The sequence below is a fragment of the Parahoeflea olei genome (genome assembly GCF_001703635.1).
Lineage (GTDB): Bacteria > Pseudomonadota > Alphaproteobacteria > Rhizobiales > Rhizobiaceae > Hoeflea > Hoeflea olei.
The window spans coordinates 1-56965 of the sequence record NZ_LQZT01000048.1; the positions used below are offsets into that span (position 1 = coordinate 1).

53 protein-coding genes (1 of these 53 cut by a window edge) are annotated in these 56965 nt (G+C 66.1%); 8 read left to right on the forward strand and 45 right to left on the reverse strand.

From position 1 onward, the window contains the following. Positions 1-204 (reverse strand): hypothetical protein (locus AWJ14_RS22585; RefSeq protein WP_210183567.1); only part of this gene is annotated, 204 nt, incomplete at its 3' end. 215 nt (positions 205-419) lie between these two features. On the opposite strand from AWJ14_RS22585, the gene AWJ14_RS18490 reads away from it, so the two are divergent. After that, the gene (locus AWJ14_RS18490) at positions 420-2909 is read left to right on the forward strand and encodes a methyl-accepting chemotaxis protein (protein WP_245304364.1); all 2490 of its coding nucleotides are present in this window, start codon (positions 420-422) and stop codon (positions 2907-2909) included. A gap of 431 nt (positions 2910-3340) precedes the next feature. Here the strand turns inward: AWJ14_RS18490 and AWJ14_RS18495 are convergent, their stop codons facing one another. Both AWJ14_RS18495 and AWJ14_RS18500 read right to left on the reverse strand, forming a co-directional pair. Beyond that, positions 3341-4006, reverse strand: coding sequence for a ferredoxin reductase domain-containing protein (locus AWJ14_RS18495; RefSeq protein ID WP_066182827.1), 666 nt, complete (start codon positions 4004-4006; stop codon positions 3341-3343). Between the two features lie 79 nt (positions 4007-4085). After that, positions 4086-7049 carry an autotransporter outer membrane beta-barrel domain-containing protein gene (locus AWJ14_RS18500; RefSeq protein ID WP_210183568.1) on the reverse strand — a complete coding sequence of 988 codons (2964 nt, stop codon included), beginning with the start codon at positions 7047-7049 and terminating at the stop codon, positions 4086-4088. On the opposite strand from AWJ14_RS18500, the gene AWJ14_RS22590 reads away from it, so the two are divergent. Beyond that, positions 7035-7574, forward strand: coding sequence for a hypothetical protein (locus AWJ14_RS22590; protein ID WP_210183569.1), 540 nt, complete (start codon positions 7035-7037; stop codon positions 7572-7574). The genes AWJ14_RS18500 and AWJ14_RS22590 overlap by 15 nt on opposite strands. A gap of 199 nt (positions 7575-7773) precedes the next feature. Here AWJ14_RS22590 and AWJ14_RS18510 read toward each other — a convergent pair whose 3' ends face one another. The 4 genes from AWJ14_RS18510 to AWJ14_RS18525 all read right to left on the reverse strand — a co-directional run bounded on the left by AWJ14_RS18510 (position 7774) and on the right by AWJ14_RS18525 (position 12071). Continuing rightward, positions 7774-8613, reverse strand: a complete 840-nt coding sequence (locus tag AWJ14_RS18510) for a helix-turn-helix transcriptional regulator (protein ID WP_245304366.1) — start codon at positions 8611-8613, stop codon at positions 7774-7776. A gap of 187 nt (positions 8614-8800) precedes the next feature. Beyond that, positions 8801-10918: a polyribonucleotide nucleotidyltransferase gene (gene pnp / locus AWJ14_RS18515; protein ID WP_066182836.1), complete on the reverse strand. Its 2118-nt coding sequence runs from the start codon at positions 10916-10918 to the stop codon at positions 8801-8803. 337 nt (positions 10919-11255) lie between these two features. After that, positions 11256-11525 (reverse strand): 30S ribosomal protein S15, encoded by a 270-nt coding sequence (rpsO, locus tag AWJ14_RS18520; RefSeq protein ID WP_066182838.1) that lies wholly within the window; start codon positions 11523-11525, stop codon positions 11256-11258. Positions 11526-11717: 192 nt separating this feature from the next. Next, entirely contained in the window at positions 11718-12071 is a 354-nt protein-coding gene (locus tag AWJ14_RS18525; RefSeq protein ID WP_066182840.1) for a hypothetical protein, read from the reverse strand. A 129-nt stretch (positions 12072-12200) separates the two neighbouring features. Here AWJ14_RS18525 and AWJ14_RS18530 point away from each other — a divergent pair, with 129 nt between their 5' ends. Next, the gene (locus AWJ14_RS18530; protein WP_066182845.1) at positions 12201-12932 is read left to right on the forward strand and encodes a gamma-glutamylcyclotransferase; all 732 of its coding nucleotides are present in this window, start codon (positions 12201-12203) and stop codon (positions 12930-12932) included. On the opposite strand, the gene truB is transcribed toward AWJ14_RS18530, so the two are convergent. The 27 genes from truB to AWJ14_RS18660 form a co-directional block, all read right to left on the reverse strand. Then, positions 12922-13857: a tRNA pseudouridine(55) synthase TruB gene (gene truB / locus AWJ14_RS18535; protein WP_066182848.1), complete on the reverse strand. Its 936-nt coding sequence runs from the start codon at positions 13855-13857 to the stop codon at positions 12922-12924. The two genes, AWJ14_RS18530 and truB, sit on opposite strands and share 11 nt — an antisense overlap. 1 nt (position 13858) lies before the next feature. Next, on the reverse strand, positions 13859-14302 hold the full coding sequence (gene rbfA, locus AWJ14_RS18540) for a 30S ribosome-binding factor RbfA (RefSeq protein ID WP_083220360.1): 444 nt from the start codon (positions 14300-14302) through the stop codon (positions 13859-13861). Positions 14303-14308: 6 nt separating this feature from the next. Continuing rightward, positions 14309-14626 (reverse strand): hypothetical protein, encoded by a 318-nt coding sequence (locus AWJ14_RS22295; protein ID WP_139112699.1) that lies wholly within the window; start codon positions 14624-14626, stop codon positions 14309-14311. Further along, positions 14619-14996: a hypothetical protein gene (locus AWJ14_RS18545; protein ID WP_139112700.1), complete on the reverse strand. Its 378-nt coding sequence runs from the start codon at positions 14994-14996 to the stop codon at positions 14619-14621. Before AWJ14_RS18545 ends, AWJ14_RS22295 begins: the two co-directional genes overlap by 8 nt. Positions 14997-15074: 78 nt before the next feature. Continuing rightward, positions 15075-17654, reverse strand: a complete 2580-nt coding sequence (gene infB, locus AWJ14_RS18550; protein WP_066182856.1) for a translation initiation factor IF-2 — start codon at positions 17652-17654, stop codon at positions 15075-15077. 92 nt (positions 17655-17746) lie between these two features. Beyond that, positions 17747-18361 carry an RNA-binding protein gene (locus AWJ14_RS18555; RefSeq protein WP_280949323.1) on the reverse strand — a complete coding sequence of 205 codons (615 nt, stop codon included), beginning with the start codon at positions 18359-18361 and terminating at the stop codon, positions 17747-17749. 38 nt (positions 18362-18399) lie between these two features. Beyond that, positions 18400-20019 (reverse strand): transcription termination factor NusA, encoded by a 1620-nt coding sequence (gene nusA, locus AWJ14_RS18560; protein WP_066182861.1) that lies wholly within the window; start codon positions 20017-20019, stop codon positions 18400-18402. Positions 20020-20152: 133 nt separating this feature from the next. Further along, complete coding sequence (gene rimP, locus AWJ14_RS18565; protein ID WP_066182866.1) at positions 20153-20764, reverse strand: ribosome maturation factor RimP; 612 nt, start codon at positions 20762-20764, stop codon at positions 20153-20155. Positions 20765-21044: 280 nt separating this feature from the next. After that, complete coding sequence (gene trmB, locus AWJ14_RS18570) at positions 21045-21746, reverse strand: tRNA (guanosine(46)-N7)-methyltransferase TrmB (RefSeq protein ID WP_066182869.1); 702 nt, start codon at positions 21744-21746, stop codon at positions 21045-21047. 66 nt (positions 21747-21812) lie between these two features. Further along, entirely contained in the window at positions 21813-23054 is a 1242-nt protein-coding gene (gene metK / locus AWJ14_RS18575; RefSeq protein ID WP_066182872.1) for a methionine adenosyltransferase, read from the reverse strand. A 279-nt stretch (positions 23055-23333) separates the two neighbouring features. Next, the gene (locus AWJ14_RS18580; RefSeq protein ID WP_066182876.1) at positions 23334-23753 is read right to left on the reverse strand and encodes a helix-turn-helix domain-containing protein; all 420 of its coding nucleotides are present in this window, start codon (positions 23751-23753) and stop codon (positions 23334-23336) included. Positions 23754-23906: 153 nt separating this feature from the next. Next, on the reverse strand, positions 23907-25502 hold the full coding sequence (gene lnt / locus AWJ14_RS18585) for an apolipoprotein N-acyltransferase (protein WP_066182879.1): 1596 nt from the start codon (positions 25500-25502) through the stop codon (positions 23907-23909). A 214-nt stretch (positions 25503-25716) separates the two neighbouring features. Then, a complete protein-coding gene (locus AWJ14_RS18590) occupies positions 25717-26859 on the reverse strand; it encodes a hemolysin family protein (protein ID WP_066182882.1) in 1143 nt (380 codons plus the stop codon). 13 nt (positions 26860-26872) lie between these two features. Beyond that, entirely contained in the window at positions 26873-27388 is a 516-nt protein-coding gene (gene ybeY, locus AWJ14_RS18595) for an rRNA maturation RNase YbeY (RefSeq protein WP_066182885.1), read from the reverse strand. Beyond that, positions 27385-28476, reverse strand: a complete 1092-nt coding sequence (locus tag AWJ14_RS18600) for a PhoH family protein (RefSeq protein ID WP_066182888.1) — start codon at positions 28474-28476, stop codon at positions 27385-27387. Before AWJ14_RS18600 ends, ybeY begins: the two co-directional genes overlap by 4 nt. 48 nt (positions 28477-28524) lie before the next feature. Then, positions 28525-29937 carry a tRNA (N6-isopentenyl adenosine(37)-C2)-methylthiotransferase MiaB gene (miaB, locus tag AWJ14_RS18605; RefSeq protein WP_083220361.1) on the reverse strand — a complete coding sequence of 471 codons (1413 nt, stop codon included), beginning with the start codon at positions 29935-29937 and terminating at the stop codon, positions 28525-28527. A gap of 39 nt (positions 29938-29976) precedes the next feature. Continuing rightward, on the reverse strand, positions 29977-30777 hold the full coding sequence (gene olsA / locus AWJ14_RS18610) for a lyso-ornithine lipid O-acyltransferase (RefSeq protein WP_066182889.1): 801 nt from the start codon (positions 30775-30777) through the stop codon (positions 29977-29979). 48 nt (positions 30778-30825) lie between these two features. Beyond that, positions 30826-31251, reverse strand: a complete 426-nt coding sequence (locus AWJ14_RS18615; RefSeq protein WP_066182895.1) for a Fur family transcriptional regulator — start codon at positions 31249-31251, stop codon at positions 30826-30828. A 65-nt stretch (positions 31252-31316) separates the two neighbouring features. After that, positions 31317-31808 (reverse strand): GNAT family N-acetyltransferase, encoded by a 492-nt coding sequence (locus AWJ14_RS18620; RefSeq protein WP_066182898.1) that lies wholly within the window; start codon positions 31806-31808, stop codon positions 31317-31319. Further along, on the reverse strand, positions 31799-32491 hold the full coding sequence (gene tsaB, locus AWJ14_RS18625) for a tRNA (adenosine(37)-N6)-threonylcarbamoyltransferase complex dimerization subunit type 1 TsaB (protein ID WP_066182901.1): 693 nt from the start codon (positions 32489-32491) through the stop codon (positions 31799-31801). Before tsaB ends, AWJ14_RS18620 begins: the two co-directional genes overlap by 10 nt. 129 nt (positions 32492-32620) lie before the next feature. After that, entirely contained in the window at positions 32621-33187 is a 567-nt protein-coding gene (locus tag AWJ14_RS18630) for a NifU family protein (RefSeq protein WP_066182905.1), read from the reverse strand. A gap of 115 nt (positions 33188-33302) precedes the next feature. Then, positions 33303-33794: a universal stress protein gene (locus AWJ14_RS18635; RefSeq protein WP_066182907.1), complete on the reverse strand. Its 492-nt coding sequence runs from the start codon at positions 33792-33794 to the stop codon at positions 33303-33305. Between the two features lie 86 nt (positions 33795-33880). Further along, positions 33881-34942, reverse strand: a complete 1062-nt coding sequence (gene trpS, locus AWJ14_RS18640; protein WP_066182910.1) for a tryptophan--tRNA ligase — start codon at positions 34940-34942, stop codon at positions 33881-33883. A gap of 89 nt (positions 34943-35031) precedes the next feature. Then, positions 35032-36633 carry a murein biosynthesis integral membrane protein MurJ gene (gene murJ / locus AWJ14_RS18645; RefSeq protein WP_066182912.1) on the reverse strand — a complete coding sequence of 534 codons (1602 nt, stop codon included), beginning with the start codon at positions 36631-36633 and terminating at the stop codon, positions 35032-35034. After that, complete coding sequence (locus AWJ14_RS18650) at positions 36630-39473, reverse strand: [protein-PII] uridylyltransferase (RefSeq protein WP_066182915.1); 2844 nt, start codon at positions 39471-39473, stop codon at positions 36630-36632. Before AWJ14_RS18650 ends, murJ begins: the two co-directional genes overlap by 4 nt. 110 nt (positions 39474-39583) lie before the next feature. Next, positions 39584-41041: a RimK family protein gene (locus AWJ14_RS18655; RefSeq protein ID WP_066182918.1), complete on the reverse strand. Its 1458-nt coding sequence runs from the start codon at positions 41039-41041 to the stop codon at positions 39584-39586. Continuing rightward, entirely contained in the window at positions 41034-42146 is a 1113-nt protein-coding gene (locus tag AWJ14_RS18660; RefSeq protein WP_066182923.1) for a GNAT family N-acetyltransferase/peptidase C39 family protein, read from the reverse strand. The genes AWJ14_RS18655 and AWJ14_RS18660 overlap by 8 nt, the downstream gene beginning before the upstream one ends. A 254-nt stretch (positions 42147-42400) precedes the next feature. Between AWJ14_RS18660 and AWJ14_RS18665 the strand changes: the two genes are divergently transcribed. After that, positions 42401-43144 carry a sulfate transporter family protein gene (locus AWJ14_RS18665; protein ID WP_066182925.1) on the forward strand — a complete coding sequence of 248 codons (744 nt, stop codon included), beginning with the start codon at positions 42401-42403 and terminating at the stop codon, positions 43142-43144. Between the two features lie 45 nt (positions 43145-43189). Here the strand turns inward: AWJ14_RS18665 and AWJ14_RS18670 are convergent, their stop codons facing one another. The 4 genes from AWJ14_RS18670 to nth all read right to left on the reverse strand — a co-directional run bounded on the left by AWJ14_RS18670 (position 43190) and on the right by nth (position 45994). Then, on the reverse strand, positions 43190-43651 hold the full coding sequence (locus AWJ14_RS18670; RefSeq protein ID WP_066182930.1) for a DUF411 domain-containing protein: 462 nt from the start codon (positions 43649-43651) through the stop codon (positions 43190-43192). A gap of 168 nt (positions 43652-43819) precedes the next feature. Continuing rightward, positions 43820-44191 carry a hypothetical protein gene (locus AWJ14_RS18675; protein ID WP_066182936.1) on the reverse strand — a complete coding sequence of 124 codons (372 nt, stop codon included), beginning with the start codon at positions 44189-44191 and terminating at the stop codon, positions 43820-43822. A gap of 149 nt (positions 44192-44340) precedes the next feature. Then, positions 44341-44799 carry a GyrI-like domain-containing protein gene (locus tag AWJ14_RS18680; protein ID WP_066183533.1) on the reverse strand — a complete coding sequence of 153 codons (459 nt, stop codon included), beginning with the start codon at positions 44797-44799 and terminating at the stop codon, positions 44341-44343. 409 nt (positions 44800-45208) lie between these two features. Continuing rightward, entirely contained in the window at positions 45209-45994 is a 786-nt protein-coding gene (nth, locus tag AWJ14_RS18685) for an endonuclease III (RefSeq protein ID WP_083220362.1), read from the reverse strand. A 62-nt stretch (positions 45995-46056) separates the two neighbouring features. Here nth and AWJ14_RS18690 point away from each other — a divergent pair, with 62 nt between their 5' ends. Further along, positions 46057-46527: a DUF2244 domain-containing protein gene (locus tag AWJ14_RS18690; protein WP_083220363.1), complete on the forward strand. Its 471-nt coding sequence runs from the start codon at positions 46057-46059 to the stop codon at positions 46525-46527. 78 nt (positions 46528-46605) lie between these two features. Then, on the forward strand, positions 46606-47484 hold the full coding sequence (locus AWJ14_RS18695; RefSeq protein WP_066182942.1) for a methylated-DNA--[protein]-cysteine S-methyltransferase: 879 nt from the start codon (positions 46606-46608) through the stop codon (positions 47482-47484). A gap of 51 nt (positions 47485-47535) precedes the next feature. Here the strand turns inward: AWJ14_RS18695 and AWJ14_RS18700 are convergent, their stop codons facing one another. The 7 genes from AWJ14_RS18700 to AWJ14_RS18730 all read right to left on the reverse strand — a co-directional run bounded on the left by AWJ14_RS18700 (position 47536) and on the right by AWJ14_RS18730 (position 55628). Then, positions 47536-48174 carry a 2,3-bisphosphoglycerate-dependent phosphoglycerate mutase gene (locus AWJ14_RS18700; protein ID WP_066182945.1) on the reverse strand — a complete coding sequence of 213 codons (639 nt, stop codon included), beginning with the start codon at positions 48172-48174 and terminating at the stop codon, positions 47536-47538. A 29-nt stretch (positions 48175-48203) separates the two neighbouring features. Next, positions 48204-49034: a 4-hydroxy-tetrahydrodipicolinate reductase gene (gene dapB / locus AWJ14_RS18705; RefSeq protein WP_139112701.1), complete on the reverse strand. Its 831-nt coding sequence runs from the start codon at positions 49032-49034 to the stop codon at positions 48204-48206. After that, a complete protein-coding gene (locus AWJ14_RS18710) occupies positions 49031-50812 on the reverse strand; it encodes an ABC transporter ATP-binding protein (protein WP_066183542.1) in 1782 nt (593 codons plus the stop codon). The genes dapB and AWJ14_RS18710 overlap by 4 nt, the downstream gene beginning before the upstream one ends. 152 nt (positions 50813-50964) lie before the next feature. After that, on the reverse strand, positions 50965-51990 hold the full coding sequence (locus AWJ14_RS18715; RefSeq protein WP_066182950.1) for a glucokinase: 1026 nt from the start codon (positions 51988-51990) through the stop codon (positions 50965-50967). 77 nt (positions 51991-52067) lie between these two features. Then, on the reverse strand, positions 52068-52445 hold the full coding sequence (locus tag AWJ14_RS18720; protein ID WP_066183544.1) for a methylglyoxal synthase: 378 nt from the start codon (positions 52443-52445) through the stop codon (positions 52068-52070). Positions 52446-52586: 141 nt separating this feature from the next. Then, complete coding sequence (gene mepA / locus AWJ14_RS18725; protein WP_066182955.1) at positions 52587-53612, reverse strand: penicillin-insensitive murein endopeptidase; 1026 nt, start codon at positions 53610-53612, stop codon at positions 52587-52589. A gap of 150 nt (positions 53613-53762) precedes the next feature. After that, positions 53763-55628 carry a hypothetical protein gene (locus AWJ14_RS18730; protein ID WP_066182956.1) on the reverse strand — a complete coding sequence of 622 codons (1866 nt, stop codon included), beginning with the start codon at positions 55626-55628 and terminating at the stop codon, positions 53763-53765. A gap of 93 nt (positions 55629-55721) precedes the next feature. Here AWJ14_RS18730 and AWJ14_RS18735 point away from each other — a divergent pair, with 93 nt between their 5' ends. Further along, on the forward strand, positions 55722-56753 hold the full coding sequence (locus AWJ14_RS18735) for a glycosyltransferase (RefSeq protein ID WP_066182958.1): 1032 nt from the start codon (positions 55722-55724) through the stop codon (positions 56751-56753). Next, positions 56750-56965, forward strand: the 5' portion of a protein-coding gene (locus AWJ14_RS18740; protein WP_066182962.1) for a GtrA family protein. 168 nt of this gene lie beyond the right edge of the window; only the first 216 of its 384 coding nucleotides appear in the window; its start codon is at positions 56750-56752; the stop codon falls past the right edge of the window. Before AWJ14_RS18735 ends, AWJ14_RS18740 begins: the two co-directional genes overlap by 4 nt.

Below are 56965 nucleotides of genomic sequence, written 5' to 3' on the forward strand. Positions count from 1 at the left end.
CGCATGACCAGCTTCATGGCCGCCCAATTTGCAGAACTTGACGCACACAATCGATCCTGCCCGCACGATCCGGCCCGATTCGCGCGCTGGATTGGAGCGCCGGCATGGCCCGAGGCTCCGGCCTGAAACCGGCCGGGAACGCATCGCGGCGAACAGAACCGGAAGCTTCCGCCGCCCGATCCAGTCGTCCGAAAACCGGTCCAAGCCTTGTGTCTTCAAACCAGGCAGCGGCCCTCGCGCACCAGGCCGGGCCGGGCCTCCCGGGCGGCCCGATTGCGGCGCACCCGGCTTGCTTAAAAAGCGAAATTTCCTTTTAAAAATAACTCCTTAACCATTCCTGAGATATTATCCTGGCTGTAAAAAATACCATCCCGAGTGGGCATTTCCCCTAATGGCAACAAGCAATTCCATACGTCGACTTGACCCAGCTCAAAGCATTCAGACGATGGAGACCCAGGACCATGACGACATCTATATTCAAACGTTTTGACAACATCCAATTCAAGGTGGTCGGTATAGCCGGCCTGAGCATTATTGGCGTGGTTGCCGCGCTCACCGGCAGTGCGATCTATTTTTCCAATAGCTCCAATGAATTCGCCGCGACGAAAATGGACGCCATCGCGCGCGAGCAGACAACCGAAATTCTGATCAACCGGGCAGCCGCCGAAGCGGGCGAGATCAAGTCCGAGCTGCGGGTCGCCATCGATGCCGCCCGCGAAATGGCGACCTCGTTCTCGGTGCTGGCCGGCAACAGGGCCGGTGCCACACCGCCGATGGCGCGACGCGAGCAGATGAACTCCGTGATGCAGCGGGTTCTCGAGCGCAATCCCACCATCAACGGCGCCTATTCAGCCTGGGAGCCCAATGCGGTCGATGGCAACGACGAGGCCTTCAGGAACCGCAACGACACCGGTGCCGACGCGACCGGCCGGTTTCTGCCGTACTGGACCAGAACAGCCAACGGGAAATACAAGGTCGAGCCGCTCTCCGGCCATGAAGACACGTCGATGGGGTCGAACGGGTTGCAGACGGGGGTCTGGTATCTCGACCCGCGGGCGACCGGAAAGGAACGCATAGTCGGTCCCCTGACCTATCCGGCGGAAGGCAAGGTCGAATCCCTCGCCACCTTCGCCATCCCGGTGATGATCGACGGCAAATTCCGCGGCATAACCGGAGCCAACTTCAATCTCGGCTTCATCCAGGAGCTGGCGACCACCGTCAACCAGTCGCTCTTCGAGGGCAAGGGCTCCGTGGTCATCATCAGCGACAATGGCTTGATCATCGCCAACAGCACCGATGCCAGCCTGATCGGGAAGGACGTGTCGCAAGCCGGCGCTGAGTGGGCCAAAAGCATGGAGGCGGTAACGGCCGCCAAGCCGCTCGCAATCGATGACCCTGCCCGGGACAACATCAACGTCTACTCGCCGATCGAACTGAGCGCCGATGGCGCGCCCTGGTCCTTCGCCATCTCCGTTCCGCGTGATGTCGCGCTGGCCCAGGTCACGGCCCTGACCGCCAATCTGTCGGAACAGGCCTCCTTTGCGACACTGGTTCAGGCCGGCATCGGCATCGCCATTGCGATTGTCGCTTGCCTTGTCATGGCCGTTGCCGCGCGCAACATCGCAAAGCCCATCGAGAAGATCACCGCGGCCATGAAGGACCTGGTCAATGGCGACACGCACGCTCCGATTCCCTTCCAGGACCGGGGTGACGAGGTCGGGCAGATCGCCAATGCCGTGTCGGTGTTCCGCGACAATGCCATCGAGCGCAAGCGCCTTGAACAGGAAGCCGAGGCCAATCGCAGCATGGGCGAGACGGAGCGCCTGGAGCGCGACGCGCAAAAGGCCAGGGAAGCCGCCGACGTGCAGTTTGCCGTCGACAATCTCGCTGCCGGCCTGACCAAGCTTTCCGATGGCGACGTGTCCTACCGCATCGACACGCCTTTCGTGGAAAGCCTCGATTCCGTTCGGCGGGACTTCAATCAATCCGCGGAGAAGCTGCAGATGGCGCTGCAGGTCGTGGCCCGGAATGCCGACGGCATCAATGCCGGCGCCAGGGAGATCAAGTCTTCCTCCGACGACCTCTCCCGGCGCACGGAACAACAGGCCGCCGCGCTGGAAGAAACCGCTGCCGCCCTGGAAGAGATCACCACGACGGTCCGGAACTCGAGCGATCGCGCCCAGGAGGCGGGACACCTTGTCGAACGCACCAAGACCGGGGCCGAGGAGTCGGGACAGGTGGTCAGCCGCGCGGTGGAAGCCATGCAGCGGATCGAGCACTCCTCCGGCGAAATCGCCAACATCATCTCGGTGATCGACGAAATCGCGTTCCAGACAAACCTTCTGGCACTGAATGCTGGGGTGGAAGCAGCCCGCGCCGGCGAGGCCGGCAGGGGGTTCGCGGTCGTCGCTCAGGAAGTTCGTGAACTGGCACAGCGTTCCGCCAAGGCCGCCAAGGAGATCAACACCCTGATCACCAATTCCAACGAGCAGGTGCGCGAAGGTGTCGAGCTCGTGGGCAACACCGGCTCCGCCCTGGAGAAGATCGCAGGCGAGGTGCAGGAGATCAACAAGCACGTGAAGGCGATCGTCGAATCCGCAGCGGAGCAATCCTCTGGCATTCAGCAGATCAACGCGGCCATCAACCAGATGGACCAGGACACGCAGAAGAATGCCGCGATGGTCGAACAGACCACCGCAGCCAGCCACGATCTGGCGAGCGAAGCGGCGTCGCTGAACGAGCTTCTGCGACAGTTCAAGCTGGGAACGGATGGGGAGGCTTCGCGCGCGGCGCCTGCCGCCGGAAGTGGTGACACCTCTCCTGTCAGGGCGATGGGTCGGAAGATTGCCGCAGCCTTCTCCGGCAACACGGCTCTCAAAGCCCAGAACGACGCCTGGGACGACTTCTAGGCCGCTCCCCGGTCCGAACCTGCCCGTCCCCCCGCAGCATGCCGGGGGGCGGGCAAAGGCAGGGCTGGCCGGTTGACCGAGACCGGTTTTCGACCCTTGCGCGACCCGAACCGGCTCTGCGCCTGGGCTCCGGGCCTTCGTCGCTCACATCAGTGCACCGGACTGATGTCTCCGCTCAGGCGGACCGCTCTTGGCCCTTCGATTTGGCTCCGGGCCTTCGTCGCTGAAATCAGTCCACCGGACTGATGTCTCCGCTCAGGCGGGCCGCTCTTGGCCCTTCGCTTTGGCTTCGGGCGTTCGTCGCTGAAATCAGTCCACCGGACTGATTTCTCCGCCCAGGCGGACCGCTCTTGGCCCTTCGCTTTGGCTTCGGGCGTTCGTCGCTGAAATCAGTCCACTGGACTGATTTCTCCGCCCAGGCGGACCGCTCCTCACTCCTCGAACACCAGGCCTTCGGGGTCGGCGCCCATGTCCTTGAGCGCATCGTTGATGCTTTCGACCATGCCGTCGGGACCGCAGACATAGAAATGCTGGTCGGTGCTGCCGATCAGGCGCTCGAGCATCGGCTTGTCGATGCGGCCGTGTTCGAAGCCGCCCTTGTTCTCGCCGGAGAGCACATAGACCACGTCGAGGCCCGGCATGGCGTCGAACTCGTCACGCAGGATGATGTCGGCCTCGCGCTTGTTGGCGAAGATCAGCCGGTGGCCGGACAATTCGCCGCGGTCGCGCAGCATCCGCAGGATGGCGATGAAAGGGGTGACGCCCGCGCCGCCGGCGATGAAGGTGCCCCTGCCCTTGTATTCGATCGTGCCCCAGGGATCGCCGACGATGAAACTGTCGCCCACCTTGAGCGTGCCGATCTGTTCGGTAAGCCCATTGTGCTCGGGGTAGATCTTGATGGTGAACTGCAGATCGTCCCAGTCGGGCAGCGCGGTGAAGGTGAAGGGGTGGCCCGCGTCGCGCCAGCCGTCGCGGTCGATCCCGACTTCCGCCGCCTGCCCGGGCGTGAATGCGAAACCTTCGGGTTTTTCGAAGGTGAACTGGCGGACATTGTGGGTGACGTCGAGGATTTTCGTGATGGCAAGCGTATGGGCCAAGGCATTGCTCCTTCTGTTCGTGGAAGGGCAATGCGCAAGGCAGGGAGATGGTTCCGGACGCGCGGTTGGCGGTGGCGGCTCAGAAGGATTTCGAGAACCTGGCTGCCACTCCATGGCTTTGCGTCCCGGCGCTCAGCTCGCCCTGGTAATCGAGGTTGACGATCGCGCCACCGGCAAAATCCAGCCTGAGCCCGGCCTCCATCTGCAGACTGTCGCGATCGAGCGGCACGCCAGAAATCGTGAAAGCGCTGCCGGACGCGAAGCGCATGGTCGCGGACGGCTCGGGATCGCCCACCAGGTGGGACCAGCCCAGCGAGCCGCGGAGCGAGGCGCTGTAGCTCTCGCCTGCGACCACCTGCCGCTCGGCGCGCAGGCCGAGGGTGGTGACGCCAAGGGTCTGGCTGGTGGAGGCGACGGAGAGCGCTGCGGCACCGCCGGTCTCGGTGAAGCCGCTGCTGCGCTGATGCACCAGGGCGAAGCCGGCGAAGGGCTCGAACCGGGCAAGCGGCGTGTCGAAGGAATAGCCAGCCTCGCCGAAGAGCTGCGTGGTGGAGGCGGTGTAGTCCGCGCTCAGAACGGTGCCGAGCGCGCCGACCGTGACAGTGCGGCTCATCGAGACATCGTGCAGCGCGTGGCTGGCGCCCAGCCGCAGGCCGACGGCGCCGAGTTGACCGCCGCCATAGACGCCGACCGTGTAGCTGTCGGCGTCGCCCGAGGACGAGCGGGACTCGACCGCGAAACTGGTGTTGCCGTAGCCTGCCATCAGCCCGCCGCGCCAGCCGGAGGCTATGTCGGTATCGGCACCGAAGAAGAAGCCGCCGGTGCTGTGGTCGAGGGCAGCGGCATTGCCGTTGCCGCGGATCTCGCTCCAGCCGCCATAGCCGTGGCCCCAGATGACGGCGCCGCCGTCATGTCGGGCATCTCCGTCTCCGATTACGGCCGGGGCCGGCCCATATGCGGAAGAGAGGCCTTCGAAGGCATCGCGAATGCGGTTGCTGGCGGCATTGCGGGCAAACCTGCCGGCCTGGATGAAGCTTGCCGTGACGGAGGCATGGATCTCTCCTGACAGGCTGTCGAAGGCCGTTCGCGCACCCTCGGCGCTGAGCCCGAGGACGGCGTCATAGACCGCGTTGCCGGCGCTGAGGCTGCTTAGCCCCCTGGCCACGGCATTCTGGTTTGCGGTCCTGCCGATGGTGTCGAAGGATGATGCATTGCGCGTCAGCGTCAGGGTCACGGCCTTGGGGCCATAGCCCACGGCCGCGTCGAGGAAGGCAAAGTTTTCGGTGACCGTGCCAAACTGGCCGGTCACAGCCGTGCCCGCCGTTATGATCGTGTAGGCCGTGGACGGGGCATAGCTGGAACCGTCGTCCGTGCCGTTCTCCGCCAGAATGGTGAGCGTGGCGCCATTGTCGATGGTCACGGTGCCGGTGGCGGCGAGCGTGTCGGAATTGCCCGCATTGTCGACCTCGACGGCATAGGTGGACCCGGCAGCGAAATCGGCATTGCCGGCGACAGTGAGCGTGCCGATGGAATTGCCCGGTGCGATCGTGCTGCCGGCACCGGCGGTGAAGCCGCCAATGGTGCCGGATCCGCCCAGGCTGCCGCCATTCAGGGTAACCGCACCGATGCTGCCGTTGACCACAAGCCAGCCGCCGGACACGGTCGTGCCGCCGGTATGGGTGTTGGTGCCGGTCAGCGTCAGCGTGCCGGTTCCGGATTTGGTGAGACTGCCGGTGCCGGAGATGACACCCTCATAGGTCAGGGCATCGGAACGGTTGAAGATCAGCGCCGAATTGTTGGTGATGTCGCCAGTGACGCTCCCCGATGTGCCGCCATTGCCGATCTGCAGCGTGCCAGCGGAAATCGTGGTGCCGCCGGTGTGGGTGCCCGCCCCGGTGAGCGTCAGCGTGCCCGCACCGGACTTGGTGAGCGATCCCGTGCCGGACATATTGCCGGCATAGGTCAGGGCATCGCTGCGGTTGAAGACCAGCGCGGCGTCGTTGACGATATCGCCGGCGAGACTGCCCGACGTGCCGCCGTCGCCGATCTCAAGCGTGCCAGCCAAGACCATTGTGCCGCCTGCATAGGTGTTCGCGCCCGTCAGCGTCAGCGTGCCGGCACCGGATTTGGTCAGCGAGCCCGTGCCGCTGATCAAGCCGGCATAGGTCAAGCCATCCGAGCGATCGAAGATCAGGGCGGAATTGTTGACGATATCGCCAACCAGACTGCCCGACATGCCGCCGTCGCCGATTCGAAGCGTGCCGCCGGAAATCGTGGTGCCGCCGGCATAGGTGTTCGCGCCCGTCAGCGTCAGCGTGCCGGCACCGGATTTGGTCAGTGAACCGGTCCCGCTGATTACACCGGCATAGCTGGTGGTGCCTGACTGGTTCACGGTGAGGCCGGCGTTGCCCAGCGCAACAGTTCCGCCCGAGCCGGAAAGCGACGACATCGTGAGATCGTGACCGTTGAGATCAAGTGTGCCGCCATTGACCGTGTAGGCCGTATTCGCGGCGAAGGCGCCCGCCGAGCCGGCCCGCAAGCTGCCGGCTTCGACCGTCGTGCCGCCGGTATGGGCGTTGGTGCCTGTCAGGGTCCAGGTGGAGGTACCCGTCTTCGATAGGCGTTCGAAGCCGGTGTATTTGGTGCCGATTTCACCGGCATCGAAGCTCGTGCCCGGGGTGGTGTCGCCGCCAAAGACAAGCGTGTCGCTGCTGCCACCCGCGACGACATTGCCGGTGATGGTCGATCCGTTTCCCAGTTCCAGCGTGTTGGTGCCGGAGGTGAATTCGATGGCATTGGCGCGGGTACTGCCGCTGCTGGAGAGCCCGCCGGAAATCGTGCCACTGTTGACGATGGTCAGGCCTGAGCCGGTGATGCCGGCGCCGCCTGCGGCATCCCCCCGGCCCGAGCCGCCGTCGCCGCCCGTAATACTATTGTTGTTGATCACCGTCACGCCGGACACGGATGTGGAGAGGCCTGCTCCGCCCGAGCCGCCATAGCCGAGGGAGCCGTCGGTACTATAGGCCCCATGGGCGCCGCCCAATCCACCCTGACCACCATCGCCACCCGTGACAACGGCATTATTGGTGATCTCGACGGCAGCATTCACGGCGACGCCATGCCCACCTTCGCCACCGCCACCACCACCACCGCCGCCGCCGAATGGCGCCGTGTCACCACCATTGGTCCCATTGCCACCGTCCTCCCCCGTCATCGCACCCAAGACCACTGCCGGGATAATGATTACCGTTCCGTGGTTTCCCCCCCTGCCGCCATCCCCGCCTGCGCTGCCAGAGCCTGTCGTGGCACCGGTTCCGCCTGCAAAGCCGCCGGCAGCGCCCCCACCGCCACCGCCATTGCCTGCCCCCTCTTTGCCGGCGGTCCCATCGCTTCCGCCGCTTCCCGCTGTACCGCCAGCACCGCCGCGCCCTGGGGTGGAAAAACCGCCGGCTGGGCCTTGTCCACCATCGCCACCCCGGCCACCACCGGCCTGAGCGGCTCCGGCCCCCAGGGAGGCCGAAATGGCAAGCGCGGTGCTGAGCAGAAGAGCGGTCCTGAAACTGCGTGATGTGCCCGGTCGCGCCCGGCCCGCCGTTATGCAAGCCCTGCCAGTCGTTGCGTTTCGTGTGACCATGGTTTCCCCTCCGCGTGGCACCACGCTGTCAGGCGCCGGCATCCCGCCAGAAAGGCAGGACGCGGCAGCCGCGGCGCAAATTGATCCATTGGCCGTCTTTTGGCGCGGGAGAGCCGGAGGAGCTATCCCCTGTTTAGGGGTTATTGTTTGTTTTCAATTCCTTGCCGAGCCACAAGGCCATCAGGCTAGAGCGGCTGGAGACCCCGTATTTGCGGAAGATCCGCTTGACATGGTCGTGGGTGGTGTGCGGGCTCTGGTTGTTCTGCGCGGCAATCTGCTTCTCGGTCAGGCCAAGCAGGAGGCCCTGAAGAACCGCCTGCTCGGTTGCCGTCAGCGGGGAAGAGGCCACGCCTGCGCCTTCTCCAAGCATCTGATGCTTGTAGAACCAGCGGATCCCCCGCAGGGCATGCGAGACAAAAATCTGTTCCTGCTGGGAGAAGTCCGGCTTGGCGAAGCTGCGGTGAAAGCCGATCTGGATTTCCGCGTCCTGATTGATCGGAATGCCGGCCCAGATGGAATCCTTGCGGTCGAGCGCCCGGTAGAAGCGCTGGTAGGACGGGCCTTCGAACCATTCGGGCGTCGCAAGCTCGTTCAACAGCATGACCCGGAAGCTGCCCGCGAGCTCCACATTGCGGATCGTGGTGATATCGGGCTCTCCCTTCTCCATTTCCGCGAAGGCCTCGTCGATCGCCGGGCCGGTGTTCACACAGGGCACCAGGGTGAAGCGCGTGCGCGGACGCCAGCCTTTCATCGGGTCGCGGGTTTGGCCCGATCCGAGCCGGACACACGCGATCCAGTCCGCATTCTGGGCGTCGATCAAGGTGCAGAGCGTCTTGAGCAGGAACGAGCGGGACGCCCATATGTCCCCGGCGTCAAAATCCGCGAGGTCATCCCAGAGAGTGTAGATTTCGTCCGCATTGGGCAGGTCGGCAAGCATGCCGGCAAGGTAGTGCAACGACAGCCGGCAGGACAATCCCGATCCTGGCTCACGCAGGCAAATGCCGGCATTTTGCACGGCTCATGTTGCGTACGCTCAACTGCGCCCCGATTGACGGCATCAGGCCAGCCATCAAGCAAAAAGCCCCCGGACCAGCGCGATCCGGGGGCTTTTCCATGTCTTTCGTCCGGAGCGGGTGTCCGCCCCGGCGCAATGCCGGCGCTTACTCGCCGGAGATTTCCTGGCCGGTTTCCTGGTCGACGACCTTCATCGACAGGCGCACCTTGCCGCGTTCGTCGAAGCCCAGCAGCTTGACCCAGACCTTCTGGCCTTCCTTGACCACGTCGGAGGTCTTGGCCACGCGCTCGGAGGCGAGCTGCGAGATGTGGACCAGGCCGTCCTTGGGACCGAAGAAGTTCACGAAGGCGCCGAAATCGGCGACCTTGACCACGGTGCCCTCATAGATCACGCCGACTTCGGGTTCGGCGACGATCGAGTGGATCCACTTCTTGGCGGCCTCGATCTCCTTGCCCGAGGACGAGGCGATCTTGATGGTGCCGTCGTCGTCGATGTTGATCTTGGCGCCGGTCTTCTCGACGATCTCGCGGATGATCTTGCCGCCGGTGCCGATCACGTCGCGGATCTTGTCGACCGGAATGGTCATGACTTCGATGCGCGGGGCGAATTCGCCGAGCTGGCCACGGCTTTCGGAGAGCGCGTTGCCCATTTCGCCGAGGATGTGCAGGCGGCCACCCTTGGCCTGGCCAAGCGCGATCTGCATGATTTCCTCGGTGATGCCGTCGATCTTGATGTCCATCTGCAGCGCGGTGATGCCGTCGGCGGTGCCGGCAACCTTGAAGTCCATGTCGCCCAAGTGGTCTTCGTCACCCAGGATGTCGGACAGGACGGCGAACTGGTCGCCTTCCTTGATCAGGCCCATGGCGATGCCGGCGACCGGCTTTGCGAGCGGCACGCCGGCATCCATCAGCGCGAGCGAGGTGCCGCAGACGGTGGCCATCGATGAGGAGCCGTTCGATTCGGTGATTTCGGAGACCACGCGCACGGTGTAGGGGAACTGCTCGGCGGCGGGCATCATCGGGTGGATGGCGCGCCAGGCGAGCTTGCCATGGCCGATTTCGCGGCGGCCGGGCGAGCCGGTGCGGCCGGTTTCACCGACCGAATAGGGCGGGAAGTTGTAGTGCAGCATGAAGGTGGCCTTGTAGGTCCCCGTCAGGCTGTCGACATACTGCTCGTCCTCGCCGGTGCCGAGCGTGGCAACCACGATGGCCTGGGTCTCGCCGCGGGTGAACAGCGCCGAGCCGTGGGTGCGCGGCAGCAGGCCCACTTCCGAGACGATCGGGCGCACGGTCTCGAGATCGCGGCCGTCGATGCGGCTCTTGGTCTCAAGGATCGCGCCACGGACGACCTTGGCCTGCAGCGACTTGAACACCGCGCCGATGACTTCCGACGCATAGCGGGGCTCTTCGCCCTCGGCCGGTGCGAAATGGGCCTTGACCTTGTCCTTGACGGCATCGATCGCGGCGTAGCGGGCGGCCTTGTCGGTGTTGGTGTAGGCGGCGCGCAGGTCGGCTTCGCACATCGCGAGCATTTCGGCTTCGAGCTCGGAGTGATCCGGAGCGGTGAAGTCGCGCGGCTCCTTGGCGGCAGCTTCGGCGAGCTGGATGATCGCGTCGATCACCGGCTGGAAGCTCTTGTGGCCGAACATGACGGCGCCGAGCATGACGTCTTCGGCCAGTTCCTTGGCTTCCGATTCCACCATCAGCACGGCATCCGAGGTGCCGGCGACGACGAGATCGAGATCCGATTCCGGCATTTCATCGACATGCGGGTTGAGCACGTACTGGCCGTTGATGTAGCCGACGCGGGCACCGGCGATCGGACCCATGAAGGGGATGCCGGAGAGCGTCAGGGCAGCGGAAGCTGCGACCATGGCGAGCACGTCGGGATTGTTCTCGAGATCGTGCTGCAGAACGGTGATGATGATCTGCGTGTCGTTCTTGTAGCCCTCGGGGAACAGCGGGCGCAGCGGGCGGTCGATCAGGCGCGAGACCAGCGTTTCGTTCTCGCTCGGACGGCCTTCACGCTTGAAATAGCCGCCGGGGATCTTGCCGGCCGCGTAGGTCTTTTCCTGGTAGTTGACGGTCAGCGGAAAGAAATCCTGGCCGGGCTTGGGCGACTTGGCGGAAACGACGGTGGCGAGCACCACGGTTTCACCATAGGTGGCGATCACGGCGCCATCGGCCTGACGGGCAACCTTGCCGGTTTCCAGGATGAGCGGACGGCCGCCCCATTCAATCTCGACCTTGTGGGTATCGAACATGTCTTGTCCTTCATATGCGGACATCTGGCCCGACCGGTGCGGCCGCGCGGCGGATGTCCTTCGTGGTTTCTGAGCCATCATGGGCAAGACAGCGGGAGGCTTTGCGAGGAGCCGCCCGGAAAAGGCGGCAAAAGCATCCGGCAATCCTGCCCCATGACGGGCCATTTCAGTGTCCCGAGCCGGCTTTTCGGCCCTCCGGACGGTTCTGGCGCGACAATCAGGCTATTTTCAGGGCCTGGCGGCGTCACGCCTCGAAATTGCGGCCCCGGGACGATGCACGGGACCCCTTAAGGAATGCGGCGGGCGGGGCCTGGGCCCGACCCGCCGACACAGTGCCTTAGCGGCGGATGCCCAGACGGGCGATCAGCGCAGCGTAGCGCGCTTCGTCCTTGCGCTTGACATAGTCAAGCAGCGAACGGCGCGTGGAAACCATGGTCAACAGCCCGCGCCGTGAATGGTTGTCCTTCTTGTTGGACTTGAAGTGCTCGGTCAGGTTGTTGATCCGCTCGGTGAGGATGGCAACCTGGACTTCGGGGGACCCGGTGTCGCCGGGCTTCGTGGCATATTCCTGGATCAGCGCAGCCTTGCGCTCAGCAGTGATCGACATCGTCAAATCCTTTCGGTCTGGGATGGATATGGCGCCCGCTGCCGGGATGTCGTCCAGCAGGGGCCTCGAAGTGCAAGGCCGCCGAAGCGAGCTTGACGGCTGGCCTATAGGGCAATTCCGGCCGAAATGGAAGGGATTTCTAAAAAGCGGGCCCCGGCGCAGCCGCGAAGCCGGGCGTGGCAAACCCGGACGTCAGCAGCCGCGCTTGAGATAGGCGTCCGGCACAGCCTCTATCCAGGCAACCGATCCGGCATCGTCCGCGGAGACGTAGGGGCCGTCGGCGACACAGTAGAAGCCGTCGCGCATGCCGTCGAGATCGGAGGTGTTGACGACCCGCGACCCGGCACCGCCGCCGACCTGCGGTCCGCCGAGTTCGATCAGGTTGCGCCGGGCCTCGAGCCGGCTCGAAGAGCAGCCGAGGATGATGTACCAGCCGCATCCCTCGGCATCGAAGCCGGGCGCCTGCGCAGCGGCGGGTGTGGACAGCCCCGGCCCGGCCGCGGCCAGGACCAGAGAAACGGCCATTGCGAAATGTGTGGCTTTCATGGTCTTTTCCCCCTTGCCCAAGTTTGCCCGAGCCGAAGGAGACGGGCAAGCGGGCTTCGCCTGGGCGCCATCCAAGCGGACGGCGCCGAAACGAGGCAGCGGGAAAAGGCAGAAGGACCGTTTTGGCAGATGAGCAAGACCAGACAGATGCGGCTCACGCAGCGCCATGTCGACCGTGTCCAGCGCGCCGTGGCCGATCCCGGGCCGAAGCTGCTGCCGGGATTCCGGACGGCCACGGACGCCGATTATGCCGAGGCGGTCGCGGGAATGCTGGCGACGCGCCCCGAAGGCGGCTTCTGGCTGTTCGGCTACGGATCGCTGATCTGGCGGCCGGAAACGGCGCATGAGGAGAAGCGGATGGCGCGCGCCATCGGCTGGCACCGGCGTTTCTGCCTCGGGCCCGACTACCGCTATCGCGGCAGCCACGATCACCCCGGGCTGATGATGGCGCTCGACCGCGGAGGCAGTTGCACCGGCATGGCCTACCGCCTGCCGGAAGCGGGGCTGGAACAGGAGCTGCACCGGCTGATCCGGCGGGAGCTGAGCCAGTTGCCGTCGGCGTTTCCCTGGCGCTGGATCCGGATCAGGACCGAGGAAGGGCCGCTCACCGCACTGACCTTCGCCATGGACCGCAACAGCCCGCGCTATGTCGCGGGGCTGCCGGACGAGGAGGTGGCGGCGGTGCTCGCCACCGCCTGCGGCTATCTCGGTTCGATGGCCGAATATCTCTTTTCGACGGTCAGCATGCTCGAAAGCCTCGGCATCCATGACCGCAGCCTGTGGCGACTGCAGGCGCTGGTGGCCGCGCACATCGAAAAGCTCGAACAGCGAGGTTGTGACGCGCCGGCCGTCAGGCCTTGAACACCCGACGGGGACGGAATTCGCCGCCGGCGACCTCGCCGATCGACAGCAGCGCGCCGCGCACATAGGCGCAGGCGTCGTCGGTGGCGACCGGGGCGTCGCGGCCCCTCAGGATCACCGGATTGCCCATGCGGATGCGGTGGGCCTGGTCCTCGCTCAGGTCGATGCGCGGCAGCATCGACAGTGCCTCGCCGGCAGGCACCAGATAGGCGTCGAGCCGGGCCAGCCGTTCGGCCTCGTCCTCGATCTCCTCGAGCGCGACCAGATCGGCGAGCGGCACCATGTCCTCTTCCGAGAACGGGGCGACCATGGTGCGGCGCAGACCGGAGACATGGCCGTAGCAGCCGAGCTCGCGGCCGAAATCGCGTGCCAGCGCGCGGACATAGGTGCCCTTGCCGCACTCGACCTCGAACACGGCGTGATCGGCATCGGGGCAGCCCACAAGCGTGATGCGATGGATTTCGACCTCGCGCGCCGGGATTTCCACGGTCTCCCCGTCGCGGGCCATGTCGTAGGCGCGCTCCCCGGCGATCTTGACTGCCGAAAAGGCCGGCGGCACCTGTTCGATCACGCCGGTATAGGACGGCAGGATCGCCTCGATCGCGGCGCGGTCGGGACGGATGTCCGACTGCGCGGTCACGGTGCCTTCGAGATCGTCGGTGGTGCGTTCCTCGCCCCAGGCGACGGTGAATTCATAGATCTTCCGGCCGTCCATCACATAGGGGACGGTCTTGGTGGCGTCGCCGAGCGCGATCGGCAGCATGCCCGAGGCCAGCGGATCGAGCGTGCCGGCATGGCCCGCCTTGTCGGCCTTGAACAGCCACTTGATCTTGGAGACAGCCTCGGTGGAGCCGAAATCCCAGGGCTTGTCCAGCACCAGCCAGCCGGTGACGGGCCGGCCCTTCTTCTTGCCGCGACGCGCCATCTCAGTTGTTCCCTTCGTCCGCGGAACCGCTGCCGTCTCCGGCGGCGTCCTCATCGCCATGATCGAGATCGCGGGCGACCTCGGGGGATTTGAGCAGGTTGTCGATGCGCTGGTAATTGGCGAAGCTGGTGTCGTCGCGGAACCTGAGTTCGGGAATCGTGCGCATCTGCCGCAGATCCGGCGACACCCGGCCGCGGATGAAGCGGGCATTGCGGTTGAGCGCGGCGATGGTCTCGGTGTGGTCCTCGACGCCGAGCGGCGTGACATAGGCGGTGGCCACCGACAGGTCCGGCGACATCCGCACCTCGGTCACGGAGACCAGCGTGTTGGACAGCACCGGATCGCGGATTTCACCGCGCTGGAGCACCTGGGTGATGGCGGCACGGACCTGTTCGCCGACACGCAGCATGCGCTGGGAAGGAGCGGAGGAGGAGGATTTGCTCATGGATTCTTATTTCTTTGTTTCGAGGAAACGCAAAACCGTCTCGATCGCTATTCGCTCAGCGGAAGTTTCCACGGAATTCCTGATAGTTGTGTTCATTGAGGCCAGAAGGGCTTTCAATTGCCCATTGTGGTCGTCGACTGATCTTTGAAGCTCCTCGACGCGTTTGCGGAGTTCACGGTTCTCTTCTTCAAGGCGGGATACCGAACGCTCCAGGCGAAGTATATTCTTCACCAATTCAGCAGCGCGGCGCCATCCAAACGCACTATCCTTCTCAGGCACATCGCCAGAAGGACCGCTTGGTGGGCTACTTGGCGTTTCAGGCACTTTGGTCGATCCAGCCGAGTTTCTTAAGCTCCATCCAATTCCGCTCGATATCGCGGCTTATGACTTCGTTCTTTCCGGCTGCACGAATGTTCCAGAGCGCGAGGTCCTGGATATGGGCATCCAAGGAATCGCCAAGTGCAGCGAGCACCGGCGATGCGTTCTCCAGGGCAGCTGCCATCACTGCCGTCTTTGGCGCATCGCTGCCGGCGATCCCGGCAAATGCCGGATGTGTTTTCGCCAACTCGAAGCAGGCCGATATAAAATCCATCCGGTCCGCATAGTCCTGATCCCGCGCCACTTCCGAGAACCTGCCCGCGGCATCGGACGCAGCCCAATCCTTGGTCATCCGATCATGCAACGCATTTGCCATCCGTCAGCTCCCATGAAAAATACTCACGGCCACGGCGCCATTATAGCGCTGTGACCGTGAATCATCAAACAACTGACCTTAAAGCGTGCGCGTGACGTGTTCGACGCGGAAGCATTCGATGACGTCGCCGGCGCGGATGTCTTCGTAGTTCTCGAAGGCCATGCCGCATTCCTGGCCGCCATTGACCTCGGCGACTTCGTCCTTGAAGCGCTTGAGCGTCTTGAGCTTGCCTTCGTGAATGACGACGTTGTCGCGGATCAGGCGCACGCCCGCGCCGCGCTCGACCTTGCCTTCGGTGACGCGGCAGCCTGCGACCTTGCCGACCTTGGTGATGTTGAACACCTCCAGGATCTCGGCATTGCCGAGGAAGGTTTCGCGCCGCTCCGGCGAGAGCATGCCCGACATCGCCGCCTTCACGTCATCCACCAGGTCGTAGATGATGTTGTAGTAGCGGATTTCGACGCCGTCGCGTTCGGCCGCGTCGCGCGCCTGCTTGTTGGCACGCACGTTGAAGCCGATGATGGCGGCACCCGAGGCTTCCGCGAGGCTGATGTCGGATTCGGTGATCGCACCGGCGCCCGAATGGATGATGCGCGCACGCACCTCGTCGGTCGACAGCTTGTCGATCGCGCCGGCGATGGCCTCGATCGAGCCCTGCACGTCGCCCTTGACCAGCAGCGGGAATTCCTTGGTGCCGGTATCCTGCAGCTGGGTCATCATCTGCTCGAGAGAACCGCGGGTTCCGCTCTGGCGCGCCGCCGCCTTGTCGCGGGCAAGCCGCTGGCGGTATTCGGCGATTTCGCGGGCGCGGGCCTCGTTCTCGACGACGGCGAAACGGTCGCCGGCCTGCGGGGTGCCCTGAAGGCCGAGGATCTCGACCGGGAAGGCCGGTCCCGCTTCCTTGACATGCTCGCCGCGATCGTTGACCAGCGCGCGCACGCGGCCCCACTGGTCGCCGGCCACCAGGATCTCGCCCGGCTTGAGCGTGCCGGTCTGCACCAGCACGGTGGCGACCGAGCCGCGGCCACGGTCGAGCTTGGCCTCGATCACCACGCCTTCGGCGGTGCGGTCGCGATTGGCCTTGAGGTCGAGCAATTCGGCCTGCAGCAGGATGGCGTCGAGCAGCTTGTCGAGGTTCAAATGCTTGGTCGCCGAGACCTCGACGTCAAGCACCTCACCGCCCATGCTTTCGACGAACACCTCGTGCTGAAGCAGGTCGGTGCGGACCTTCTGCGGATTGGCCGTGGGCTTGTCGATCTTGTTGATCGCCACGATGATCGGCACGCCGGCCGCCTTGGCGTGATTGATCGATTCAATGGTCTGCGGCATCACGGCGTCGTCCGCCGCCACCACCAGGATGGCGATGTCGGTGGCCTGGGCGCCGCGGGCGCGCATGGCGGTGAAGGCGGCGTGGCCGGGCGTGTCGATGAAGGTGATCATCTGACCGTTCTTCTCGACCTGGTAGGCGCCGATATGCTGGGTGATGCCGCCGGCCTCGCCGGAGACGACATTGGCGTCGCGGATGGCATCGAGCAGCGAGGTCTTGCCGTGGTCGACATGGCCCATGATGGTCACGACCGGCGGCCGCGGCACCATTTCGCCCTCGTCATCCTCGACATTGAAGATGCCGAGTTCGACGTCGGATTCGGACACGCGGCGGACCGTATGGCCGAATTCACCGGCGATCAGTTCGGCCAGGTCGGCGTCGATGACGTCGCCGGGCTTCATCATCTGGCCTTCCTTCATCAGGTACTTGATCACATCGACGGACCGTTCGGCCATGCGCTGCGAGAGTTCCTGAATGGTGATGGTTTCCGGCAGGGTGACCTCGCGGGCAATCTTCTCGCGCGGCTCCTGCGCCATTGAGCGGCGCATCTTTTCCTGGCGGCGACGCATGGCCGAGAGCGAACGGCCACGGGAATTGCCGTCGTCGCTGAGTGCGGCGTTGAGCGTCAGCTTGCCGCGACGGCGATCTTCCTCGGCCTTCGGACGAGCAGGCTTCGGCGTCTCGGGACGCACCACCTTGGCACCCGGACGGGCTGCGGCGCCGGGGCGCGCAGGGGCTTCGTCCTCGGTCTCGCGGCGGCGTCCGCGCGGGGCTTCCTCGACGGCCGGGGCCTCGGCTGCCGCCGGAGCTTCCTCCGGCGCCTCCTCGACGGCCGGCGCTGCTGCGGCGGCTTCCGCGGCGCGCGCCTCTTCCTCGGCCTTCAGACGGGCAGCCTCGGCCTCTTCCTTGGCGCGGCGGGCGTCTTCCTCGGCCTTGCGGGCGGCTTCTTCCTCGGCGCGCTTGCGCTCCTCGATGTCGCGGATGCGGCTGTCCTCGAGCGCACGGCGGCGGGCCTCGACCTCGCTGGCCGACAGGCGGTTGAGCACCTGTCCGCGCGGCGGTGCGGCGGGCGCGGGTGCCGGCGGCGGCGCCACGGGCTCGGCCGGCTTTTCGGCGGCGGGCGCGGGGCGCGGCTTGAGGGTCACCGGCGGCGTCTGGTTTTCGTCCTCGGGACGGGTGATGCGGCGTTTGCGCGTCTCCACCACCACGGCCTTGGTCCGGCCACGTCCCATCTCCTGGCGCACCATCCCCTGTTCCACAGAGGGGCGCTTCAGCGAGAAGGTCTTCTTGCCGGTAACACTGATCGTCTTGTCGTCGTTGCTGTCGCTCATTCCGTATCCGTTTCCGCGGGAAGCCGCATCGCGCCCGTGCGCGCCGGCTTCTTGATCGTTTGCACCCGGACCAATTGCCCGGAAGCCCGTCTTCAGTCCGGCTCCGCCTCGGAGCCGTTCCTGTAGCGCGCAAGCATCTTTGCGCGCTTCACTACACCCTCACCGGCCTGCCCTGCAAGCGCGGCGGCATGGATAAAAGCGCCTTCGCCCATGGCGAGCGCCAATTCATCGGCCGAAAACAGCCGAAAGACGGGTATCTCGGCTTCCGCGACACCCATCGCCCTGGCCGTGTTGGCCTGCCTCAGCTTGCGCACCCCGTCTTCGGCGGCGTCGCTTGCATGCATCAGCGCCACTGCGGCGCCCGACCTCACGGCATCCTCCACCTTGCCCGAACCGGTGACGAACTGGCCCGACTTGCGCGCCAGGTTCATCATCCCGAACAGGCTCTCGCAGAGCAGCCTGTCAACCGTTGCGCCCAGATCCGGCGCGGCGGCGGCCTCCGCTTTCAGCGCCCGGCCGTAGAGCTTGCGCCGGACCGCCAGTTCCACCACCGAGCGCTCCGCCGTAACCCAGCAGCCACGCCCCGGAAGGACGTGGCGCAGGTCGGGAACGACGGTGCCGTCCGGCCCCGCAACGAAGCGGATCAGGCCGTCGGGCTGTCCCCGTTCCCGGGTCACGATGCACATCCGGTCGTTCACGGGCTCGATCCTGACCTTCACCGCGAAGCCTCCGGCGCCGTCAGCCCTCAGGCCTGCTCGCCGTCCGCCTCAACCTCTGCCTCGGCCTCGGCGCCGTCTTCCTCTTCGACCAGAAGCTCGTCCTCGGTGATCCAGCCCACGGCCAGGCGTGCCGACAGGATCATCGATTCGGCTTCGGTGCGGCTGATGTCGAAGCCGCTGAACAGGCCGTCGAACCGCTTGGTCTCGCCGTTCTTGCGCTCAGACCAGCCGGTCAGGTCATCGACGGCGCAGCCGGCGAAGTCCTCGACCGTCTTGATGCCGTCGGTGCCGAGCGCGACCATCATCTGCGTGGTCATGCCCGGAATCGAGCGCAGTTCGTCCTCGACCCCGAGTTCCTTGCGCTTGGCGTCGAGTTCGGCCTCGAGCTTGTCGAGATATTCGCGCGCCCGGGTCTGCAGCTCGGTCGCGGTTTCCTCGTCGAAGCCCTCGATGGCGGTGATTTCACCGATCTCGACATAGGCCACTTCCTCGACCTGGCTGAAGCCTTCGGAGGCGAGCACCTGGCCGACCATCTCGTCGACGTCGAGCGCTTCCATGAACAGCGCGGTGCGCTCGTTGAATTCCTTCTGGCGGCGCTGGCTTTCCTCTTCCTCGGTGAGGATGTCGATGTCCCAGCCCGTCAGCTGCGAGGCAAGGCGCACGTTCTGGCCGCGGCGGCCGATGGCGAGCGAGAGCTGCTCGTCGGGCACCACCACCTCGATGCGCTCGGCATCCTCGTCGAGCACCACCTTGGTGACTTCGGCCGGCTGCAGCGCGTTGACGATGAAGCTTGCCGGCGACGGCGACCAGGGAATGATGTCGATCTTTTCGCCCTGCAACTCGCCGACCACCGCCTGGACGCGGCTGCCGCGCATGCCGACGCAGGCGCCGACCGGGTCGATCGAGGAATCGTTGGAGATCACGGCGATCTTGGCGCGGCTGCCCGGATCGCGGGCGACCGAGCGGATCTCGATGATGCCGTCGTAGATTTCCGGCACTTCCATAGTGAACAGCTTGACCATGAACTGCGGATGGGTGCGCGACAGGAAGATCTGCGGGCCGCGCTGCTCGCGGCGGACGTCGTAGACATAGGCGCGGACGCGGTCACCGTAGCGGAAGGCTTCGCGCGGGATGGTCTCGTCGCGGCGGATGATGCCCTCGCCACGGCCGAGATCGACGATCACGTTGCCGTATTCGACGCGCTTGACGGTGCCGTTGACGATCTCGCCGATGCGGTCCTTGAATTCGTCATACTGGCGGTCGCGCTCGGCCTCGCGCACCTTCTGCACGATCACCTGCTTGGCCGACTGGGCGGCGATGCGGCCGAAATCCATCGGCGGCAGCGGGTCGGCGATGAAGTCGCCGAGCTGGGCGTCGGGATTGCGGTCGCGCGCCAGCATCAGCGGGATCTGGGTCGAGTAGTCCTCGGCATGATCGACGACCTCGAGCAGGCGCTGCAGGCGGATCTCGCCGGTCTTGGCATTGATGTCAGCGCGGATGTTGGATTCCGATCCGTAGCGCGAGCGCGCAGCCTTCTGGATCGCATCCGCCATGGCGGCGATGACGATCTCGCGGTCAATGGACTTCTCGCGCGCGACTGCGTCGGCGATCTGAAGAAGCTCAAGCCTGTTTGCACTGACTGCCATGTCTGTCTCCATGTGTCGGCCCGCGTGCCTGCGGGTCCGTCGAGTTTGGGCCCGTAGGTCGGGCCGGTCTGGTCTGGGCCCTGTCGCGGGCCGGATCGCTGCCCCGTGCGGGGCTCAAAGGTCCTGATGCCCCTCAGGCGTCGTCGCCCGTCTCGTCCTGGTCGTCGACCGCTTCACCGCGCGCGGCCTTGGCGGCCTTGTCGGCCCGCAGCGCTTCGCGGATCAGCTCGTCCGTCAGCACCAGCTTGGCCTCGGCCAGCGCCGCAAACGGAATTTCGGCGACATTCTCTTCGCCGTATACGGGCTGGTCCCGCTCCACGGAAAAGCCGGTCTCCGTGACATTGCGAATGTAACCGCGGAAGCGCTTGCGCCCGTTGATCAGCACCGAGGCGTCGCAGCGGGCGAGATGCCCCTCCCAGCGCACGAAATCGGACTTGCGCACCAGGGGCCGGTCGATGCCCGGCGAGGATATTTCCAGATGATACGCCTTTTCGACCGGATCTTCCACATCCAGCACCGGAGAAAGCGCGCGGGAGAGCGTTTCGCAATCCTCGACGCTCATGGTGCCGTCGGTGCGCTCGGCCATGATCTGTAGCGTAAGCCCGTTCTGGCCCGAAAGGCGGACGCGCACGAGGCGCATGTCGAGCGAGACGATCACCGGCTCGACGATTTCGGCAATGCGCGCGTCGATGCCAGTCTCGGTGACCAGTCTCTGATCGTCTTGCATCGCGCTTGCGTCCGTCATCGGCAGGGGTCCTCGCTCCAATCGCTCCGATCGCCTGCCGCGGCCTGCGCGGGCAACAAAAAAGAGCGGGTCCTCGCGGGCCCACTCTTGTTCATGACGATCAAGAATTTGGATACCTTATAGTCCGGTGCGCCCGGATATGCAAGCCATGGGGGAAAATCGGCTCGCGCGGCCTTTGCCCGCCGCAGTTTTCCGGTCGCGTGGGCGCGCCGGTTCGGCCGCGATCGCGCCCCGGACGGCAACCGGACCAAGTCCGGCCGGTCTCCGGTCCGGCAGCGCCTCAGGTCCGCACGAATTCGAGATAGCAGGGGGTGCGGCCCTCGCGGATCGCCTTGGCCTCGTAGCGGGTGCCGGGCCAGCCGGCCCAGGGCTCGCGCCAGTCGCGGGCCGTGCGCGCGGTCCATTCGAAATCCGGATGGGCGGCGATGTGCTGCAGCGTCCAGTTGACATAGGTATCGATGTCGGAGGCGAAGCCGAAGCCGCCGCCGGGCTTCAAGACCCGCGCGAAACGGTCGAGATTGACGCGCGAGACAAAGCGCCGCTTCCAGTGCCGCTTCTTGGGCCAGGGATCGGGATAGAGCAGGTCGATGCGGTCGAGACAGGCGGATGGCAGCCAGTCGAGCACCTGGGTGGCGTCGTCGTCGTGGACGCGGATGTTCTGCAGGCCCTGCTGCTCGAGAACGCCCATCATCTTGGCCATGGAATTGACGAAGGGCTCGACACCGATGAAGCCGGTGCCGGGTGCGGCCCCCGCCCGGTGCAACAGGTGCTCGCCGCCGCCGAAGCCGATCTCAAGGTGAATCCGGTCGACCGGGACCGGCCACAGCGCGGCAAGCGGCGTGGGCGCGGGTTGGCTGAGGTCGAGCTTGAGGCCTGGCAGCAGCGCGGAAAGAGCCGCGGCCTGCGGCGGCTTGAGGCTCTTGCCCCGGCGCCGGCCATAGAAGGCCTCGGTCGCGCGCGAACGCCTCTGGGGAGTGGTCATCGTTCTCTCCGCACGGGTATCGGGCCCGCGCCTTGCCAGAGGCACGGGCGCAACCGACATTCGACCTCAGCCCTTGACGGCTTCCTTGAGCGGCTTGACCAGGTCGAGCTTTTCCCACGAGAACGAGCCGTCGCGGCCGGCCTTGCGGCCGAAATGGCCGTAAGCGGCGGTGCGGGCATAGATCGGCTTGTTCAGGTCGAGATGCTTGCGGATGCCGCGCGGGGTCAGGTCCATCACCTTGGGCAGGACCGCCTCGAGCGTGGCTTCCGGGATCTTTCCGGTGTCATGGAAATTGACGTTGATCGACAGCGGCTGCGCCACGCCGATGGCATAGGAGAGCTGGATGGTGCAGCGGTCGGCGAAGCCGGCGGCAATCGCGTTCTTGGCGAGATAGCGCGCGGCGTAAGCCGCCGACCGGTCGACCTTGGTGGTGTCCTTGCCCGAAAATGCGCCGCCGCCATGGGGGGCCGCGCCGCCATAGGTGTCGACGATGATCTTGCGGCCGGTCAGGCCGGCGTCGCCGTCGGGGCCGCCGATCTCGAACTTGCCGGTGGGGTTGATGTACCACTTGCAGTCGTCGGCGATCTCCAGGCCTGCGAGGGCCTCGCGGATATAGGGTTCGACGACGGAGCGCACCTTGGCCGAATCCCAGCTGCCGTCGAGGTGCTGGGTCGACAGCACGATCGAGGCGACATTGGCCGGCTTGCCATCGACATAGCGCACCGTGATCTGGCTCTTGGCGTCGGGGCCGAGCTTGCCGACCTCGCCTTCGCCCTTGTGGCGGGCGGCGGCAAGCAGTTCGAGGATCTTGTGGCTGTAATAGATCGGGGCCGGCATCAGCTCCGGGGTCTCGTTGCAGGCATAGCCGAACATGATGCCCTGGTCGCCCGCGCCTTCCGAGCCCTGCTGGTCGGACGCGTTGTCGACGCCCTGGGCGATGTGAGCGGACTGGAAATGCAGCAGCACGTCGATCTTGGCGGTCTTCCAGTGGAAGCCGTCCTGTTCGTAGCCGATCGCCTTGATCGCCTTGCGCGCGGCCGACTTGAACTTCGCGGGATTGATGACTTCCTTGCCGCTCTTGTCGGTCTTGACCAGCGACGGAGGCACCCGGACCTCGCCGGCGATGATGACCCGGTTGGTGGTGGCAAGCGTTTCGCAGGCCACCCGCACGCTCCACGGGTCGATGCCGGTCTTCTTGGCTTCTCTGTACACCAGATCCACGATCTCGTCCGAAATGCGGTCGCATACCTTGTCGGGATGGCCTTCGGAGACGGATTCACTGGTAAAAAGGAAGGACGAGCGCTCCATTTTGGGCTCCATGATGGGTCAGGTTGCTGTTTGTTTAGTTGGAACACAGCAACCTGACAAGGTCAGAATGACATAAATATATCTTGATATGATCGATTTGGCGCGTGCAAAATTGTCGCGTGAGGCCGGGCGGGACAAGTCCCACACGGCCTCACGCCAATCGGGTTTGCACGACGAAGCGCCGGTCCGGGCGGGTCTGCCCGAAAGGGTCTGCGCGCGAGCGATCCGGGGCGGCGCCGGGCATCAAGGACACCGGACCGGGAGAGCCGGGCCTGCGCGTCAGTTGACGTCGGGCTCGGATGCCAGCGATTTGACGAGATCGACCAGCTTGCGCCGGACCTTGGGATCGGGGATCTTGATGAAGGCGCGATTGAGCTGCAGCCCTTCCGAGGACGACAGGAAGTCGACCACGTAGTTGGAGCTGTTGGCTTCGGCCATTCCGGGCTGGTTGCCGGAAGGATCGCCTGGCGCATCTTCGAAAAAGAAGCTGACCGGCACGTTCAAGATGGTGGAGATATTCTGCAGACGGCTGGCGCCGACGCGGTTGGTGCCTTTTTCGTATTTCTGGATCTGCTGAAACGTGATGCCTAACGCTTCTCCAAGCTTCTCCTGACTCATGCCCAGCATCGTGCGCCGCAAGCGCACACGACTACCGACATGGATGTCTATCGGATTCGGCTTCTTTTTGTTTTCGATCATATTATCGTCCTGACAAGAGCCTGTAACTCTCTGGTTAATTCATCCCGCTTTGATTGTAGCGATCAAACACGGCAAGCTGGGGCTTGGCTTGGATGGATCGCAACGCGGGAACTGGGTTGACGCCGGTGACTATGCTATTTTAGGGGTTTTCCGTCAATCTAGGCCTTGCCGTTTACTTCTGCGCGCAAAAAGCGCTGTCAATGCCATTATGGCGATAATCAATCCAAAGTTAAGTCCGCGATTTTGGGTGCTCCAGGATTCTTGCCCCGCGGCCGGCAGATCGACGTCGAAGACGCCCGCCTCCCCCAGCGGCAGACTGGCCAGGATGCGGCCGCCGGAATCGGTCACCGCGGAGATGCCGCTGTTGGCCGCGCGCACCAGCGGCAGGCGAGCCTCGACGGACCGCACCTGGGCCTGGCGCAGGTGCTGGTACGGCCCCGGCGTCATGCCGAACCAGGCATCATTGGTGACGTTGAGAAGCAGTGCGCCGCGGCCGCCGTCGACGGCGGCGAGTTCGGGAAAGATCGCCTCGTAGCAGATCAGCGGCACCGCGCCCAAGCCGCCCGGCAGCTTGAGAAGATTGCGCCGGTCGCCGGCGGAAAATCCGCCGAGGGTCTCGGCAATTGTGGTAAGCCCGAGCTTACGCAACCAGGTTTCGAAGGGCAGGTATTCGCCGAAAGGCACCAGGTGGGCCTTGTCGGCCGAACCGATGATCTGTCCTTCGTCGTCAATGACATAGATGGTGTTGTAGTAGCGCTGCGGCGCGCCCCCCGAGCCCTCCTCGGCGCGCACCGCGCCGGTGACCAGGGTCTGGCCCACCTGCAGCATGTCGGCGATGCGCGAGAGCGCGCCGGGATTGTCGGTGAACAGAAACGGCACCGCCGTCTCCGGCCAGACGATGTGGCTCGGACGTGGCTGCCCCTCGGCCGGCGGCAGCGCGCTCAGCGACAGCATTCTCGAAAAGATCCGCTCGCGCTCGGCCGCATCCCACTTCTCCGACAGCCCGATCGCCGGCTGCACGATGCGGACCACCGCCTCCGGTGCGCGCGCGGGAAGCCGGTCGAGCCGCCACAGCGCAGCCCAGCCATAGCCGGCATGCGCGGCCAGAAGCAGCAGCGCCAGGCTCATGCCGGCGACCGCGCCGCGCCGGGTGCCCACCAGCGCCGGCGCCGAAAACACGAACACGGTCAGCGCCGAAAGGCCGTAGAGGCCCACGATTTCGACCGACTGCATCAGCAGCGGCACCGGCATGGCGGCGTAGCCGACGGCATTCCAGGGAAAGCCGGTGAGCGCGAAGCTGCGCACCCATTCGAGCAGCCCGAAGGCGGCCGCCAGCGCCGCGATCCGCCCCAGGCCGTCGGACCAGACGAGCCGCGCCAGCGCCGCCGCCGCCCCGTAAAACAGCGCAAGCACCGCCGGCAGGCCGACGATGGCGAGCGGCAAGGCCCATTCGAAGCCTTCGGCCCCGCTCAGCAGGGCATTGCCAAGCCACCAAAGCCCGGCCACGAAATAGCCGAGCCCGAACCACCAACCGGTGACGAAGGCAGGCCGCAGGCGGCCGATCGCGCCGGCATCGGCCGGGCCACTGGCGCCGTCGAGCAGCCACACCAGAACCGGAAAGGAGACGAACAGCACGGCGAAGAAATTGAACGGCGGCAGCGCCAGAACGGCAAGCGCGCCCGCGGCAAACGCGATCAGGACGCGCTTGGCGCCCCAGCTCAGCATGATGGATTCAGCAATCCGTTCCAAATCCCACCGGCTCCCCGCGCGCCCCTCCAGCCCCTCGCGCCGTCCCGGGACAGCGCGGGGCTGGACCTTGTCTCACCCGGCCCGCAAGCCCGCCGTTTCCGGAACGGGCCCGCGAATCATCGGCTGCATCTTTTCAAAAAACGCGGGCCATGTCCGGTGCGTCCGGGGACTTTTTTTTGCCAGAATCCCCGCTCGCCGCGACGCGGTGCCCGGTTCAGGCGGCGCTGGCGTCGCCGGGGTCGGACTGCTTCATCGCCGCGCTTTCGCCGCGCACCGGGCGCCGCCGCGAGGGCAGGCGCTTGCGCACGATGCGCACCCGCTTGACGCGGCGCGGATCGGCGTCGGTGACATGGAATTCGAAGCCCGGCAGCGCCTGCACCACTTCGCCGCGCGCGGGCACGCGCCCGATCTCGGAAAAGATCAGCCCGCCGATGGTGTCGACTTCCTCGCTCTGCTCGCGCACGTCGAAATCGGCGCCGATCTCCTCGGCGAGATCCTCGAGCTCGGCCTTGGCATCGACGATCCAGACATCCTCGCCGGTGCGCCGGATCAGGGTTTCCTCTTCGTCGTCGTGCTCGTCGGCAATGTCGCCGACCACCATCTCGACGATGTCCTCGAGCGAGACCAGGCCGTCGGTGCCGCCATATTCATCGATGACGAGCGCCATCTGGATGCGGTTGGCCTGCATGCGCTGCATAAGGTCGGAGGCCAGCATCGAGGCGGGCACGAACAGCACCTTGCGGGTGATGCCCGATTCCTGCAGCGTCTTGGTGAGGTCGACCCGCGACAGGTCGAGCGTGGTGGGCGCGTTGCGCGCCTGGATCGCGGCCGCGCTCTTGGCGCTGGACCTGCGCTTGGCGCGCGACTGCTTGGTGATCCAGGCCAGAAGGTCGCGGATATGCACCATGCCGCGCGGATCGTCGAGATTTTCCGCATAGACGGGCATGCGCGAATGCCCCGATTCCTCGAAGATTTCGAGCAATCGGCCCAGCGTGGTGGCCTGGTCGACCGCCTCCACGTCGGCGCGCGGCACCATCACGTCCTCGACCCGGACTTCGCGCAGCCTCAAGATGTTGTGCAGCATGGCGCGTTCGTCGGCCGAAAACGCCTCGTGCAATTCACCGCCCGACTGCAGCGCGTCGTTCAGGTCCTCGCGGATGGTCTCGCGGTCGGATGGGGGAAAGATCGCCCTGAGCAGGCGTTGCCAGAGGCCCGTGCCGTTGCGCTCGTCGGAAACCGCGGTGGTCTCCTTCTCGCGCAGCGGCACGGGCAAGTAACTCGGGGCTTCGTCGCTGGACGGGGCGCTCGAGGCGCCTGGGGCATCTCCGGACACTGCCGGGGCGTTGCTGTCGGTCATCTTCTCTTCGGTATCAAACCGGCTCTGTTTCGCCGTAGGGGTCAGATAGGTCAAGCGAGGCCAAAATGCGAGTCTCAATCGCTTCCATTCTTTCGGCGTCACTGTTTTCGATGTGATCATACCCGAAAAGATGGAGAAAACCATGCACCAGCAGATGGGTGATGTGCTCGTCGGCAGGCTTGCCGAGATCGTCCGCCTCGCGCTCGATGGTTTCGCGCGCCAGGATGATGTCGCCCAGCATCGGCCCCGGCATCCCGCCCGGGTCCAGCGGGAAGGCGGGGAAGGAGAGCACATTGGTGGGCTTGGGCTGGCCGCGCCACTGGCCGTTGAGCCCGGCCATCATCGCATCATCGACCAGCACCAGCGAGACTTCCGGCGGGTCTTCGGGAAAGGGCTGCCCCTCGTTCGCGGACAGATCCCGGGCGGCTGCCGCTAGGGCGGCCTGCGCCAGCGACTCGACCGCCGCAAGGTCGTCCCAGGAGCCGGCCTCGTGCGCGATTTCCAGGCTGATCTCGGCGGTACCGCTCATGCACTGCCGGACGGGGTGGGCGCAGGCGTGCCCGGGGCAGCCGTGGCGGGCGCAGCCGGAGCGGGGGTTGCGCGCTTGTCATAGGCCTCGACGATGCGCTGCACCAGCGGATGGCGCACCACGTCGGCGCCGCGAAAGCGGCAGGTGACCACGCCCTCGACGCCGTCCACCACCGACAGCGCCTCGACCAGGCCGGAGGTCACGCCGCGCGGAAGATCGATCTGGCTCGGATCGCCGGTGATGATCATGCGCGAGTTCTCGCCCAGGCGGGTCAGGAACATCTTCATCTGCATCTGCGTGGTGTTCTGCGCTTCGTCCAGGATCACCGCGGCATTGGCGAGCGTGCGCCCGCGCATGAAGGCCAGCGGCGCGATCTCGATGACGCCGGCGGTGATGGCGCGTTCGACCTTGTCGCCCGGCATCATGTCGTAGAGCGCGTCATAGAGCGGCCTGAGATAGGGATCGACCTTTTCCTTCATGTCGCCGGGCAGGAAGCCCAGGCGCTCGCCGGCTTCCACCGCCGGGCGCGACAGGATGATGCGCTCGACCGAGCCGCGCTCGAGCAATTGCGCGGCGTGGGCGACGGCGAGATAGGTCTTGCCGGTGCCGGCGGGGCCGACGCCGAAGACGAGTTCGGAGCGTTCCAGCGCGCGGATATAAGCGTCCTGCGTGGGCGTGCGGGCGATCACGGTCTTCTTGCGCGTCGAAATCTGCGCGAGCGTCATCTTGCCCTTGCGCTCGAGCGTGGGCAGCACCAGCTGGTCGTCGGCGGCGAGCGCCATGCGGATCGCGCCCTCGACATCGGAGCTTTCCACGCTCGCGCCCTTGAGCAGCCGGTCATAGAGGAAATCCAGCGCCCGGCGCGCCTGGTTGGTGGCGATTTCCTCGCCCCTGAGCGTCACCGTGTTGCCGCGGGCGCGCGCATCGATGTTCAGCTTCTTTTCGAGAAGCGCCAGGTTCTGGTCGAACTGACCGAAAAGTTCGCTGGCGAGGCGGTTGTTTTCAAAGGTGAGCGCGAGGTGGGTCGCGTCCGACGCGCCTGAGGCGGGCGTCGCAGCTTCTGTCCGGGACAGGTGCTCAACTGTCAAACGATCTTGCTCCAAGCTTGCACGTCGCCATGCCTTTCCGCTCTGCCCTCACGCCACCGGTTCCGCGAAAAGGCCGCTGGTCCCGGGTTGCGTGATTCGTACCCTGACAATGTCACCGATTTCACCGAGCTTTGCATCAACTATTACGGGCTGCAGCCAGGGAGAGCGGCCGATCAGCTGGCCACTGTTGCGTCCGGGCTTCTCCAGAAGCAGGTCCACCACCTTGCCGACACAGTCGCTGCCGAATGCGCGGGTCTGCCGGGCGATCAGGTCCTGAAGCCGCGCCAGCCGCTCGGTCTTGGCCGCCTCGTCGACCTGGTCCTCCATCTCGGCGCCGGGCGTGCCCGGGCGGATCGAGTATTTGAAGGTGAAGGCGGCCGCGTAACGGACCTGCTCGACGAGCCGCATCGTGTCCTCGAAATCCTGGTCCGTCTCGCCGGGGAAACCGACGATGAAATCGCCCGAAAGCGCGATGTCGGGACGCGCGGCGCGGATCTTCTCGACCAGACGGACATACTCGGCGGCGGTGTGGCGGCGGTTCATGGCCTTGAGGATACGGTCCGAGCCCGACTGCACCGGCAGATGCAGATAGGGCATCAGCTGAGGCAGGTCGCGATGCGCCTCGATCAGCGCGTCGTCCATGTCGCGCGGATGGCTGGTGGTGTAGCGGATGCGGTCGATGCCGTCGATCCGTGCCAGCCGGCGCACGAGTTCGCCCAGGCCCCATTCGCGGCCGTCCTGGCCGAGCCCGTGCCAGGCATTGACGTTCTGGCCCAGAAGCGTGATTTCGCGCACCCCGGCAGAGGCGAGCCGTTCGGCCTCGCCGAGAATCCGGTCGACCGGGCGCGAGACTTCGGCGCCGCGGGTATAGGGCACCACGCAGAAGGTGCAGAACTTGTCGCAACCTTCCTGCACGGTCAGAAACGCCGCCACGCCGCGCGCGCGGATCGCGGTCTCGGGGGCTGCCGGCAGGCCGTCGAACTTGTCCTCGGTCGGAAACTCGGTTTCGACCACATGGGCGCCGCCGCGGGCACGCGCCAGCGCCTCGGGCAGGCGGTGATAGGTCTGCGGCCCGATCACGACATCGACCACCGGCGCGCGGCGGATGATCTCCTGGCCTTCCGCCTGGGCGACACAGCCGGCCACGGCGACCATCAGGTCCGAGCCCTCGGCCTGGCGCTGGCGCTTGAGCTTGGCCAGCCGCCCCAGTTGCGAATAGACCTTTTCGGCGGCCTTCTCGCGGATATGGCAGGTGTTGATCAGCACCAGGTCGGCCGCTTCCACCGAATCGACCGGCTGGTAGCCGTCACGCGTGAGCGCGTCGCCCATACGCTCGCTGTCATAGACATTCATCTGGCAGCCATAGGTCTTGACGAAGACCTTCTTCGACGGCGCAGCCGCCAGGCCGGTGGGGCTGGCGGTTTCGGAACCGGCTTCGGGGGTGAGGATCGCGTGTGTCATCGGGGGCTTTTAGCGGGTAAATGAGGGCTTGAAAATGGCCTAACCGGCATCGAGCCTACCGCCGAGCGCGCGGATCAGACCATCGCGCACCCGCGCCTCGACCAGGCGGGCGGTTTTCTTGCGGTCGGTGCCGGCGTCGAACGCCACCGGCTCGGCGAAGATCACGTCGACATCGAGCGCGCCGTGGCGCAGCACCTTGAGCAGGTGCGGCCCGAGCGCCACATCGCCTGGCCAGCCCGCGACCGGCCGGTGATAGCGCCCCATCGGCATGCCGTGCAGCCCGACATAGGCGATCGAGACCGGCTGGATATGCACCCGCCCCTCGGGCGCCACCGCCACCGCCGCGCTCGCCGCGCCAAACAGCGAGGCATTGAACGGCATCACCCGGTTGCCGTCCGACGTGGTGCCTTCGGCAAACAGCACCACCACCTCGCCCGCGATCAGCCGCTGCGAGACTTCGCTCACCTGCGCGCCGGTCTTGCGCCGCTGCTGCCGCTCCACGAAGACCGAACGCTGCAGCCGCGCCAGCCAGCCGAGCAGCGGCCAGGTCCGGACTTCAGACTTGGCGATGAAGACCACGTCGGCGACCGAGCCCAGCACCAGGATGTCCTTCCAGGACACGTGATTGGAGACCAGAAGCAGCGGCCGCGCCGTCGACAGGCGCCCATGGCTGCGCACCCTGAGACCGATCGCGCGGCACATCAGGCTGTGCCACCAGCGCGGCAACCGCCGCATCAGCGGATGGCCGAGCCCGAGCGCGGCGAGCTGGACAGGCAGCAGCGCCAGCGTCAGCAGCGCGAAGACCAGCCCCACCAGCGCGATGCGCAGGCCCGCGATCATCGACCGGCCTGCCAGACGGAAGGGCGCGCGCCAGCCATCGTCCCGCGCCTATTTCTTCTCGGGCTTGAGGGGAATTCCGTAGAGTTCGAGCCGGTGATCGACCAGCCGGTAGCCGAGCTCGCGGGCGATGCGCTCCTGCAGTGCCTCGATTTCGGGCGAATGGAACTCGATCACCTGCCCGCTCCTGAGGTCGATCAGGTGGTCGTGGTGTTCCTCCGGCACCGTCTCGTAGCGCGAGCGGCCATCGCGGAAATCGTGCTTCTCGATGATGCCGATGTCCTCGAGCAGCTTGACGGTGCGGTAGACGGTGGAAATCGAGATGCGCGGGTCGACGGCCGCCGACCGGCGGTAGAGCTCCTCGACATCGGGATGATCATGCGCGCCGTCCAGTACGCGGGCGATGATACGCCGCTGCTCGGTCATGCGCATGCCGCGCTCGGCGCATCTGTCTTCGAGGGACCGTTGTTCTTCCATCGCCTGCCCAGCCGGTTACATGGAAAGGATGAGCCGGCAATTTCCGCGCCGGCGACCGCCCGGGACTAACGAAGATCGCGGCGCATGACAAGCGCCGTCGTGGCCGGTGCGTCCGGCCGGGCATAATAGGCGCGGCGCTCGCCGACCTGAACGAAGCCGAGCTTGCGGTACATCGCGACCGCGGCGAGGTTGGTCTCGTCGACCTCGAGAAACATCTCTTCCGCGTCGCGGCGCCGGGCTTCCTGGATGGCGCTGCGCATCAGCCGCCAGCCAAGCCCCGCGCGACGGTGCCGCGGCGAGATGCCGATCGACAGGATCTCGGCCTCGCCGGCGGCCTCGCGGCACAGCACGAAGCCCGCGGCCTGGTCGCGAGCACGGCCTTCCGGACAGGCGATGAAGCCGAACACCGAGGCCTGGCTGATCAGGCTTTCGAACTCGCCCTCGCCCCAGGCCCGCGAGAAGGCCTCGCCATGCAGGCGCGAGGCGGTGTGCGCGTCCTTGGTCTCGATGTCGAGGATGAGGCACTCGGGCGGACGCCCGAACAGGCTCATGACCATTGGCCTGCACTTTCGTGCGGCAGCGCAAATCCGGTCTGCGGCTTGGCGTCGGCCTCGCGCAGATAACGCGGTTCGGGGGGATTGGCGGAAGGATCGAGCCGGGCCGCGAGCCGGGCGACATCGCCGATCGCGGGGGCTGCGGGGTCGCCGAGAACCCGTTCGCCAAGCGCGGGATCGATCTCCGCGAGAAGGGCTGCGCCGGAGCCCAGAAGATCCGCGCCGCAGGACTGCGCGTGCCGCGCCGCCTCCGCGGGGCTCAGCTCCGCTCCCGGAAAGGCGACCGCGCCGCCAGCCTCGGCGACGAGCGCCCAGACCTTGCCGCGCCGGGCATCGAGCACGGCCATGACCGGCGTGGCGCGCGCCTCGGCCGCGGGAGCCGCCATGGCGTCGAGCGCGCCGACGCCGACACAGGGCACGCCAAGCGCCAGCGATAGCCCGCGCGCGAAGGACACGCCGACTCGGATGCCCGCGAACGAGCCCGGGCCGATGGTCACGGCGATGCGGTTAAGATCGGACATCGTGCGGCCCGCCTGGGCCAGCACCGAGGTGGCGATCCCCGGCAACTGCTCGGCATGGCCGCGGCCGATGTCGGGGCTGGCCGAGGCCAGGATGCGGTCGCCCGCATCCTCGTGGAGGGCCACGGCGCAATACCGGGCGGAGCAGTCAATGGCGAGCGTCAACACCGGTCAAACCCAATACGAAGACCCAGAACAAGGAGGGGGCGCAAACCTCTCGGCCTGCCGCACAGAGGCGCAAGCATAGCCTGTCCGCGCGGGCAAGGACAATGCCCCGCCCGCCTCAACCGGATCGGGTCAGACGACGGCCTCGACTTCGCGGACTTCCGGCACGAAATGCCTGAGCAGGTTCTGGATGCCGTGCTTGAGCGTGGCGGTCGACGACGGGCAGCCGGCGCAGGCGCCCTTCATGTGCAGGAACACCGTGCCGTCGCGGAATCCGCGGAAGGTGATGTCGCCGCCGTCCTGGGCGACGGCCGGGCGCACCCGGCTTTCGAGCAGTTCCTTGATGGTGGCGACGACGGTCTCGTCGCCCTTTTCGAAGAACTCCTCGTCCGACAGCGGCTCGCCGTCATTGGCGCTCGACATGATCGGCGCGCCGGACATGAAATGCTCCATGATGGTGCCGAGCACGGCCGGCTTCAAATGCTGCCAGTCGGGGCCGTCCTTGGAGATGGTGATGAAATCGTAGCCGTAGAACACGCCGGTGACGCCGGGAATGCCAAACAGCTTGGCGGCGAGCGGGGACGCCGTGGCGGCTTCCTCGGCGCTGCGGTAATCGGCGGTGCCGCGCTCCAGAACGACCTTGCCCGGAAGAAATTTCAGGGTCGCGGGGTTCGGGGTGGATTCGGTCTGGATGAACATGATCTATCTCCCTGCCTGGCCGGGGGCGGGCCAGTTTAGAATTCTTCAAAACAAGATAGGCTTCCCCGCGTCCGCAATCAAGGGCCGTTGGCACCGGAAGCCGGATCGTCCTTCGCTAACTCAAGGCGTCGATTTCGTCGTCGGTGAGCGCGTCGGGGATCACCGTGACCGGAATCGGGAAGGCCGCGCCGCGTCCGGCGATGGAGGCGACCAGCGGGCCGGGGCCGTCCTTGGCGGAGCCCGCGGCCAGCACCAGGATGGCGATGTCCTGGTCTTCCTCGATGACGGCGTGGATCTCTTCGGTGGTCTTGCCCTCGCGGATCACCACTTCGGGATCGATGCCGATGATCTGGCGCATCTTCTCGCTGGCCTTGGCGAGCGTGGCTTCGGCCTCTTCCCGGGCCTCGGCGCGCATGATTTCCTCGACGCCCAGCCAGTGCTGGAAATCGCCCGGCTCGATCACATAGACGAGAACCAGACCGCCGCCCGAATTGTAGGCACGCATGCCCGCATAGCGCATGGCGCGCTCGCATTCCGGCGTGTCGTCGATGACCGCGAGGAACTTGCGCCGGTGGCCGGCTTCGCGTGAGCGTCTTCTTGATACCATGCGCGGGACAATGCCATCAGTTCGGGTTTGCCCGCAAGGCCGTTTTTGCGGCGGCCCGCGGGCCGCCGCCTGGCCCGGGCCGGCTCCTAGAGGAAGCCGATGATCTCGCGGACGTCCGCCATGGTCTTTTCGGCAATCGCGTTGGCGCGGCCGCTGCCCTCGCGCAGGATCGCGTCGATATGGCTCGGATCGGCCATCAGCCGCTGCATCTCGGCCGTGATCGGCTCGAGCACCTGCACGGCCAGATCGGCGTGCGCCGGCTTGAACACCGAGAACTGCTGCCCGCCATATTCATCGAGCACCTGCTGGCGGGTCTTGTCGCTGAGCGCGGCATAGATGCCGACCAGGTTCTGCGCCTCGGGCCGGCCTTCGAGTTCGTCCAGGGATTCGGGCAGCGGCGCGGGGTCGGTCTTGGCCTTGCGGATCTTGCGGCCGATGGTTTCGGCATCGTCGGTCATGTTGATGCGCGACAGGTCGGACGGGTCCGACTTCGACATCTTCTTGGTGCCGTCGCGCAGGCTCATCACCCGCGGGGCCGGGCCCTCGATCAGCGGCTCGGTCATGGGGAAATAGCCGGACACCTTTTCCTCGCCGACCATCATGTCGACACCGAGCCCAGAGGCCTTGATGCGCGCGGAGAAGTCGATGTTGAACTTCTGGGCGATGTCGCGGGTCAGTTCGAGATGCTGCTTCTGGTCGTCGCCGACCGGCACATGGGTGGCGCGGTAGAGCAGGATGTCGGCGGCCATCAGGCTCGGATAGGCGAGCAGGCCGAGCGAGGCGTTCTCGCGGTCCTTGCCGGCCTTGTCCTTGAACTGGGTCATCCGGTTCATCCAGCCGATGCGGGCGACGCAGTTGAAGATCCAGGCCAGTTCGGCATGGGCGGGAACCGCGGACTGGTTGAAGACGATGTGCTTGACCGGGTCGATGCCCGCGGCAATGAACGCGGCGGCGATCGAGCGGGTCTGGGCCTTGAGGTCCTCATGGACAAGCTGGGCGGTGATCGAGTGCATGTCGACCACGCAGAAGATGCACTCGTGCTTTTCCTGAAGCGCCACGAATTTGCGGATGGCGCCGAGATAATTGCCCAGATGCAGATTGCCTGTCGGCTGGACACCGGAGAAGACGAGAGGTTTGAAAGTGCTCATGAGTTCGGATCCGGGGGCTGGTGGAGGGCCTTGTTTTCGCGCCGAGGCTGGGAACGCTGGGGGGCTGATAGCGCGCCGGTGACGCCGCATCAAGCGGCATTTTCGTCGCCGGGCGGTGGCGACGGCTGTTTCGGCCTGCGCTTCAGGCTGCGCGTGACCTGGCGGAAATCGGCGGCCCCGGTGCCGAAGGCGAGCAGGAAATAGACCGCCGCGCCGGCGCCGGTGAGCACCGCCAGCGCCAGGATCCGCTCGATCAGCGATCCGCCGCGACCGAGCCACGGGGCGAGCCAGGTCGCACCGTAGTAAAGGGCAAGCCCCATCAGCCCGGCCGAGAGCACCAGAAGCGGAATGCGCTTCAGGAGCGCGCTGTCGCGGCCCCAGTGGCCGCGCCTGACGAGCACCGAAAACAGGAGAGCGGCGTTGATCCAGCCTGCGGTCGCCGAGGCGATGGCGATGCCGGGTGCGCCCATCGACGGAAACAGGAGGAGTGCCGTGGAAATGTTCACCGCCACGGAGATCGCGGCGAAGATCATCGGCGTGCGCGTGTCCTCGCGGGCGAAATAGCCCGGCGTGAAAGCCTTGATCAGCACGAAGGCGGGCAGGCCGAGCGCGAAGATCGACAGGATGGTGGAGACCAGGTGCGTGTCGGTGGCAGTGAAGGCGCCGCGCTCGTAGAGCACCCGCACGATCGGCTCGGAAATGACGATCAGCGCGGCGGCGGCCGGCAGCGTGAGAAACAGGGTGAACTCGACCGACCGGTTCTGCAGATGCGCGGCCTCGGTCTCGTTGCCGCCCTTGAGCGCGCGCGACAGTTCCGGCAGCAGCACGATCGCCACCGCGATGCCGACCACGCCGAGCGGCAACTGGTAAAAGCGGTCGGCCTGGGCCAGCGCCGGCACCGCCCGGTCCTGCCCCGAGGCGATCGCCGTGCCGATCAGCGTGTTGATCTGGGTGATGCCGCCGGTGATGGCGGCGGGCGCGGCAAGCCAGAGCAGCCGCTTGACATTGGCGGTCAGCCGCGGCCGGCGGAAGCGCACGCGGATGCCGGCACGGCGGGCGGCAAACCAGACGATGCCGAGCTGCACCAGACCCGCCGCCAGCACGCCCCAGGCGAGATCGTAGCCGATGGCGAGTTCGTCGCGGCCCTCATGCCAGGCCCAGGCCAGCACCCCGATCAGGATGATGTTGAGGAACACCGGGGCGATCGCCGCGGCAAAATAGCGCCTGAGCGAATTGAGCATGCCGGCCATCATGGCGCCGAGCGACATGCACATGAGATAGGGGAACATGATCAGCGCCAGATTGACCGTCAGGTCGAACTTGACGGGATCGTCGCGATAGCCCGGCGCGATGATGGTGGCGACGAGAACCGGCATCGCCAGCTGCATGGCGATGGTGATCACGATCAGCACCGTGAACAGGAAGCCGAACACCTCTTCGGAAAACCGCCGCGCGCCATCCAGCCCGCCTGCCTCGATCTCCTTGGCGAACAGCGGGATGAAGGCGGAATTGAACGCGCCTTCGGCGAACAGGCGACGGAAGGTGTTGGGAAACTGGAAGGCGGCGTAGAAGGCGCCGGCGACCGGCCCGGTGCCAAGCGCCGCGGCCATCAGCATTTCCCGCCCGAAGCCGAAGATGCGGCTTGCGAGCGTGGCAGCACCCACGCCCATGAACTTGGAAACCAGGCTCATGCAGAGGCCTTCCGCTCGCGCCGCGCCGACCCGTGCGGGGCGATCATGCCGGGGGGCATGTTGTCACGCAGCTCATCCGCCTCCTTGCCGAGCACCGCCTTCAGGCGGGCGACGATGTTGAGCTTGCGGTTGTCGTTGGTGATCTTCTGGCCCACCAGATCGCGCACATAGAAAGTGTCGACCACCTTTTCGCCGAAGGTGGTGATGTGCGCGGAGGCGATGTCGAGCGACAGGTCCGAGAGCACCGAGGCCACCTCGGAGAGAAGGCCGGGGCGGTCGAGGCATTCGATCTCGATCAGGGTGAACTTGTTCGACAGCGTGTTGGAGATCGTCACCTGCGGCTTGACGATGAACGGACGCTGCTTGCGCTTGCCGCGGGTCTTGCGGGCGATCACCTCGGGAATATGCGCGCGGCCGGCCAGCACGTCCTCGATCATGCGGCCGATCGAGGCGCCGCGCCTCAGCTCGTCCTCGTCGTCGGGCAGTTCGCGGTTGATGAGGATGGTGTCGAGCGCGCGGCCATCGGAGGTGGTGAACACCTGCGCATCGGCGATGTTGGCGCCGGCGGCGGCGCAGGCGCCGGTGACGATCGACAGCAGCCGCGGGTGGTCGGGCGACAGCAGCGTGATTTCGGTGATGGCATGGAAGGCGTTGGTGCGCACCATGGTGGCGAGCTGCTTCTTCGCGCGATCGGCCTCGCGGATGAATTCGGCGTGGCGCACCTGTTCCTCGAGCGCCACGGCGAGCAGATAAGGCTCGTAATGCAGCTTCACATAGGCCTTGCGTTCCTTTTCCGTCCAGTCCGCCAGCGCCTCCGACAGCGCCGCGCGGGCGTGCTCCGTGCGCTGCTTGCGCGAGACTTCGGAGAAGCCGCCCGACAGCATCAGTTCGGTCTCGTAGTAGAGCGTGCGCAGAAGCTGGCCCTTCCAGCCGTTCCACACGCCCGGGCCCACGGCGCGGATGTCGCTGACCGAGAGCACCAGCAGCATCTTCAGGCGCTCAAGCGTGCGCACCTTCTCGGCGAAATCGGTAATCGTCTTGCGGTCGTTGAGATCGCGCGTCTGCGAGACCATCGACATGGTCAGGTGGTCCTCGATCAGCCAGGCCACGAGTTCGGTCTGCTTGGGCGAGAGCCCGAGCCGCGGGCAGAGCTTGCGCGCGACGCGCGCGCCGGCGATGGAATGATCCTCCGGCCGCCCCTTGGCGATGTCGTGCAGGAAGACGGCGACATAGAGCGCCTCGCGCTCCTCGATGCCGGGCATGATCTTGGAGGCAAGCGGATGTTCGCGCGTCTCCTCGCCCTTGTCGATGCCCGACAGCACCGAGACGGTGCGGATCAGGTGCTCGTCGACGGTGTAGTGATGATACATGTTGAACTGCATCATCGAGACGATCTTGCCGAATTCGGGAATGAAGCGGCCGAGCAGGCCTGCCTCGTTCATGCGCCTCAAGATGATCGCGGGCTGGCGCTTGGAGGTCAGGATCGACAGGAACAGCCGGTTGGCTTCCTCGTTCTCGCGCACCTCGGCATTGATCATCTTCAGCGAACGGGTCACGCGCTTGAGCGCATCGGGATGGAATTCCAGCTCGCGAATGTCGGCCAGATGAAACAGGCGGATGATGTTGACCGGATCGCGCTTGAAGACATCGGCGTCGGCGAGCGTGATGCGCCCCTTGTCCTCGAGGAAGTCGAGCGTGCCGGGGATCTTGCGCGGGCGGTTGGCGAAGCGGCTGATGACGCCGGTCAGGCCCGGCGCCTGCTTGGCCTGCTGGTCCTCGAGCCCGGCGCAGAAGATGCGGGTGAGATCGCCCACGTCCTTGGCGACGAGGAAGTAGTGCTTCATGAAGCGCTCGACCGCCGACAGGCCGGGATGGTCCTGATAGCCGAGACCCGAGGCGATGTCGCGCTGGATGTCGAACGACAGCCGCTCCTCCGCCTTGCCGGTCAGGAAATGCATGTGGCAGCGCACCGCCCAGAGGAAATCCTCGGCCTTGAGGAACAGGTTGAACTCGCGGCGCGAAAGCACGCCCAGGCCCACCAGCTCCTCGGTGTTGCGGATGTGGTAGAAATATTTGGCGATCCAGAACAGCGTGTTGAGATCGCGCAACCCGCCCTTGCCTTCCTTGACATTGGGCTCGACCAGATAACGCGTGTCGCCGGCCTTGCGGTGGCGCTCGTCGCGCTCGGCGAGCTTTGCCGCGATGAATTCGGGGCCGCTGCCCTCCACCACCTCGGTGTCGAAGCGCGTGCCGAGTTCGGCAAACAGCGTGCGCTCGCCGCAGATGAAGCGGGCCTCGAGAATTGCGGTGCGGATGGTCATGTCGGAGCGCGACAGCCGGATGCATTCGTCGATGTTGCGGGTGGCGTGGCCGACTTTCAGGCCCATGTCCCACAGGATGTAGAGGATCCACTCGACGATCTGCTCGGTCCAGGGGGTGTTCTTGTAGGGCAGCACGAACAACAGGTCGATGTCGGACCCCGGCGCCAGCGTGCCGCGCCCGTAGCCGCCGACGGCGGTCACGGTCAGGTGCTCGGATTTGGACGGCCTGTCGACCCGGTAGACATGGGTCGAGGCATAATCATAGAGCGCCGTCGTGATCATGTCCTGCAGATGCGAGATCCGCGTGGCGCAGGCGGTGCCGCCGCCATCGTCGAACAGCATGGTGCGGGCGGTCTCGCGGCCTGCCGCATTGACCCGCTTGACCTCGGCCAGGACCTCCTGGCGCGCCTTGGTGCTGGCGCCCCCGTGCTTGGCGGCAATGGCGTCGAGCGATGCGCGCAGTTGCGCCGGATCGACAATCCGGCTGAGATCGAGGCGGTCTTCGGCGACATTGAGCATCAGTTCGGGTCCCGGTCACGGTCGGTCGTCAGGCGCCGGGCGCCTGGCCGCGGGTGCTATAACCTGTTTCGCGGCGAAACGACAGCCTCGGCCCGACGCCACTCCCCCGCTCAACTGTCGATCCGCTCGATGAACCAGTTGGTAAGCCGGGTCCAGACCTCGTCCTTTTCGGCGGCGTCCTCCACCCCGTGCTCGAGATTGGGGTTGTCGTTGACCTCGATGACGAACACGCCCTCGTCGGTTTCCTTGAGGTCGACGCCATAGAGCCCGTCGCCCACCGAACAGGCGGCGCGCAGGCCGGTGTCGAGCACCAGCGGCGGCACCTGGGCGAGCGAGAACGACTTGAAGCCGCCCTCGAGCGGCTTGCCGCCGGTGTCGTGCTTGACGATCTGCCAGTGCTTCTTGGCCATCAGGTACTGCACCGCGAACAGCGGCTTGCCGCCGAGCACGCCGATCCGCCAGTCGAATTTGGTGGGCATGAATTTCTGCGCGATCAGCACCTCGGAATCATGCAGCCAGGCGCCGGCCAGCTCCTTCAGCTCCTCCATGGTGGCGACCTTGGCGACGCCGCGGGAGAACGAGGAATCGGGCACCTTGAGCACCATCGGGAACCCCAGCAGATCCGCCGCGCGCTGGAAATCCTCAGGTCCGATCAGCATCACCGTTTCGGGCACCTTGATGCCGTTCGACGACATCAGTTCGTCGAGATAGACCTTGTTGGTGCAGCGGATCATCGACACCGGATCGTCGATCACCGGCATGCCTTCCTGCTGGGCGCGGCGGGCGAAGCGGTAGGTGTGGTTGGAGATCGAGGTGGTCTCGCGGATGAACAGCGCATCGAAATTGGCGAGCCGCGGCAGGTCCTTGCGGTTGATCGGCTCGACCGAGACGCCCATCCGCGCGGCGACCCGCGCCCAGTGCTTGAGGCTGTCGATCGACGAGGGCGGCAGCGCCTCGTTGGGGTCGACCAGGGTGGCGAAGGAATAGCGCGCCGGCGCGCGCGACTTGGCGTCCTTCCACTGCCGCCCGGTATAGCGCGCCATCGCCTGAAAGAAGATGTCGCGGTCGGCCTCGTCGAGCTTGCCGAGCGGCAACAGCCCGATCTTGGCGATCGAGACCCAGTCGCCGGGCTTCAGCGTGAGTTCGAGGATCGGCGCGCGGAACCAGTCGAACAAAAGCCGGCAGAAACGCTCGAGCCGCGCGTCGGTGCTGGTGCCGAAGAACACCCGGAGCCGCGCCGGCAGCGGCGGCTCGGCATGGGCGCGGACCGACTTGTTGAGTGCATCCTCGAGCTCGGGAATGGCGTTCTCGTAAAGCTTGCGCGCCGACAGGTCGATCAGCGTCTCGACCGAGGGAATCACCCGCTGGCCGCGCGCGGCGGCGAGCAGCGAGGCATAATAGCCGCGGCTCTGATAGGCGTAGGAACGCGACAGGTTGATGATGTTGGGCCGCGCGCCGCGGAACATCTCCGGCCGGGCGAGATAGTCGCGGGTGGCGAGCACCTTGTGCTTGGTGGCGGCGTGATCGAACCGCGACAGCGCGGTCGAGAGAATGATCCAGTCAGACATGGGGCGTCTTTCCCTTGATGAGCACGGCCGCGCGCAGGCCGGACCGGCCGAAGCGGGCAATGCGGTCGAATACCGCGTAGGGCACGGGGATATCTGCGGCATCGGCGGCGGTCTCGTCGACCTCGTCCTCGACCCAGGGGTCGTGGACGAAGATGTGACGGCCGTCATCGCCGTGGGCCAGCACCCAGTGGGGCACTTTCTTGCCCATCATCAGATAGCCGCTGACCAGCACGATGGCGACATGGCCCTCGGCGAGGCGCGCGCGCAGCCAGTCGAGCGTGAAGGCCTCGATGTGAACCGGGGTGGCGGCGGCGCGGACGCGACCCCGGAAATCCCTCTGCGCGAGCTCCATCACCCGGTGCTTTTCGGGATCGCGCACGGTTTCGAGAAACAGGAGGTCCTCGGTCGAGCACCAGACCTCGGGATCGAGCCCGTGGTCGCGCGCGACCATGGCGAGGCCGAAGGGTTCGCAGCCGCCCGGGCCCGAGAGCATGAACACCGTGGTGGCCTCGCGCCACAGCCGGATCTCCCACACGGGATCGAGGAAATCGGGGGAGCGGAACCGGGCCAGCGCCATCAGCAGGCAGGCCGCGCCGCAGGTGAAGTCGGTCGACTGCTCGTAGAAGGGAATCCGGAGCGCGGGCGTGTCGGAGCCGCGCAGCAGCTTTTCGAACCGCAGCGCCGCCATGCCGTCGGCATAATACTCGTCCACACGGCCGATCTTGCGGTAGCCCGCGCTGCGGTAGAGCGCGATCGCGGAGAGATTGTCCTCGCGCACCTCGAGCCGCAGGATGATCCGGTCGTGATCCATCGCCGCCTTCTCGGCGGCAGCCAGCAGCGCCCGGCCCAGTCCCCGGCCCGCATGGTCCGGCGCAACCGCCAGCGAATAGAGCCGCGCCAGCGCCGCGCCGGCCCGAAACAGGATCATGGCATATCCTGATATGCCTGTTTCCGATTCGGCGACCAGGGTTTCGGCGGTCGGGCGGTCGATCAGGGTTCGGAACGACCGCCGCGAGATGCGGTCGGAGGCAAACACCGCTTTCTCGATCGCGTCGAGAGCGTCGATGTCGGAGATGGTGGCTGGGCGAATCCGCGGTGCGGACATGAAAAATCCTGTGGGATCAGGTGACCAGGGCCGTTGCCGGCCTGCCTTTCAGGCGCGCAAATCATGTCTGATTTGTGTCATCCTGTCACCGGCAGACACGCGATTTCGCAAAGCCCCGCAAGCGCGGTGGACGTTGACGGGCCGGGATGCGATACCCACATGCATCGGGGCCGCAGGTCCCGGGCGCAGGACCGATCCGGGCCGCGGCACGCCCGCGCCACCCACCGCGCCGGACAGACGAAGGAACGCCATCCATGATCATCGAAGCCGCCCGGCGGGGCGGGTCCAACCTGTTCTCGGCCGCCTCGCGGTCGGTGCTGTTCAAGTCGCTGGGGCTGACGATCCTGCTGCTCGCGGGCCTGTGGTTCGGGCTTGGCGAGCTGTTCTCGGCGGTCGCCATGCCCTGGCTCGACAATCTCGTGCCGGGACTGCCGGACTGGGCCGGCTGGGCCGGCACGGTGGCGGCGATCGTCGCCGGCGTGGGGCTGGCACTGGTGCTGGCGCTGTTCGTGGCGCCGGTAACGGCGGCGATGGCGGGCCTGTTCCTCGACGACATCGCCGAGGTGATCGAGGCGCGGGACTATCCCTTGGACCCACCGGGCACCGCAATGCCGCTCGGACAATCGATCCGGCAATCGCTCGGCTTCCTGATGGTGGTGGCGCTCGGCAACCTGCTCGCGCTCGTGCTGCTGCTGGTCCCGGGCATCAACCTCGCGGCCTTCTTCCTGGTCAACGGCTATCTGCTGGGCCGGGAATATTTCGAGTTCGCCGCCATGCGCTTCATGAGCCCGGCGGAGGCCAAGCGGCTCAGATCCCGCAACTCGACGACGATCTTCTTCGCGGGCCTGATCATCGCCGCTTTCCTGTCGGTGCCGCTCCTGAACCTGCTCACGCCGATGTTCGCGGCCGGCATGATGGTGCATCTTTACAAGATGATTGCCGGGAGAAACGGCGCGAGCCTGTCGCGCAGCTTCGAAGACGAGTTGTCCCGCCGGTGACTTCGGCCGGCGGCCGAAACCGCCGGCACGTCTCAGCTGGACCGGTTATTCGCGGCCGGCTTCGTAGTAGACCGTGGGTGTGTCCTGTGGCCGGCCCGTGAAGGCGTAGACGTCGTAGCGCGCGTCCTCGTCGTCCCCCATGCCGAGCGAGCCCGCCGGCATGCCCGGGGTCGACAGGCCGCGGATGTCGGGCATCTCGGCGATCAGCTTGTCGATCGCCTGCAACGGCACATGGCCTTCGAGCACATAGGTGCGGCTGCCGAGTTCCAGGCTCGCGGTGTGGCAGCCTTCCATTTCCGGGCTGACGCCCGCCTGCTTCTTGACCATGGTCAGGTCCTCGATGTCGTGGGTGGTGACGTCGTAGCCGGCGGCCTCCATGGCCTTTGTCCAGTCCTCGCAGCAGCCGCACCACGGCGTCTTGTAGACGGTCATGGCCTGGGCCATGGCGGCCTGGGCGGCAAAGAGGCTCAGAAGGGCGGCAAGCGCTGCCTGTTTGATCGTTTTCATGGTAAATGTCCTTGTCGTTCCGATTGCGCGACGGCTTGGGGTCCGGGCTCTTGCCGGGGTTCGGAGCCAGTCGCGTGGATGCGTCTGGGGAGGTCGGGCACGCAGGCCCGCAGTCACGCCGCCGCATCGCTCGGGCCTCGACACCGAAGCCGGCGAACCGGGCGGCCGTCAGGCGGCGATCGGAGGCCGGAAGGCGAAATGCGGCGCGAAGCCGGTGCCGGATTGGCTCGCCGGCGCGACGAAATCCGAGCCGGACACCGGCTCGAACCGCCAGGCCGCGGGGATCGCCATCAGGCAATGAAGATCGCAGGCCGCACCATGCCCGCCCCTGTGCTTGATGTCGGACCCGGGGCAGCACGCGTCCGGCATCCCCGCCTGGTCGGCGATGGACATGGTTTCGGACTGCTGCGCCATCCCCGCCATACCCTCGTGGCTCATCGCCTCGGCAGGAGCAACTGCCGCGCCATGGCCCGACACCGCCGGCACGACGAAGGCCAGCGCAAGGGCGACGAGCATGACAATGGCGATCCAGGTGCGCATGACACCTGACTATCCCGGATTGAACGACATATCCAGATGGCCCGATGTCGCATTTGGCGGAGCGATCATCGCCGGCTTTGCCGTCAGCGGCGGGTTTTGCCGTGATTGCCCAAGTTCCGGCAGCGCGCCTCACCGGGTTCGGTGACGTCTCAACGCAACAGGCCGAATTGGATTTCGATCTTGTGGTAGGGTGCCCCGGGACCGTTCCACCCATGATAAATTTCCCGGCTCTCCCCCGAGTAAATATATCTTGAAACATCCAGTTCCGCCGCGAGCGGCGCATAGCCCTTTGTGAAAATCGTCCTCAGCGACCCTTGATGCACCCGACTTGCAACCATGATCGGCTCCAAGTGGGCGAGTTCAAACTCTCCACTGTAGTGCTCAGGCTTCTTTACCGGTCGGCAGATCGCCCAATCGAACAGGGTTTTCCCGTCCTTGGGAAGATGCCACGCGATAAACAACCATGGTCCATCGACCTCGAGCCCAAACGAACCAATCTCTGCGTCGATCTTTCGGGTGCATTCCGCAGCGGTTTCCCTGATGTCCGGGATTCTCAGCCTCTTCCTGTCGCACAAGACCCACAAATCCGGAGTTTCCTTGATATCCATCGCCCCCTCGTCGCGCAGCCGATTCACAGTGCCAAAGCTATGGCGTTGAAAGAACGCGGCCATCTTGCGGCGGAGAACCAGATTCCAAATGGCTGCGCAATCAACGCATTATGAGGAAAATTTTTCTCTGCTTGGCATTGTGGCGCCCCACACCGGATCGCTCCCTTGCGGGCTCCTGACTGACGACAAACGAGAGAAGGTTCCGGCATCCTAAGACGGCGTCCCGAGTGACGGTTTACCGGGGGCCGGACAAAGGGTGGAGCGACTGAAATGGTGGCGCAATGCCGCCAGAGAGCCGGGTGAAACCTGATGTGCGTCCTGGCCAAGAGCCTCAGCCTTCACGGCGGGGCCTGCTTTCCGGGAGGGGCTGGAACCGACCAGCCCACTTTATAATCCCAATGCCCCGCCCTCACACCACCTGCGCCGGAAGCTCGACGAGCGGAGCCGGGATGTCGGTGGTCTTTTCCTTCGATTTACAGAGATCGGCGATCACGCAACGCTCGCATTCGGGCTTGCGCGCCTTGCAGCAGTAGCGGCCATGCAGGATCAGCCAGTGGTGGGCGTGAAACAGATAGTCGTCGGGGATGATGCGCATGAAGGCCGCCTCGACTTCATCGGGGGTCTTGCCCGGTGCGATCCGGAGCCGGTTGCCGATGCGGAAGACATGGGTGTCGACGGCGAGCGTGGGGATGCCGAAGGCCATCGACATCACCACATTGGCGGTCTTGCGGCCGACTCCGGGCAGCGTGACCAGTTCCTCGCGCGTCATCGGCACCTCTCCGCCGAACTCGTCGACCAGCTTCCGGCTGAGCGCGATCACATTCTTGGCCTTGTTGCGGTAGAGCCCGATGGTCTTGATATACTCGCGCACCCGCTCCTCGCCGAGCGCAAGCATCTTTTCGGGCGTGTCGGCGATCGCGAACAGGGCGCGGGTCGCCTTGTTGACACCGGCATCGGTGGCCTGCGCCGACAGCGCCACGGCAACCACCAGCGTGAACGGATTGACGTGCTCGAGCTCGCCCTTGGGCTCGGGCCGCTGCACCGAGAAACGGCGAAAGATCTCGCGGATCTCCTCGCGGCTGTAGGGATTTCGCGGCGTGCGCGGCCGCGCGGGCCTGGCATTGGCCGGCAGCTTCGCCCCGGACTTAGACGCCGCGCCGGCGCGGGATGATTTCAGGGTCTTGGGCTTTTCCATTCCATCCCTATAATCAACGGCAAGCGAGCATGGCAACACAAGCTCACCGGAGACCCGCCCCCATGAACGAAGAGCCCCTGTTCGAGGCCGTCCTGAGCCCGCACCGTTCGCTCGGCCGCACCGGCTTCGCGATCCTGATGACGATCACGAGCGCGATCACACTGGTGCACATGGTGATTTTCCTCCGGATCGGTGCCTGGCCGATCTTCGCCTTTTTCGGCCTCGACCTCGCGTTGCTGTTCGGCGCCTTCTGGCTGAGCTACCGTTCCGGGCGGATGCGCGAGTTCGTCCGCATGTCGCGCACCGATCTCAATGTCCGCAAGGTCTCGCCTTCGGGGCGGACGGTCGAGCATTCGTTCAACCCGTTCTGGGCGCGGTTCAACATCGCCCGCCACGACGAGATCGGCATCACCCATATGCTGATCAGCGGCCAGGGCCGGCGCACCGATGTCGGCGGGTTCCTGAACCCCGACGACAAGGAAAGTTTCGCCTCCGCGTTCCAGCGCGCGCTGGCGCGCGCCAAGCAGCGCTAAGGCCCCGTGACCACGCGTCGCGTTTCGGGTGGTCAAGCGGGGCGGCCAGTGCTTGAGTGATGCTTCAAGGAGTTCCCCATGACCGTGACAGCCCAGCTTGACCGCGACATCACCCCGACCGGCGAGGACTACGATCTCGTCCGCAAGACCATCGAGCGGATCTCGCTCGACTACCAGTCCCAACCCTTGCTCGAGGAGATCGCCTCGGATCTCGGCGTGGCGCCCGCGCGGCTGCAAAAGACCTTCAGCCGCTGGGCCGGGCTCACGCCGAAGGCCTTTCTGCAGGCCGTCACGCTCGACCATGCGCGCCGGCTGCTCGGCCACGAGGGCCTGCCGATTCTCGATGCAAGCTATGAGCTGGGCCTGTCGGGCCCCGGCCGGCTGCACGACCTGTTCGTGACCCACGAGGCGATGAGCCCGGGCGATTTCAAGTCGGGCGGCGCAGGGATCGCGATCCGCTACGGCTTCCACCCCTCGCCCTTCGGCACGGCGGTGATCATGGCGACCGAGCGCGGGCTCTGCGGGCTCGCCTTTGCCGATCCCGGCGGAGAGCAGGCAGCGCTCGAGGACATGACCCGGCGCTGGCCCGGCGCCCGCGTCACCCCCGACCAGGAGGCGACCGAACCCTATGTGGCGCGGATCTTCTCGCCCGGGCAATGGCGTGCGGACCGGCCGCTCAGGATCGTCATGATCGGCACCGATTTCCAGGTGCGGGTGTGGGAGGCGCTTTTGAGGATTCCGCTCGGGGCCGCCTCGACCTATTCCGACGTGGCGCGCGCGATCGGCAAGCCCTCGGCCTCGCGCGCGGTGGGCGCCGCGGTCGGGCGCAACCCGATCTCTTTTGTGGTGCCCTGCCACCGCGCGCTCGGCAAGTCCGGCGCGCTCACCGGCTATCACTGGGGGATCACCCGCAAGCGGGCGATGCTGGGCTGGGAATCAGGGCAGCTCTGCCAGTAGCGACGTGCCCGACGGGTTAGCCGGGCACGCGGCATCGGTGACGCGACGCCGTCAGTGCGCCGCGGACATGTCGCCCAGAACTTCCTTCGAAGCCACGGTGGAATCGGCTTTGAGCCGGTAGACCATCGGCACGCCGGTGGCGAGATTGAGCTTGAGGATCTCCTCGCGGCTCAGCCGGTCGAGCACCATCACCAGCGCGCGCAGCGAATTGCCGTGCGCGGCGACCAGCACCTTCTGGCCCGCGAGCACGCGCGGCAGGATCTCCATCATGTAATAGGGCCAGACGCGGGCGCCGGTGTCCTTCAGGCTCTCGCCGCCGGGCGGCGGGACATCGTAGGAGCGGCGCCAGATATGCACCTGCTCCTCGCCCCATTTCTCGCGTGCATCGTCCTTGTTGAGCCCCGACAGGTCGCCGTAGTCGCGCTCGTTCAAGGCCTGGTCCCTGATGGTTTCGAGGCCGGTCTGGCCGGTCTGCTCAAGGATGAGCTTGAGCGTGTGCTGGGCGCGCGACAGGTCCGAGGTAAAGGCGATGTCGAAATCGGTGAGGCCGTAGTCCTTGAGCGCCACGCCGCCGGCCTTGGCCTCCTCGACGCCCTTTTCGGTCAGCGCCGGATCGCGCCAGCCGGTAAACAGGTTCTTGAGGTTCCATTCGCTTTGGCCGTGGCGGACGAGGACGAGCGTTCCGGTCATGTTGCGTTCCTTCTTGAGGCTGGGATTGATTACCGGTCCGAAAGACCGAGCACGTCGAGCATGGAATAGTAGCCCGGTTTCTGGTGGCGCGCCCAGAGCGCGGCGCGCACTGCGCCGCGGGCGAAGATCGAGCGGTCGGTGGCCTTGTGGCTGAGTTCGATGGTCTCGCCTTCGCCGGCGATCACGACGGAATGTTCGCCCACCACGGAGCCGCCGCGCAGGGTGGCAAAGCCGATCGAGCCTTCCTCGCGCGCGCCGGTGTGGCCGTCGCGCACCTTGACCGAATGCTGCGCAAGATCGATGCCACGGCCCTCGGCCGCGGCCTGGCCGAGCAGCAGCGCGGTGCCCGACGGCGCATCGACCTTGTGGCGATGGTGCATTTCCAGCACCTCGATGTCCCAGCCGCGGTCCTCGAGCGCGCGCGCGGCCTGGCGCACCAGCACCGACAGTAGGTTGACGCCCAGGCTCATGTTGCCGGACTTGACGATGCGGGCATGGCGCGAGGCCGCATGCAGCCGCGCCTCGTGGGCATCCTGCATTCCGGTGGTGCCGATCACATGGACGATGCGCGCCTGGGCGGCGAGTTCGGCGAAATCGAGCGTGGCCGATGGCGTGGTGAAATCGAGCACGCCTTCGACCTTGGCGAAGACCGGCAGCGCGTCGTCGGTAACGATCACGCCGTTGGCGCCGAGGCCTGCCAGCTCGCCGGAATCCTTGCCGAGCGCATCCGAGCCCGGGCGCTCGATGGCGCCGGCCAGATGCACGCCCTCGGTTTCGGCAATGGTGTGGATCAGCGAGCGGCCCATGCGGCCGGCGGCGCCGACCACGATCAGGCCCATGCTCTGCGCGGATGCGGTCATGACTTGTCTCCCTTGACGTCTGCGCCCGGTCCTTCCCCGGACTTCGGCTGCGGCGCAGGAACTTCGCTGATCGCCTGCAGCCGGGCATAGAGCCCGTCCCTGGAGGCGGTCAGGTCGGCATGGCTGCCGGCCTGGACCACCCGGCCCGCCTGCATGACCACGATCTTGTCGGCCCGGGCGATGGTCGACAGCCGGTGAGCGATCACCAGCACCGTGCGATTGCGCATGGCGCTTTCGAGCGCCTTCTGCACGGCGGCCTCGGATTCGTTGTCGAGCGCGGAGGTGGCTTCGTCAAGCAGCAGGATCGGCGCGTCGCGGACGAGCGCGCGGGCGATCGAGATGCGCTGGCGCTGGCCGCCCGACAGGTTGGCGCCGTTTTCGCCGAGTGGCGTGTCGTAGCCGAGCGGCTGGGCGAGGATGAACTCGTGGGCATTGGCAAGCCGCGCCGCCTCCTCGATCTCCGCATCGGTGGCAGACGGCCGGGCATAGCGCAGGTTGTCGCGGATCGTGCCCTCGAACAGCCAGGGCTGCTGCGACACATAGGCGATCTGCTGGCGCAGCGACTTCTTCGTGACGGTGGCGATGTCGACGCCGTCGATCAGCAGCTGACCGGAGGCCGGGTCGTAGAACCGCGGCACCAGCGAGATCAGCGTCGACTTGCCGGCACCCGACGGGCCGACGATGGCCGTGGTCTTGCCGGCCTCCGCGGTGAAGCTCACGTCGTCGAGAACCGGCACGCCGTGACCGTATTCGAAGGAAACGCCCCGGAACTCGATCCCGGCGCGATCCACGACCAGGACGCCCGCGCCCGGCCGGTCGCCCTGGGTCGGCTCCTCGTCGAGGATCTCGTAGATCATCCGGGCATTGACGACGGCCCGCTCGAGATTGACCTGCAGCCGCGCCAGACGGCGCGCCGGATCATAGGCGAGAAGCAGCGCGGTGATGAAGGCGAAGAAGGCGCCGGGAAGCACGTCGCCATAGATCGAGCGGAACGCCGCATAGGCGATGACGCCTGAGATGGCGAGGCCGGCGACGATCTCGGTCAATGGCGAGGTGCGTTCGGTGAGCCGCGCGATCCGGTTGGAGCGGTCTTCGGCGGCCCCGATCAGCGTCGATGTGCGCGCGCTGATCTGCTCTTCCATCGTGAAGGCCTTGACGATGGTGATGCCCTGCACGGTCTCCTGCATGGCGCCGAGAACGCGGCTGTTCAAGTCGATGGATTCGCGCGTGGCGCTGCGGAGCCGCTTGGAGATGTAGCGCAGCGCGATCAGGATCGGCGGCGCGCCGATGAACACGATCAGGCTCAGAACCGGGTCCTTGGTGACCATCACCACAATGAGCGCTATGAGCGTGAGCAGGTCGCGGGCAAAGGAGGTGATGGTCAGGTTCATCACGTCGCGGATGCCGGCGACGTTCTGGCTGATCTGGGCGGCGACCTGGGCCGAGCGGGCCTCGCCGAAATAGCTGACCCCGAGCGACATCAGATGGTCGATCAGGCGCTGCTGATAGCGGGCGACGAGATTGTTGCCGACCTGGGCGAGCGCCACGGCCTGGCCGTAGGAGGCAGCGCCGCGGATGACGAAGGCCGCCAGCACCGAGGCGCAGATCAGCCAGACCACCTCGGCATTCTTCTTGGCGAAGGCCTCGTTGATGACCGATTCCATGATCCAGGCCATGAACGCCGTGCTGGCGGCGACCAGCATCAGGCAGACCGCCGCGAAGATATAGGTCCTCAGATAGTCGCGGCCGTTTTCCCGGATGATCCGGCGAATCACCATTGTCAGCGATTCGACGTCGTCCTTGATGTTCCTGCCGCGCGCCAAATTCGCTCACCTCGTCGGGCGCTTCGCGTAAAGCGCCGGTTCTCGTGCACAGGGAGGGATCCCTGCTCCGCCGTGTGCGGCTCTATAGCGGGTCCGAACCCGTTTGCCTATGCTTTCCAGCGCCGTCCCTGGGTGGAAACGCCAAATCGGGCCGGAGTGCGGGCATAAGCCGCAAGGCCCGACAGCGCCGCCAGCGGATGCGTGATCACGAAAGTGGGGATGGTCCTGAGAATGGCCGAATGCGGCGCCTTGTCCTCGAAGGCGGCGCGGAAACGCGGCTCGTTGAGAGCCGGGATGATCTTCTGGGCGATGCCGCCGGCCAGAAACACGCCGCCGCGCGCCATGAACACCATGGCCAGGTCGCCGGCCACGCGGCCGAGATAGGTGACGAACAGTTCGATCGCCTCGACGGCGGCGGGATCCGAGCGGTCGAGACCGTGCGAGGTCACCTCGGACGGGGTGGTGGCGACCGGCTCCGTGCCGTTGGCTTCGGCAATGGCGTGGTAGATGTTCATGAGCCCGCGCCCGCACAGCAACTGCTCCGCGGAAATGCGGCCCTCGATCGGCTCATAGAGCGGGAACAGCTCGTAGTCGCGCTGCGTGCGCGGGCCGATGTCGATATGGCCGCCTTCGCCGGGCACGGGAAACCAGGTATGGCGGGCATGCACCAGGCCTGCGACGCCGAGACCGGTGCCGGGGCCCACCACCACGCGCGAGGCGCCGGGGCGGATCTCACCGCCGCCGATCTTTTCGAGATGCTCCGGTCCGAGCGAGGCCGCGGCCAGCGCCTGGGCCTCGAAATCGTTGATGACCATGATGGTCTCGAAGCCCAGGCCGCGGATCATGGCGTGCGGTTCGATCACCCAGTCGCTGTTGGTGAGGTCGATCAGGTCCCCCTTGATCGGGCCGGCGACGGCGAGAATCGCCGAACGCGGCTGCAGCGAGGTCTTGTCGAGCACGCCGGTCTGGATCGCCTCGTCGATGGTCGGAAAATCGGCCGTCGCCAGGATCGGGAATTGCTTCGGCTCGGCATTGGCATCCATCAGGATCGCGAAGCGGGCATTGGTGCCGCCGATATCGCCGATCAGGATCGGGAACGCCATGGAGTTGTCGGTGTCGTGTAGCGTGGGCATTGTCGGATCCCCGTCAGGGCTTTTCTGGTTGTGGCGCAGCCCGGCGCGCCGGACCGTGGCGAAACTCTGGTGGCGGCTCAGGCCAGCGTCTTGAGCAGGTTTTCGGCGGTGGCGCGATTGAGCGCCATCGGGATATCGTAGACGATGGCAAGCCGCATCAGCGCCTTGACATCGACATCGTGGGGCATGGCGGTGAGCGGATCGACGAAGAAGATCACAAGGCCGACATCGCCGGTGGCGATCAGCGCGCCGATCTGCTGGTCGCCGCCGAGCGGCCCGCTCTTGAGCCGGGTGATCTCGAGCCCGGGGCAGGCTTCGGCGATGCGTGCGCCCGTGGTGCCGGTGGCCACGATCGGATAGCGCGCCATCGCCTGGCGATGGGTCCTGGCGAAATCCGCCAAGTCATCCTTCTTTTGATCATGGGCGATCAGGGCAATGGAGGGTTTGACAGTCATGACCACCTGTGGTCTCGCGCGTGCCGGCGAGTGACACCGGCCGCATTTTCAATCGATTTGACGAACCAATCTATAGCCTCTCCCCCCGGCAAGGAAAAGACGCCCGGCAAGGAAATTGCGCGCGGGGGCCGGGCTTCAGGCTCAGCGGACGGGCCGTGGCTCGGGCATCGGCCCCTGCAGCGGCAGGGTGGCGGCGGCAGCGACCGGAGCAGGCTTCATCGCCGATCCGAAGGGCGCCTGTGCCGCGGAGGCGAGCGCCGGTGCGCGCACCACGTCTGTGCAGGCGGCCGGCAGATCCGACAGCTGCATCTCGCGCGGCTTGGGCTTGGGCTTGTCGTCCTTGGGCGGCTTGGCCGGAGCCCACGGCTCGTCGGTGAACCACCAGGCAAGCGAGGCGTCGCAGCCATCGCCTGCGGGCGGCGGGGTCTGGCTCTTGCAGCCGCTGGCGCCGGGCGGGCACTTGATGCGGATGTGGAAATGATAGTGGTGACCGTAATAGGGGCGCAGCTTGCCCATCGCCGAGCGGTCGCCCTTCCAGGTGTCGCAGAGCTTCTTCTTGATTCCCGGATGGATGAAGATGCGCTCGACTTCCGGATAGCTCGCAGCCCGCATCAGAAGCCGCGCATGCGCCGGCGTCCATTTGCGGTCGTCGACATAGAGCGAGTCCTGCTTGAGCATCGAGATGGCGGAAATGGATTCGCGTTCGGCGGCCGACAGCGTGCGGTTCGGCATCGGCGTCAACCAGATATCGGCGTCGAGGCCGACCTGGTGGGAGGCGTGGCCCGACAGCATCGGACCGCCGCGCGGCTGCGCGAGATCTCCGACCAGAAGCCCGGGCCAGCCATCCATCGCCGCCGCGTCCTTCGACAGGCGCTCGACCAGCGCCACCATGTCCGGATGGCCCCAGCGGCGGTTGCGCGACAGCCGCATCGCCTGCCAGGTGGGGCCGTCGGCCGGAAGCGCCACGCCGCCGGCCAGGCAGCCCTTGGAGTAGAACCCGATCGGCCGGGCGGGAAGGGCCGCCGGCAGCGAGGCCGCGCCGAAGATCTGCTTGGCGGTCTGCTCGGCGTCGGCACGGGACGCAAATGCCGCGCCCGCAGTCGCCGCGATCACGGCGGCAAGGGCGGCGCGGCGCAGCGCGTCCGGCAAGCGGCGGGGGATGATCATCTCGTACGGCCTCCGTGGGCGGCGCGGCCGACAGGCGCGCAAATCAGCTTTCAAAGCGGAGTCTAGCGCGTCGGCCGCGGCAAGCAAACCATCCAACACGCGCATGCCTCAAGCTCGGGGCAGGCCGGGCATCACAAGGCGGCAGAGCGGTCAGGGCCGGACACGGAAGAGCTGGAGGGCAGCGCCTTGCGTGCCGGGCACCGGCTCCAGGAACTCCGGAACGATACCCTTGCGCAACTGCGCATAGAGCCCGTCGGGGGCTGCGGCCGAGACGGTGTCCACTTCCGGGTCGCTGTTGCAGAAGGCCAGCACCGTGACCCCTGCGCCGCGCAGGAACTTGACCGAATCCACCGGTCGCGCCATGCCGGCGTGGAGAGCGGTCAACATGCCGCCCTGGTTGCGGTGATAGGGCGCGGAAAGCACCCGGTGGCCGGTGAAGCGCAGGATGTGGACGCCGAGATTGGACGGCCCGGACACCACGCCAGGCGGTTCCTGCGCGAGCGGCGCGAGCGCCGCGGCATCGGTGCAGCGCTGCGGCTCCTTGCCGCCGAGAAGCCCCGCCTCCTCGCCATGCAGCGCGTTGACACCCATCGACAGGAGCGCGCCCGCCAGCGCCCAGACGAAGGGAACGGCGGCGAAGGCCGCGCCGGCGAAGGCAAGCCCGTTGCGCGGGTTCTTCGGATCCGCATTGGCGCGGGTGCGCAGCCCGGCGATCAGCCCGGCGAAGGGAACGGACGAGAGCATGTTGGCAAACACCGCGCCGCGCACCTGAACCAGCGCGATCGCCCAGGACACCGCGATCAGGGCCAGCAGCACGCCATGGGCATGGACGTTGCGGCCCTGCAGGATGCGGCGCACGCACAGCACCATCGCCAGCAAAGGCACGAGATAGAAGCCACCCGCCGACCACGGCTCGTGGCGCAGCTGCGCGACGACCGACTGCGCTTCGGTGACATTGTTGAGCCACATCGTCACCAACAGCGGGTCGAGCGAGGCCAGCGGATTGCCGAGGCATTGCGGCGCGATGACGAGCGCGAGACCGAAGGTTGCCGCACCGACCGCACCGAGGCCTGCGAGCCGCGCCCCGAACCCGCGCGCCGAGAGGGCGGACACGGCCATGAAGAACAGGCCCGCACCAACGACGCCGAGCGCATAGAAGCCGGTCGAGAGCGCGTCGCAGGTCACCATGCCATAGCGCGAAGGCGGCACGGTCGCGAAGAAGATCATGCTCAGGGTCGCGGCAAGCGCGAGCGCAAAGCCCGCGGCCGCCGCCTGCATCGGCCGGCCGAGCCAGAGCCACTGCACCGCCACGACGGCCGCAACGACGACGATATGCGGCGTGGTTTCCGCCCCGATGGCGATTGCCAGCGCCGCGGCGATGCCGGCCAGCGCATGGGCCGCGACCGGCCGGCCGGGCAGGATCAGGCAGGCGGCGATGGTGGCGATCAGCGCCAGCTGGACATTGTGGTGGTCGATCGAGCCGGGCTGGAAGCGGTTGATCGCGAGGACGAACAGGAAGGCGAGCGCAAGCCCGATCACCCGGCCGGACGGTCCGCCGAGCACGCCACCCGCCAGCGTCAGCGCATAGAACACCGGCAAGGCGGTGACCAACGGCCAGACGAACAGCGCCGACGCCTCGGCGAGGTCCGGGCTCATCACCAGCGAGAACAGCATGATCAGGTTGGCGATCGGCAGGTCGATCAGCCGCGACCAGTGCATCAGCGTCCCGCCCTCAAGGCCGAGCCGGTCCTGGGTGAGATCGAACCAGCCCTGGCCCGCGAGCAGGTCACGGACTTCGACGAGGCGCATGACGTCGTCGTTGTCGGCGCCGACATAATCGACATAGGAGCTGAAATGCATCACCGCGGTGAGCAGGACGAAGACCGCGAAGGTGGCGAGCACGGGCAGGTGCAGCGGCGCGAAGAGGGACGCGCCAGTCAAGCTGCGCGGGCTGTCTGCCGCGCCGAACCGGGCATCGCCGGGGGCGGATTGGCTCTTGACCACAGGGAACTCCACGCACTTTGTCCGAGGGGTTCAACCTAGCCTTAACCTTCTCAAGAAATAGTAAAGCCACGGGCGGCAACCGTCCGCAGCCAAACGGGGACCCCCATGACCGACGGAATGTTCGCTGATCTCGAGATCGCGGTGCTCCTGCCGTGCTACAACGAAGCGGCGACCATCGCCGACGTGGTCGCCGGCTTCCGTGCGGCGATCCCCGGTGCCCGGATCTATGTCTACGACAACAATTCGAAGGACCAGACGGCGCTGCGCGCGGCACTGGCCGGCGCCACCGTGGTGCGCGAGCCGCGCCAGGGCAAGGGCCATGTGGTGCGGCGGATGTTTTCCGACATCGACGCCGATGTCTACCTGATGGCCGATGGCGACGGCACCTATGCGCCCGCCGACGGGCCGGAGCTGATCCGCATCCTGCTGAGCGAACGCTGCGACATGGTGGTGGGCACCCGCCGCGGCGTCACCGACGATGCCGGCCGGCGCGGCCACGCCTTCGGCAACTCGATCTTCAACGGCCTCTACAAGCAGATCTTCGGGGACGATTTCACCGACATCTTCTCGGGCTACCGCGCCTTCTCGCGCCGTTTCGCCAAGAGCTTCCCGGCGGTCTCGGGCGGATTCGAGATCGAGACCGAGATGAGCGTGCATGCCTCTCAGCTCAAGCTGCCGGTGGCCGAGCTTGCGCTCGACTACGGCCGCCGGCCGGAGGGCTCGCATTCCAAGCTTTCGACCTTCCGGGACGGAGCCAGGATCCTCTGGATGTTCGCGATGCTGATGAAGGAAACCCGGCCCTTCACCTTTTTCAGCTATCTGAGCGTCGCGACGCTGGCGCTGTCGATGGTGTTCATGGTGCCGGTGCTCAACGAGTATTTCCTGACCGGGCTGGTCACGCGGATGCCGACCTGGATGCTCGCCATGGCGCTGATGATGATGTCGTTGATGATCTTCACCGGCGGCGTTATCCTCGATTCCGTGGCGCGCGGACGGGCCGAGCAGAAGCGGTTTCACTACATGTCCATCCCGACGGCGCGCGTCGACCGACGCAGCAAGAACGGACCGGGATTTGCAGCCTCCGACCAGGCCGAAGCCCTGCCTCAAGCACCCGGAGGGCACAAACTGGCTTCATGAAGAGAAAGATCAGTTTCTTCCTGTTCGCAGGCGCCATCGGCTTTGCGGTCGACATGGGCATGCTCTGGCTGTTCCTGCGCTTCAGGCTGCTCGATCCGTTCAGCGGCCGCGTGTTCGCGATCGGTTCGGCGATGCTGTGCACCTACATGATCAACCGCACCTTCACCTTCGGCCGCTCGCACCGCAAGGTCGCCGTCGAGGGCGCGCGCTAC

Bases quoted from the DNA above. Each gene is read 5' to 3' on its own strand.
- AWJ14_RS18700 (WP_066182945.1), bottom strand. From the start codon at position 48,174: ATGACCGGAACGCTCGTCCTCGTCCGCCACGGCCAAAGCGAATGGAAC.
- AWJ14_RS18720 (WP_066183544.1), bottom strand. From the start codon at position 52,445: ATGACTGTCAAACCCTCCATTGCCCTGATCGCCCATGATCAAAAGAAG.
- AWJ14_RS18680 (WP_066183533.1), bottom strand. From the start codon at position 44,799: ATGGATATCAAGGAAACTCCGGATTTGTGGGTCTTGTGCGACAGGAAG.
- mepA (WP_066182955.1), bottom strand. From the start codon at position 53,612: ATGATCATCCCCCGCCGCTTGCCGGACGCGCTGCGCCGCGCCGCCCTT.
- AWJ14_RS18670 (WP_066182930.1), bottom strand. From the start codon at position 43,651: ATGAAAACGATCAAACAGGCAGCGCTTGCCGCCCTTCTGAGCCTCTTT.
- murJ (WP_066182912.1), bottom strand. From the start codon at position 36,633: ATGAGCCTGGTTTCCAAGTTCATGGGCGTGGGTGCTGCCACGCTCGCA.
- AWJ14_RS18590 (WP_066182882.1), bottom strand. From the start codon at position 26,859: ATGACCGACAGCAACGCCCCGGCAGTGTCCGGAGATGCCCCAGGCGCC.
- AWJ14_RS18735 (WP_066182958.1), top strand. From the start codon at position 55,722: ATGACCGACGGAATGTTCGCTGATCTCGAGATCGCGGTGCTCCTGCCG.
- AWJ14_RS18655 (WP_066182918.1), bottom strand. From the start codon at position 41,041: ATGTCTGACTGGATCATTCTCTCGACCGCGCTGTCGCGGTTCGATCAC.
- rimP (WP_066182866.1), bottom strand. From the start codon at position 20,764: ATGACGGACGCAAGCGCGATGCAAGACGATCAGAGACTGGTCACCGAG.
- AWJ14_RS18615 (WP_066182895.1), bottom strand. From the start codon at position 31,251: ATGGAAGAACAACGGTCCCTCGAAGACAGATGCGCCGAGCGCGGCATG.
- AWJ14_RS18660 (WP_066182923.1), bottom strand. From the start codon at position 42,146: ATGTCCGCACCGCGGATTCGCCCAGCCACCATCTCCGACATCGACGCT.
- AWJ14_RS22590 (WP_210183569.1), top strand. From the start codon at position 7,035: ATGGGCGCCGCCCAATCCACCCTGACCACCATCGCCACCCGTGACAAC.
- AWJ14_RS18690 (WP_083220363.1), top strand. From the start codon at position 46,057: ATGAACGAAGAGCCCCTGTTCGAGGCCGTCCTGAGCCCGCACCGTTCG.
- olsA (WP_066182889.1), bottom strand. From the start codon at position 30,777: ATGATCGCGGGCCTGCGCATCGCGCTGGTGGGGCTGGTCTTCGCGCTG.
- nusA (WP_066182861.1), bottom strand. From the start codon at position 20,019: ATGGCAGTCAGTGCAAACAGGCTTGAGCTTCTTCAGATCGCCGACGCA.
- AWJ14_RS18525 (WP_066182840.1), bottom strand. From the start codon at position 12,071: ATGAAAGCCACACATTTCGCAATGGCCGTTTCTCTGGTCCTGGCCGCG.
- rpsO (WP_066182838.1), bottom strand. From the start codon at position 11,525: ATGTCGATCACTGCTGAGCGCAAGGCTGCGCTGATCCAGGAATATGCC.
- AWJ14_RS18530 (WP_066182845.1), top strand. From the start codon at position 12,201: ATGAGCAAGACCAGACAGATGCGGCTCACGCAGCGCCATGTCGACCGT.
- infB (WP_066182856.1), bottom strand. From the start codon at position 17,654: ATGAGCGACAGCAACGACGACAAGACGATCAGTGTTACCGGCAAGAAG.
- AWJ14_RS18715 (WP_066182950.1), bottom strand. From the start codon at position 51,990: ATGCCCACGCTACACGACACCGACAACTCCATGGCGTTCCCGATCCTG.
- AWJ14_RS18620 (WP_066182898.1), bottom strand. From the start codon at position 31,808: ATGGTCATGAGCCTGTTCGGGCGTCCGCCCGAGTGCCTCATCCTCGAC.
- rbfA (WP_083220360.1), bottom strand. From the start codon at position 14,302: ATGAGCAAATCCTCCTCCTCCGCTCCTTCCCAGCGCATGCTGCGTGTC.
- AWJ14_RS18630 (WP_066182905.1), bottom strand. From the start codon at position 33,187: ATGTTCATCCAGACCGAATCCACCCCGAACCCCGCGACCCTGAAATTT.
- AWJ14_RS18545 (WP_139112700.1), bottom strand. From the start codon at position 14,996: ATGGCAAATGCGTTGCATGATCGGATGACCAAGGATTGGGCTGCGTCC.
- ybeY (WP_066182885.1), bottom strand. From the start codon at position 27,388: ATGAGCGGTACCGCCGAGATCAGCCTGGAAATCGCGCACGAGGCCGGC.
- AWJ14_RS18710 (WP_066183542.1), bottom strand. From the start codon at position 50,812: ATGGTGATTCGCCGGATCATCCGGGAAAACGGCCGCGACTATCTGAGG.
- miaB (WP_083220361.1), bottom strand. From the start codon at position 29,937: ATGACACACGCGATCCTCACCCCCGAAGCCGGTTCCGAAACCGCCAGC.
- trmB (WP_066182869.1), bottom strand. From the start codon at position 21,746: ATGACCACTCCCCAGAGGCGTTCGCGCGCGACCGAGGCCTTCTATGGC.
- pnp (WP_066182836.1), bottom strand. From the start codon at position 10,918: ATGTTCGATACCCACAAGGTCGAGATTGAATGGGGCGGCCGTCCGCTC.
- metK (WP_066182872.1), bottom strand. From the start codon at position 23,054: ATGGAGCGCTCGTCCTTCCTTTTTACCAGTGAATCCGTCTCCGAAGGC.
- nth (WP_083220362.1), bottom strand. From the start codon at position 45,994: ATGGAAAAGCCCAAGACCCTGAAATCATCCCGCGCCGGCGCGGCGTCT.
- dapB (WP_139112701.1), bottom strand. From the start codon at position 49,034: ATGACCGCATCCGCGCAGAGCATGGGCCTGATCGTGGTCGGCGCCGCC.
- AWJ14_RS18675 (WP_066182936.1), bottom strand. From the start codon at position 44,191: ATGCGCACCTGGATCGCCATTGTCATGCTCGTCGCCCTTGCGCTGGCC.
- AWJ14_RS18650 (WP_066182915.1), bottom strand. From the start codon at position 39,473: ATGCTCAATGTCGCCGAAGACCGCCTCGATCTCAGCCGGATTGTCGAT.
- truB (WP_066182848.1), bottom strand. From the start codon at position 13,857: ATGGCGCGTCGCGGCAAGAAGAAGGGCCGGCCCGTCACCGGCTGGCTG.
- AWJ14_RS18580 (WP_066182876.1), bottom strand. From the start codon at position 23,753: ATGATCGAAAACAAAAAGAAGCCGAATCCGATAGACATCCATGTCGGT.
- AWJ14_RS18635 (WP_066182907.1), bottom strand. From the start codon at position 33,794: ATGGTATCAAGAAGACGCTCACGCGAAGCCGGCCACCGGCGCAAGTTC.
- AWJ14_RS18695 (WP_066182942.1), top strand. From the start codon at position 46,606: ATGACCGTGACAGCCCAGCTTGACCGCGACATCACCCCGACCGGCGAG.
- AWJ14_RS18665 (WP_066182925.1), top strand. From the start codon at position 42,401: ATGATCATCGAAGCCGCCCGGCGGGGCGGGTCCAACCTGTTCTCGGCC.
- trpS (WP_066182910.1), bottom strand. From the start codon at position 34,942: ATGAGCACTTTCAAACCTCTCGTCTTCTCCGGTGTCCAGCCGACAGGC.